This is a genomic window from Stenotrophomonas sp. Y-13, assembly GCF_046267925.1.
In the GTDB taxonomy this organism is placed as follows: domain Bacteria; phylum Pseudomonadota; class Gammaproteobacteria; order Xanthomonadales; family Xanthomonadaceae; genus Stenotrophomonas; species Stenotrophomonas acidaminiphila_A.
This window is the reverse complement of sequence record NZ_CP176501.1, coordinates 2,500,417-2,554,553: the sequence shown is the minus strand read 5'-3', so window position 1 is coordinate 2,554,553 and position 54,137 is coordinate 2,500,417. Positions and strand designations below refer to the sequence as shown.

The following is a 54,137-nucleotide window of genomic DNA, read 5'->3' as shown; positions in this document are numbered from 1 at the left end:
GAAGGCCAGCTCCAAGACCGTCCAGGCCAAGGCCAAGTTCGTCCTGGCCACCGACGGCACCACGCTGGAAGCCGAGGAGCTGGCCACGGGCGACGCCATCGCCTGCGAGTTCGGCCAGTTCCCCGACCACTTCGGCTTCTTCCTGCCACTGGCCGGTATCTCCACGATCCGGGAGATCAAGGACAACCCCATCGACGTTCGGGCCACCGGGCGCCTGAACAAGCTGTACGTCGAGCTGCTACGCGAGAACCCAGATTGGGCAACGGCCACGCGCCGGCCGGACATGAACCATTTCATGGCCCGTTTGATCTTCTGCTTCTTTGCTGAAGACACGGACATCTTCCCCGGCATCTCGATCTTCACGGCCACCGTGGACCAGATGAGCGCGCGAGACGGATCCAACGTCCACGAGGTGTTGGGCATGATCTTCCGCGCCATGAACACCAAGACCGAAGATCGTGCGGCTGCTGGCATCCCGCGCTGGGCCATTGAATTCCCCTACGTCAATGGCGGCCTGTTTTCCGGCAGCACCGATGTGCCCAAGTTCACTCGTACGGCTCGGTCCTACCTGTACCAAGCGGGGCAGTTGGATTGGCGGGAGATCAACCCCGACATCTTCGGGTCGATGATCCAGGCTGTTGCCGACGATGAGGAGCGCGGCGCCCTGGGCATGCACTACACCAGCGTGCCGAACATCTTGAAGGTCCTGAATCCGCTGTTCCTAGACGAACTTCGGGCGCAACTGGAAGCAGCCGGCGACAACAAGTTGAAACTGCTGAACCTGCGCAAGCGCATGGCGCGCATTCGCGTGTTCGATCCGGCATGCGGTAGCGGGAACTTCCTGGTCATCGCGTACAAGCAAATGCGCGAGATCGAGGCTGAGATCAACCGTCGACGCGGCGAGGCGGACCAGCCTTCGGAAATTCCGATCAACAACTTTCGAGGGATTGAGCTGCGCGACTTTCCGGCAGAGATTGCGCGCCTGGCGCTGATCATCGCCGAGTTCCAGTGCGATGTGCTTTACCGCGGCCAGAAGGAAGCGCTGAAAGACGTGCTGCCGTTGGATAGTCAGAACTGGATCACGTGCGGGAATGCCCTGCGCTTGGACTGGCTGGCCATCTGCCCTCCTACTGGAACTGTTGTAAAGCTGATTGGCGATGACCTATTCAATACACTGCTGGATCAGTCGGAAATTGACTTCGAGAACGAAGGTGGAGAGACGTTCATCTGCGGGAATCCGCCCTACTATGGAAGTCGCAAGCAAGAAGAAGGTCAAAAGCAAGACATCCAGGATCTGTGTGGCCACTTCATCAAGAAGTGGAAGTCGCTTGACTATGTATCTGGATGGTTTCTGTGCGCGAGGCGTTATCTGGAAGCAGCAGATGCGAGTTGTGCATTCGTAGCTACTAGCTCGATCTGTGAGGGACTTCAGGTTTCAGTCCTGTGGCCTCACCTCCTTGATGATGGCTACGAAATCTCATTTGGCGTAAGGCCATTCAAGTGGGCCAACCTGGCCGCTAAGAATGCCGGAGTTACTGTTGTAATCGCCGGAATATCCAGGAGATCTCCTCATCCAAAGCGTATCTGGGACGGCAGCCAAGTGAGAGTGGTTGAGCAAATCTCGCCGTACCTACTGCCGGGGAAAACAACTTACGTCGAAACGTCTCCTGAGCCTGTACCTCAGCTTTCCCGGATGGTCATGGGAAGCATGCCTAGAGACGGCGGCGGCCTTATTCTAGATTTTGGTGACGCCGTGGAGCTCTTGTCCAGGTGGCCGCCGGCGCATCGATTTCTCAGGTCTTAAGTCGGATCTGAGGAGCTAATCAAAGGTAAGAAGAGGTTGTGTCTATGGATCGAGGATGATCAAGTAGAGGCCGCGCGCAGCGTGCCGGATATAGAATGGCGATTGCGCCAAGTGCAGGCGTTTCGCGAGAAGAGCACGCTACATTCGACGCGTGAGTTTGCAGGAAGGGCGCACCGATTTGTCTACCTGGCCGGCCGTTCGGAGGTTTCCACAATTGCGGTAGGTGCCGTCTCGTCAGAGAGGCGAAATTATCTCCCCGTTGATCTCTTTGATTCCAAAGTCGTGATCAGCAATGCTGCATTTGCGCTTTACGACGCACCTCTATGGCAACTCTCCATCCTCGCGTCTACGCTGCACATGGCCTGGGTTCGGGCGGTCTGCGGGAAGCTGAAAACTGACTACCGGTACTCCAACACCTTGGGATGGAACACCTTCCCAGTGCCAACCCTAACCGAGCAGAACAAAGCCGACCTCACGGCGTGTGCTCAAGCGATTCTGCTGGCCCGCGAAAACCACTTCCCGGCCACTATTGCTGACCTGTACGACCCGGAGAACATGCCGGATGACCTGCGCCGGGCGCACGAGAAGAACGATGAGGTGCTGGAACGCATCTACATCGGCCGCAAGTTCAAAAATGATACCGAGCGGCTGGAAAAGCTGTTCGACTTATACACCAAGATGACGGCTGCCCAGGCCAAGCCGAAGAAGGGGAAGGCGAAATGACATCGGAAGGCACCAAGGCAGTCCCGTCGGTCTCGATTGCCACCGCCCGCACGGGCGTGTCGAACAAGGTGGACGCCTACGGCATGCGCCCCATGCAGGCCAGAGCGTTTGCCAAGCGGGGCGAGCAATACCTGCTGATCAAGTCGCCGCCTGCCTCGGGCAAGTCTCGCGCCCTGATGTTCATTGCGCTGGACAAGCTGCACAACCAAGGGCTCAAGCAGGCCATCATCGTGGTGCCCGAGAAGTCCATTGGCGGCAGCTTTGCCGACGAAGAACTAACCAAGTTCGGCTTCTGGGCGGACTGGAAGGTCGAGCCGCAGTGGAACCTGTGCAACGCGCCAGGAGATGACGAGGTCAAGGCCGACAAGAGTAAGGTCCGGGCTGTGGGCCGCTTCCTGGAAAGCGAAGACACGGTGCTGGTCTGCACGCATGCCACCTTCCGCTTTGCCGTGGAGGAGTACGGCATTGCCGCGTTCAACGACCGACTGGTGGCGGTAGACGAGTTCCATCACGTCAGCAGCAACCCCGACAACGTGTTAGGGAGTCAGCTCACGCAGCTGATTGCGGCCGGCTCCGTCCACTTGGTGGCCATGACTGGCTCCTACTTCCGGGGCGACACGGTGGCCGTGTTGGCGCCGCAGGACGAGAACCGCTTCGAGACGGTGACGTACACCTACTACGAGCAGTTGAACGGCTACACCTACCTGAAGTCGCTGGAAATCGGCTACTACTTCTATACGGGTCGGTACCTGGACGCGATCACCAAGGTGCTGGATCCGGCGATGAAGACCATCGTCCACATCCCAAACGTCAACGCTCGGGAGAGCCTGAAGGACAAGTACAAGGAGGTCGAAGAGGTCATGGAAGCGCTCGGCACCTGGAAGGGTGTCGATCCTGCAACGGGTTTCCATCTGGTCGAACGAGCCGACGGGTCGGTCTTGAAGGTGGCGGACCTGGTGGATGACAGCGACGCAACCAAGCGTGCCAAGGTGCTGAACTCGCTGAAAGACCCTGCGCAGAAGAATAACCGCGACCACGTGGACATCATCATCGCGTTGGGCATGGCCAAGGAAGGATTCGACTGGATCTGGTGCGAACACGCGTTGACGATCGGATACCGTAGCAGCCTGACCGAGATCGTCCAGATCATTGGTCGGGCCACCCGCGATGCCCCCGGTAAGGAGCGCTCGCGCTTCACCAACCTGATTGCCGAGCCGGCCGCGGGTGAGGTCGAAGTCGTGGCAGCCGTCAACGACACGCTGAAAGCCATTGCCGCAAGCCTGCTGATGGAGCAGGTGCTGGCACCCCGGTTCGAGTTCACGCCCAAAAACCAAGGCAAGCTCGAAGGCTTCGAGTACGAAGGAGGCTATGTCGAGGGTGGTTCCAACGTCGGCGTGAACGCCGCAACGGGCCAAGTCCACGTAGAGATTGGCGGGCTGACCATGCCCGAGACCCAGGAAGCCAAGAGGATCTGCAAGGAGGACTTGAACGAGGTCATCACCGCCTTCGTCCAAGACAAGACGGCGATTGAGAACGGGTTGTTCAACGACAACACCTTGCCCGAAGAGTTGACGCAGGTGCAGATGGGCAAGATCGTGCGCGAGCGCTACCCGGAGTTGAGCGAGGCAGATCAGGAAGCCATTCGCCAGCATGCCATCGCCGCGCTCAACCTCACCCAGCAGGCCAAGCAGGCGCTGGCCAGGGCCGAAGCGGATGGCATTGCAAGCGAGCAGCAGGGCAGCACGGCTCTGATCGACGGCGCGCGCAAGTTCATCAACGTCCAAGACTTGGACATCGACCTGATCGACCGGATCAATCCGTTCGAGGCGGCCTACTCGGTGCTGGCCAAAGCCATGGACGAGAAGGTGCTGCGCCAAGTCCAGGCCAGTATTTCAGCCAAGCGCGTGAACATCCCCAAGGAAGAGGCGCGCGAGCTGGCCAAGCGCGCGTTGGAGTTCAAGATCGAGAAGGGGCGGCTGCCCGATATCAATTCACCCGACGCTTGGGAGAAGCGAATGGCCGAAGGCGTAGCGGCCTTTGCTAAATATCGGACTGAAGAGAAGGCCAGGGAGGCTCAGGCCCATGGCTGACATGGACGACGATGACCTGCTGGAAGCCTTGGGCGTCGAAGCAGCTCCCACCAAGGCCAGTACGCATACGGCGCAGCAGGAGCGGCTGATTGCGGGGTTCGAGGACATCTTGCGCTTCGTGGAGACTCATGGCCGTGTCCCACAGCACGGCGAAGGCCGCGATATCTTCGAGCGGATATATGCGGTCCGGCTGGACCGTCTGCGCAGCATGCCTGAGGCGCACGACCTACTGATACCCATGGATAAGGCTGGTTTGCTGGATGCACAGGCGGTGATGACGGTCAATCCGGAAGAGCTGGACGACGAGGCGTTGTTAGCCGAGTTGGGCGCTGGAACACCTGGCGACGAAAGCGACATCACCCAACTGCGACATGTGTCGTCCTATGCAGATAGGAGGGCTGCTGAGGAGATAGCGAATCGCACACGATGCCAAGACTTCGAGGCGTTTAGGCCGCTATTTGAGAAGGTGAGGCGAGAGCTGGATCAGGGGGTTCGGAGAACTACAATCTTGGAGACCCGCTCGCTGGACGAAATTCAGCAGGGGACGTTCTTCATTATCAGTGGGCAGATCGCCTATGTTGCAGAAGAGTATGAGGAATTCACTACTGACTATGAGCGTCGAGATGGCCGGTTGCGTGTTATCTACGATAACGGCACTGAAGGTGAGCTCCTTCAAAGGTCGCTTCAGCGGGCGCTGCATCGAGACAAGGTTGCTCGGTTGATCTCCGAGCCCATAGCAGGGCCTCTGTTCGGTGATGCCTTGGAGCCTGATGATGTCGTTTCTGGAACAATTTATGTATTGCGAAGTCTCTCCTCAATGCCTTATGTGGTTGAGCATCGGGAGTTGATTCATAAGATCGGTGTAACTGGTGGGAAGGTTGAAGCTCGTATCGCCAATGCAGCTAGGGATGCAACATATTTATTGGCAGATGTCGAAGTGGTTGCTACTTACACTCTCTCTAATGTCAATCGGACTAAGTTGGAGAACCTGTTTCACCGAATTTTTGGATCGGTGCAGCTTGATCTGACCATAGATGATCGCTTTGGCAATCCTGTAAAGCCAAGGGAGTGGTTCTTGGTGCCGCTTCACGTTATAGACGAAGCGGTGAGCCGGATCCGTGACGGCTCCATCACTGACATGAAATATGATCCAAAAACTGCAAGCTTGGTGCCTCGGTAATAGCGGGCGTTGAGTGGTTCTCTGACATGGCGTCGGACGGTTGTCTGAGTTCATTTGCCAGTTTTCTACTTGACGCTCAGGCTATTCAATAGCAGTCTTGCCTCACGGAGCCTAGAAACTCCCCGTACAGCGGTACCCACCTCCGACAAATCGGTGGGTTTTTTGTGCCTGCTTTGCAGGTGCAGCCGACGCGATGCCTGCGTCGGGAGGGCGGCGAATACAACACCCGCAAGGGAAATAAGCCCGCCGTCTGTACGCGGTTTCTAGCCTCCCGACTTCCCTTCCTTCGCTTCTTGGCGCGGAAGGGTCACTTCATGGAAGGAGACGGCAACGATGGCAAAGCACACGTTGGACGATGACAGGCCGGGCTATTACTTGTACTTGCCCGAGGACAGCCAGCAGCGGCTGGTGCGGCTGAGCGACCACATCAAATTCCTGCTGCGGTTGATGCAGCCACTGGCCGATGCAGCGGGCGAGCCGGCGCGCGAGGTGCGCCTGGCCGAGGTGGCGTTCTGCCTGGAACTGCTGGGCGACCAGGTGGACCTGGTGCTGGACGAGGTGTCGTGGCCCGCGCAGCGTACGGCGCAGGCGGGCGCGCCCGCGCGCGATGCTGCGGATCAGGCGCAGGGCTACGCCTTCGGCGTCACGCTGGCGCAGGTGGATGCGCTGGATGGCTGGGTGCGCACGCTGGCCGCGCAGGGCGATGTGCTGGCCACCGGCGATGCGGCCGGGTGGGCGCGCGGTACGGTGCCGTCGATGGGCCGCGCGGTGTGCGATGCGGCGGCGGCCGTGCGCGGTGTGCTGGATGCGGTGGAAACGCAGCGGCGGGCAGCCGGCGCGGATGCGCGCTCGCGGGTGGAGGAGGCGCGGGCGGTGTATGCGGTGCCGCGTGCGTTGCCGGCGAGGGAGCCGCGGGACCCGGTGCGGGCGGAGGCGGAGCTGGCATACGGCGATTCCCTGCACTGAGGGAGCGCAGCACGCGCGGGGCGCACGGCCAATGGCCCTGCGCCGGCGTGGGCTCAGGCGGCGGCCAGTTGCTGCAGGTGCGTTGCGAAGCCGCCTTCGTCGCTGGCGGCGTTGATGTGGTCGAAGCAGGTGTACCCGCCGCTGGCGTGGATGCCGGCGGGCAGGGCGTCGCGCCCCTGCGTGCCGGGGACCGGCGTCGCTTCCCTCGGGCGGGGCAAATAGGCGATGCTGCCGCAGCACAAGGGGGAGCGCATGACGCACGCAGAGCACGACGACAAACAGGCGGCGCCGGGTGGCGCGCCGCCCGCCACGCCGATGAACTGGTCGCCGATTCCCGATGTCGGCACGGGCGATGAATCGTGGGTGCTGAACCTGTGGCGGCGCGGGTGCCGCGAGCCGGCGCTGATGTTTTCAGCGGCGTATGTGCTGGTGGGGTTCCTGGGGCTGTGGTCGAGCGCGTGGTTCTACCACGGCTTCGGCATCACCATTGCCGATTACCTGCAGGCCAGCGATTACCTGGTGGCGGGCCTGCGCGACCCGGGCAGTGTGCTGATCTTCGCCATCGGCGTGCTGCTGGCGGTACTGGTGAGCTGGCCGGAGGCGCTGCGCCGCCGTTACCCGGACTACGTGGCCGACCTGCGCCGGCGGCGCTGGTGGGCGCGCATGGCGTTTCCGCAGGCGCGGATCATGACCTGGGACGGCATTGGCATCCACCCCATCACCGGGGTGAGCCTGGTGGTGGCGTCGTTCATGCTGATGGGCTCGGCGGTGTACATGCAGACCAAGGGCGAACTGGTGCGCGAGAAAGGCCGCGGCACGCCGGTACAGGTGCATATGATCGGCGACGCCGCGCCGCGGCCGGGCCAGGCGCGGTTGCTGGGTACCAGCAGCGCCTTTGTCTATCTGTGGTGGCCGGCGCAGCGCCGCGCCGAAGCGGTGCCCATTACCTCGGTGCGGCAGGTGCAGGCCGCGCCCAGGGGAGCGCGCGGCGCCGCGGCGGCGGCACCGGCGGCGACGCCAGCGACGCGTTGAGCCGGGCTTCCCGGCCCCCGGCGCGCCGGCAGGGCCGCCACGCGCCTGCGGCCACATGCCTGCACAGGGCCGGCGCCGCAGTGGCGCGTTCAGTGGCTGGTGTGGTGCTTGCGCCCGCTGCCGGATTTCTTGCCACCGCCATCGTGCTTGTTGACCGTGGCCCAGGCGATGCGCTCGGCGGTTCGGGTGCTGGCGCCGCGGGCTTTTTCGCTCTTTTCGATGTGCGCAGCCTGGCGCTTCTGCTTGTCCGTGTAGCTGGATTTGTCGCCCTGGGTCATGGCGGTACTCCCGTGGGTGTGGGCCTGCAGGTATAGGCCGGGCGGCGCGGGGAGAAGGTGAAGCGGCCGTTGCCGGTGTGTTATGCCGGCCCGTGCCCGGCGCTGGCGGGGGGCTTGGCTAGAATGCGGGGACTGCTCCGCTGCCGGACCCATGCTTGATGCGTATCGACCCCGCCGAGATCGAAGCCCTGTTCGACGCCATTCCCAGCGTGCTGTTCTTCGCCAAGGATGTGCAGGGCCGCTATACGCACGTCAACAAGACGATGATGCAGCGGCTGGGGGTGAAGTCGCGCGGCGAGGTCATCGGCAAGCGCGCCGACGAGCTGTACCCAGCGGGCATGAGCGAGGCCTACGTGGCCCAGGACGCGCGTGTGCTGGGCGGCGAGGTGATCGAGAACGTGATGGAGCTGCAGCTGTTCGCCAACCGCCAGCCGGGCTGGTGCCTGACCTGCAAGCGGCCCATCGTGGAGAACGGGAGGGTGGCGGGGCTGATTGGCATCTCGCGCGACCTGGGCCAGCGCGGCGGGCTGGAATCGCAGTACGAGCCGCTGCGCTTGGCGCTGGATTACCTCAACACGCACTACGCCGAAAACGTGCGCATGCAGACCCTGCTGGACATCACCGGGTTTTCGCTGAGCAAGCTGGAGCGCAGTTTCCGCAAGGTGTTCCAGATGACGCCGCAGCAGGTGCTCACGCGCCTGCGCATCCAGATTGCCCTGCACCTGCTGCACGGGCAGGACAGCGTGGCCAGCATCGGCCAGGCCTGCGGCTTTACCGACCAGAGCGCGTTCACCCGCAAGTTCAAGGCCGAGGTGGGCATGGCCCCGCGCCAGTACCGGGCGATGATCGCGGCGCGGCAGCAGGAAACCGCCGCGCCGGAGTGACGTCCGGCTGTGCGCTGCGGCGCGGGAATCCAGCCTGCGGCTATGCAGGCAAAGAGGCGGGCTGCGCGTGGGGCGCACGCCACAAGCCGATGCCGGGTTGAAGAACAGCGGTTGCTGGGGCCGGTGATGGGCCGGTGCGCGGCGGTGGTGCCGCGCTTCAGCCGGCGCAGCCCGCGCGCGGTTCCTGTACGTGGCCGCCGGCATCAATGCGGATGCGCGGGCGCAGCCAGGCGGCGAACTCGGCTTCGCTGGTGGCGCCTTCGGCCAGGCCCAGCATGGCGATGTACTTCTCTTCATCGGTCGCGGTCAGCTGGCCGTCGTTGAGTGCGATGAACACGCGGTAGCAGACATGCGCGGTGCGCTTGTTGCCATCGACGAACGGATGGTTGCGCGCCAGGCCGTAGGCCAGGCTGGCGGCAAGATCGGCCAGGTCCGGCGGTGGCTCGCCATAGGCGTGCAGCTGCTGCGCGCGCGCGAGCGCGGAGTCGAGCAGGGCGTCGTCGCGCACGCCGCTGCCGCCGCCATGTTCGGCGAGCTGGCGGTCGTGGATGGCCAGTGCCAGTGGCTTGCTGATCCAGCGGATCATGGCCGCCTCACTGCGCCAGCTTGTGCAGCACCTGGCGGTCTTCGCGCATGATCGCCTCGGCCACCTCCATCTGTGCGGCAAGCTCCGGGTCGAATACGGTCAGGCGGATGCCGTCGGGCGTTTCCAGCGCATGCAGCTCGTCGCCTTTTTCCAGGCGCAGGCGTGCAAGCAGTTCCTTGGGCAGGATGATGCCGGACGAGTTGCCGATGCTGGTGATCTTGAGCTTCATGGTGGGACTCCGCCGCTTGTTATAACGAACGTTATCACTTGGTGGCGGGGTGGACAAGCGGACTACCGGGTGCGCCGGCCGTAGGCGCGCGCCGCATGTGCCCGTCGGAAGTACGCACGCAAAGCGAACGGCCCGCTTGCGCGGGCCGTTGCCTTTACCTGGTGTCGCGGCCCGGTCAGGCCTCGACGTCTTCCTTGTAAGCATCCACCGGGATGCAGGCGCACATGATGTTCTTGTCGCCGTAGACGTTGTCCACGCGCGCCACCGGCGGCCAGTACTTGGACTGCTTGAGCGACGGCAGCGGGAACGCCGCCAGCTCGCGCGGGTAGGCGTGGGTCCACTGGCTGGCCGACACCGCGGTGGCGGTGTGCGGGGCGTGCTTGAGCGGGTTGTCCTCGCGGTCCAGGCGGCCGTCCTCGATCGCGCGGATTTCCTCGCGGATCTGGATCATCGCGTCGATGAAGCGGTCCAGTTCGTACTGCGATTCGCTTTCGGTCGGCTCGACCATCAGCGTGCCGGCCACCGGGAAGCTCAGGGTCGGGGCGTGGAAGCCGAAGTCGATCAGGCGCTTGGCCACGTCCTCGGCGCCGATGCCGGAGGTCTTCTCCAGCGGCCGCACGTCGAGGATGCACTCGTGCGCCACCAGCCCGTTGCGGCCGGTGTACAGGGTCTTGTAGTGCGGGGCCAGGCGCTTGGCGATGTAGTTGGCGTTGAGCAGCGCGACCTGGGTGGCCTTGCGCAGGCCGGCCGCGCCCATCATCGCGATGTACATCCAGCTGATCGGCAGGATCGAGGCGCTGCCGAAGGTGGCGGCCGAGACCATGGCGCCGTTGCCCACGCCCTGGGTGCGCAGGCCTTCGGCGACCAGCGCGCCCGGCAGGAACGGCGCCAGGTGCGACTTGACCGCGCACGGGCCCACGCCCGGGCCGCCGCCGCCGTGCGGGATGCAGAACGTCTTGTGCAGGTTCAGGTGCGATACGTCCGAGCCCCACTTGCCGGGCTTGGCCACGCCGACCAGCGCGTTCATGTTGGCGCCGTCGGTGTACACCTGGCCGCCGTGCTGGTGGATGATCTGGCAGATCTCCACCACCTCTTCCTCGAACACGCCGTGCGTGGACGGGTAGGTCATCATGATCGCGGCCAGGCGGTCGCTGTACTTCTCGGCGTTGGCGCGGATGTCCTCGACATCGACGTTGCCGTTGGCGTCGGTCTTGGTGACCACCACCTTCATGCCGCACATCTGCGCCGAGGCCGGGTTGGTGCCGTGCGCCGAATCCGGGATCAGGCAGATGTCGCGGTGGCCCTCGCCGCGCGAGGCGTGGTAGGCGCGGATCGCCAGCAGGCCGGCGTATTCGCCCTGCGCGCCGGAGTTCGGCTGCAGGCTCACCGCGTCGTAGCCGGTGCATTCCACCAGCATCGCTTCCAGCCCGTCGATCAGTTCCTTGTAGCCCTGGGCCTGGTCGGCCGGGGCCAGCGGGTGGATGTTGGCGAACTCCGGCCAGGTCACCGGGATCATCTCGGCGGTGGCGTTGAGCTTCATGGTGCACGAGCCCAGCGGGATCATCGTGCGGTCCATCGCCAGGTCCTTGTCGGCCAGCGAACGCAGGTAGCGCAGCAGTTCGTGCTCGCTGTGGTGGGTGTTGAACACCGGGTGGGTCAGGAACGCGGACTGGCGCACCAGGCCGGCCGGCAGCGCGTCGGCGGTGGCCGCGTCCAGCGCGTCCACGTCGACGCGGGCGCCGAACAGCGCGCCCAGCGCCACGATGTCCTCGCGGGTGGCGGTTTCGTCCAGGCTGATGCCCACCGCCGCGCTGTCGATCACGCGCAGGTTGTAGCCGGCGGCCACGGCCTTGGCCTGCAGCGCGGCGGCGTCGACGTTGCGCACGTACAGGGTGTCGAAGAAGTGTTCGCCCACGTCCACGCCGTTGCCGCGCAGCGCCGCGGCCAGGAGGGTGGCCAGGCGGTGGGTGCGGCGGGCGATGCGGGTCAGGCCTTCCGGGCCGTGGTAGACGGCGTACATCGAGGCCATCACCGCCAGCAGCACCTGCGCGGTGCAGATGTTGGAGGTGGCTTTCTCGCGGCGGATGTGCTGCTCGCGGGTCTGCAGGGTCAGGCGGTAGGCCGGCTTGCCTTCGGCGTCGACCGACACGCCGATCAGGCGGCCCGGCATGGAGCGCTTGTAGGCGTCGCGGCAGGCCATGAACGCGGCGTGCGGGCCGCCGAAGCCGAACGGCACGCCGAAGCGCTGGCTGTTGCCGACCACGATGTCCGCGCCCCATTCGCCGGGGGCGGTGATCAGGGTCAGTGCCAGCAGGTCAGTGGCCACCGCCACCAGGCCCTGGCGGGCATGCACGGCCTCGACCAGCGCCTTGTGGTCGCCGATGTGGCCGAAGGTGTCCGGGTACTGCAGCAGCACGCCGAAGCAGTCGGCGTCCAGCGCTTCGGCCGGGGTGCCCACGCGCAGGGTGATGCCCATCGGCTCGGCGCGGGTGCGCAGCAGCTCCAGGGTCTGCGGGTGCACCGCGTCATGCACGAAGAACACGTCCGACTTGGACTTGGCCGAACGCTTGGCCAGGGTCATGGCTTCAGCCGCGGCGGTGGCTTCGTCCAGCAGCGAGGCGTTGGCGATCTCCATGCCGGTCAGGTCGGCGACCATCTGCTGGAAGTTGATCAGCGCTTCCATGCGGCCCTGCGAGATTTCCGCCTGGTACGGGGTGTAGGCGGTGTACCAGGCCGGGTTCTCGAGGATGTTGCGCAGGATCACGTTCGGCGTATGGGTGCCGTAATAGCCCTGGCCGATGAAGCTGCGCAGCACCTTGTTCTTGCTGGCGATGGCGCGGATCCTGGCCAGCGCCTGCACTTCGGTCAGCGACTCGGGCAGGGCCAGCGGGGCGGGCGACTTGATCGCGCCGGGGACGATGGCGTCGGTCAGCGCGTCGAGCGAGTCATGGCCGACCACGCGCAGCATCTGCGCGATTTCGGCATCGTTGGGGCCGATATGGCGGTCGACGAAGGCGGAGGCGTGTTCGAGTTCGCGCAGCGAAGGCGTGTTCTGGTGCATGACGGACGTCCGGAGGTGGCGTGCGGGGCTGGGGCGGCGGCCGCATGCCCTCCGGCAGCGGTTCCGCGCACGCGGCACCACGGCCGGCAAGCCGGTGGCTCGCCTCGTGCCCCTCTGTCCTTTTGCCTGAGAGTTTGGAAGGCGCGACCTGCGGGTCGCGCGCCTCGTGCACCTTCGGCGCCGGATTGAACCGGTCTCTCCAGAGTTTTGACGCAGGTGGTATCGGGCCTGAGCGATTGCGGGCGTTTGCGCCTTCGGCAGCGATGAACCGCTTCTCCCACCGTGTAGCGCGCCGATTATAGCCGTTGCCCCGGGCGGCCGGCGCGGTCGCCAGGCTGAACGGGCCACGCCGCCGGCGCGTGCCGGGCACCGGTGCGCGTGGCGTCGCGGCGGCGGCGGGCCTATCATATGCGGCTTCCCGTTGTTCCCAGGCGCCGCCCGCACAGGGCCGGCGCCCGTCGTGCGTCGCCGCGCACGCCCCGCCGGATACGCCATGACCACCGCTTCGCCGTCCACCCGCCGCCTGGCCCTGCTGCTCGCCGGGCTGTCCATGTTCGGGCCGTTTTCCATCGACACCATCTTCCCGGCGTTCCCGCTGCTGGCGCGGGAGCTGGCGGTGGACGAGGTGGCGGTGCAGCAGACCATCAGCGTCTACCTGCTGTTCTACGGCCTGATGAGCCTGGCGCACGGCCCGCTGTCCGATGCCTGGGGGCGCAAGCGGGTGATCCTGGGCGGGCTGATGCTGTTCACCGCCGCCTCGGTCGGCTGCGCGCTGTCCACCCACCTGGGCACGCTGCTGGTGTTCCGCGCGCTGCAGGGCGTTTGCGCCGGCGTCGGCATGATTGTCGGCCGCGCGGTGATCCGCGACCTGTACCACGGCCCGGATGCGCAGCGGCTGATGAGCCAGGTGTCGATGATCTTCGGCATCGCCCCGGCCATCGCCCCCATCATCGGCGGCTGGATCCTGCTCGGCGGCGGCGACTGGCCGCTGATCTTCTGGTTCCTGGTGGTGTTTTCGCTGCTGCTGGTCGCCGCTACCGCGCGCTGGCTGCCGGAAACGCACCCGGCCGCGGCGCGCACGCCGCTGTCGCCGCGCGGCCTGCTGCGCGACTACCTGCGCATCGGCTTCAACCCGCGCTTCCTGCGCCTGGCGCTGGCCGGCAGCGTCAACTTCGGCGGCATTTTCCTGTACATCTCCTCGGCGCCGGTGTTCGTCATGCAGCACCTGCGCCTGGGCGAGGGCGGCTTTGCCTGGCTGTTCATTCCCACCATCGGCGGCATGACCACCGGCGCGTTCCTGTCCGGGCGCATGGCCGGGCGTACCGTGCCGGTGCGGCAGATCAGCATCGGCTTCGCCTGCTGTGCGCTGTCGGCGGCGCTGAACATCGCCTACGCGGCCTCGGTGGTGCAGCTGCAGCTGCCGTGGGCGGTGCTGCCCATCTTCCTGGGCGGGCTGGGCATGGCGCTGATCTTCCCGGTGCTGGCGCTGGCGGTGCTGGACATGTACCCGCAGCAGCGCGGCCTGGCCTCGTCGCTGCAGGCCTTCGTGCAGCTGATGATCAGCACCCTGGTGGCCGGCGTGGTGTCGCCGCTGCTCAGCGGCAGGCCGCTGCACCTGGCACTGGGCATGGCCGGCTTCATGCTGCTGGGCTTCGCGTTCTGGTACTGGGAACACCGCCGCGAGCGCCACCTGGCCGGCCCGCACATGCACGTCTAGCCGGCCTCCATTCCCGCCTCACCCCGACTGCGTCATTCTCCCCCTACCGGCCAGCATGGCCGCCACCGGAAGCTGCCACCATGTCCATCCATTCCAAGGGCCGCCGCGAGGCGAAGAAGAAGCTGGCCGAGCGCGAGCGCAACCAGGCCGCGGCCAACCCGGCGCCGAAGCCCGCGGTGGAACCGCACGCCGAACTGCGCGACCAGCAGCGCACCCTGCTGGCCGGCATCGTCCGCCGCGACGGCGAATGGGTGCTGGGCATGGACGGCAGGATCGCCGGCGAAACCTCCAGCGCCGCCCGCGTGCTGGCGCTGATCATGCAGGCCGCCGAGCTGCACGAACGCAGCGGCACCCCGGTGCGGCTGATGTACTCCGACGCGCTGAAGGACGCCGCGCATGCCGAGGTGGCGGAGCAGGGCATCGACTTCGACACCTGGAAGCGCAACCTGGCCACGGAGCTGGGCCTCGGCGCGAAGGACGCCGTGGCCACGCATTGAGTTGTTGATGCGGGTGAACGGACAAGGGCGCCGGGTGGCGCCCTTGTTGTTTCCACCGGCAGCGCGCGGCGGTGGGCTGGCCGGGCTATGCCATGCCGGCGCCCACCGTGGCCCGCACCGGGATGCCGGCCGGGTCGAAATCCTCCAGGCAGAACACGTTGATGCCGTAGTGGTCCGGGGTGACGCGCTTGCGATGGAACGGGTAGATGCCGCAGGTCCGGCAGAAGTAGTGCGTGGCGGTGAAGGTGTGGAATTGATACGCCGACAGCTGCTCCTGGCCCGCGAGCAGGCGGAAGTCGCTTTCGTGCACCTTCACCATCAACGCGTTCTTGCGGCGGCAGATGGAGCAGTCGCAGGTCGTGAGCTCGGGAAAGTCGCTGGTGATCTCGAAGCGGACGGCGGCGCAGTGGCAGCTGCCGGTGCAGGTGGTTCGGGGGCGGGTGGACATGTGGGCAGGTGAAGGGCGAGTGGTCGGGGCAGACTAACGCCAACCGGGCCGGGCGGTCGCGCGGGCCGGCGCACACCGGAGCCCGGCAGCAGATGCCCGGGCATTGCGTGCCAGCGCCGGCCCTCTGTTGCGTCACACGGCGAAGCCCGCGACCGCGGCATGGGGATCGCCACGACGCGTAACCCGTTCCTCCTCCGGGAGCCGCCGGATACCCGCGCGCCACGCCGCGCTGCGGAAGCTGCCGGCGTTGGCACAGGTGCCGGAACGACTCAGGTTTGGCCTGTCCCGGGTATCAGCGTTGACCAACCCAGCGGGCTGGGAAACACCGGCACGGCGTTGCCCAGACATGGGCGATGGCCCACCGCTGGACGTGTTTCCGGCCGCCGCCAACCCGCACGCCCTGGGGCGGGTACCTGCACGGGAAGCGCCGCCCGTTGGCGGACATCCACGGCGATGATCGCGTTCCTCATCCAGGCAACGGGCGCACGCGCGGACGACAATCAGTGAAGCCAGTGCGCCCATGCCCTGGTCAGCAGGAAGGCAGTGCCGGCATACCCCGCCGCGGCCAACATCCAAACCCGGTGCGGGGCGCGTGCCTGCTGCAGCAGCCAGACCCCGCCCAGCAATGACAGCACGAACATGATGGCCGCCATCACATAGGCCTGCGGGGCGGGTACGAAGACCGACCAATGGCCGCGCTTGCTCGACGTGGTGAATCCGTGCCCCGCAAGAATCAGGCACCCGCCTGCAAGCGCGAAGAATGCGAGGGAGAAAACGGCGGCGAACTGTGCCTTGCGCATGGGACGCCTGCGTCAGCGCTGGGCCGGGCCGCGACGGGGTCGCGATGGCAATGGGCGTCGAGCCGCCACGGTCAGGTCCCGGCTCAGCATGCGCGACGGTAGTGCAGGGCGACCGCGCCGCAGCGCAGTGGCTGCGCCGACACCCGTTCGAGTCGTCGCGAGGCGGGCAGCCCACCCGCGTACAGGGTGGGACCATGGCCGGCGATCCTGGGGTGGACGAGGAACCGGTACTCATCAATCAGGTCCAGCCGGTCCAGCGCGTTCGCCAACATGCCACTGCCCAGGAGCACTCCGCCCGGCGTGGCGTCCTTCAGTTGCTGCACGCCCGTGCGCAGATCGCCGGCGATGCGGTGGCTGTTCGCCCAGGAGAAATCCGTTCGCTTCGCCGATACCACGTACTTCGGTTTGGCCTGCAGTTTGACCGCCCACTCGCGCATCGATGCGGGCGCCTCCACCTCGCCGCGGGCCACTGCCGGCCAGTGGCTTTCTATCATCTCGTAGGTGACACGCCCCCACAGCATCGCGCCGCTCTCGTCCATCAGCCGGGTGAAGAAGGCATGCGTCTCGTCGTCGACTATGCCCTCGCGGTGGTCGATGCAGCCGTCCAGGGTGAGGTTGATGCTGAAGGTCAGAAGTCCCATGGTGCCCTCCGTGCGCGGTGCGCGGTGCGTGGTGCCCTTGTTCTGCCTACCTGCTGCAGTGCTTGCATGATGAATGCGAACTCGCCGGGTTGTAGATCCGGCCTCTGGTCGCGCTGGATACAAGCACCTGGCGAACTTCAACCCTGCTTCATACCTGGTGCCGCGGAGCGTCGGCCTCGGCGAACGGCCGGGCGGCTCACCCTGTGGCTACGAGACCACGACCGCCGACTGGATTGGTTTCAACATGCTCGCTGAAGCCGGTGATATAAGGCCTGGCTCGCCTGATGGCGTCCTGCACGGCAGGGAGCGTCAGCGAATTCGCGTGATGCTCCTTGCTGTCCCAGACCTCAGTCACCCAGATCGCGTTGGCATCTGCCGGGTCTTCAGCCACGACATAGCTCAGGCAGCCGGGCATGGCGTTCACGCCTTCAAGTAGTGCGGCAACGACCGCAGGGCGCTGGCCCGGTACGACGTCGATCTTTCCAATGAGACCGTACATTGGTGCTTTCTCCGCGCTGGTGGCGATTGAAGGTAGTGCCGATGAGGCAACGCCCATGGCACTGGCAAGCAGGAATTCGCGGCGGCTGACATCTTTCATGGGGTGCGCCTGATGTCTGGGTAAGGCAGAGCTGCGAAGCGGGTTCGGGGCGGCAGATTGTTGGGCCTCTGCCCGTTGGTCACCAGTGAGGCAAACATGCGTCAAGGGTGCACGCAGCCATTGTACTGCCACCCGTTGACCGCAAGCCCGTAATACCCGGCGCTGCAAATGTCGCGATGAGTCGCGAGCGATGAAAAGCCACGAGTACGAAGAGTGCGGACACACCTGTATGTCGATCCCTCGCCCTGGCGTGCGCTTGTGTCCGTATGGGTCCCGCATCAACGGCAATGCCCTGCGCCCGGTGGAGACCAGTCTGTGGCCGCGATGTCCCCCTCTTTGGGTAGCACGACGATCTGGAGTCCGATTCCCAATGAGGTGAAGATTGGATGTGAAGAGATGGTTTGCCGAAGAGCAGGTCATAGGCTTCCCGCGTGAGGCTGTAGCGGGCATGGCGGTGAAGGACCTGTGCCGGCGGTATGGATTCAGCGAGGCCTCCTACCTGCGGCGCAGCAGGTTCGGCGGCATGAGCGTGCCGGGGGTCAAGCGACTCAAGGGGCTGGAGGCCGAGAACAGGTGGTTGAGGAAGCTGCTGGCCGAACAGTTGTTCGAGAACGGCGTCCTCAAGGACGCCCTGCGAAGAAAGGGATGACTGCATTGGCTCCCTTCGTTGCAGCGCACTGGCCTTTCGTTGCCACGCCATCGGGCTGCCGGCTTTTGCCCTGCGCCTGGCACCCGCCCCAGGCGGCGCGAGGTGGCCCCCGGACGCGCCTACAACACCGGCATCAGCTGGATCATCGGCAGGTAGGCCGAAACGAGCGCCAGCGGCACGCCCACGATCAGGATGAGCAGTCCGGATACCCCCGCGGCGATCGCGCGGCTGGCCTTGCCCGGCCAGCACAGCCGGATCAGTAGCACCAGCGCCGGGGCGAGCCAGATGGCGGGGTAGAAGCGCGTGGCCAGCCGGGTCGGCAGCGGCAGGTCGGTGCCGCGCAGGGTGAAGGCGGTGAAGGTGTCGGCGAACTGCGGGTAGACCACCATGCCGATCACGGTGATGACCACGGCGGCCAGCACACTGGCGATCAGGCCGGTGAGCAGCCACACGGTGTCCCTGGACGGCCCGGGCGCGGGTTGGGCGCGGGGCAGGGCGGGTGGTCCGCTTGCGGGTAAGTCGGTCATGGGGCGTCTGCGGGGCGTCGCGTTGGCATGCGCTGCATGCGCGGAAGGAGGTGAACGAAGGGCGCCTTGCCGGCGCCCTTCGTTTTGATGCCTGAACCGGAACCGGGGTTACGGCGCGGCCGGCTTCACCGGCTGCGCGGGACCGGCCTGCCACCCGCACATCTGCCCTTCGTTCTGCTGCTTGAGCCATTCCTGCAGCGGGGCGAAGTACTCCAGCATGGGCGCGGCGTCGAGCTTGTCGGTGCCGGTCAGTTCCTTGAGGGTGGCCTGCCACGGCTGGCTGGCGCCCTTGCTGAGCATGGCCCAGTACTTCTGCCCGGCTTCCTTGTTGCCGTAGAAGGTGCACTGGTTGAGCGGGCCGGTGTAGCCGGCGGCGTCGCACAGGCCCTTGTAGAACTGGTACTGCAGGATGCGCGCCAGGAAGTAGCGCAGGTACGGGGTGTTGCCCGGGACGTGGTACTTGGCGCCGGCGTCGAAGAATTCCTCGCCGCGTGCGCTGGCCGGGGCCACGCCCTGGTACTGCGCCTTCAGTTCCCACCATTTCTGGTTGTACTGCTCGGGCTTGATCGAGCCGTCAAACACGCCCCAGCGCCAGCGGTCGATCATCAGCCCGAACGGCAGGAACGACACGCCGCTCAGGGCCATGCGCATCTGCGCGTTGATGGTGGCCTCGCGGCTTTCCTGCGGCTTGTCGACCAGGCCGATGGAGTTCAGGTACTGCGGGGTCATCGCCAGCACGATGGTGTCGCCGATGGCTTCGTGGAAGCCATCGTTGGCACCGCCCTGGAACAGCGGCGGCAGCGGGTTGTAGGCCAGGTCGTAATAGATGTGGCCCAGCTCGTGGTAGATGGTGGTGAAGTTCTCTTCGGTGGGCGTGATGCACATCTTGGTGCGCACATCCGGGCCCACGTCCTTGCCGTCGCCGCCCATGTTCATGTCCCAAGCGCTGGCGTGGCAGACCACGTTGCGGTCCAGCGGCTTGATGAACTGGGTGTTCTGCCAGTAGCTCGGCGGCAGCTTGGGCATGCCCAGGGAGACGTAGAAGTCCTGCGCGCGCTCGGTCATCTGCCGCGCGGTGGCCAGCTCGGCCTCGCGCTGGGCCTTGAAGCGGGCGGCGACGTCGGCGTTGGCGCCGGCCTTGGCCAGCGCCGCGCTCAGGTTGCCCTGGTGCTGCTTCTCGAGCGCGGCGGTGATGTCCAGGCTGCCGGCGCCGGGGTAGGGCTGCAGCTGGTCCCACAGGTTGCTCCAGTCCTGCTGCCACATGTTGCCGGTCAGGTGCGCGGCGATCAGGCCACCGCCGACCTCGGCCTTGTCCTTGCCGTACTCCTTGTCCAGCTTGGCGCGGGTGTAGCAGTGCAGCTGTTCGTACAGCGGCTTGACCTGCTCCCACAGGCGGTCGGTTTCCGGGCCGACCTGTTCGGCCGGCATGTCGTAGCCGCTGCGCCACATCTGCCCGGCATCGGCATAGCCCAGTTCGCGCGCGCCTTCATTGACCAGTTCGACGAAGCGCTGGTACGGCTTGCGCGAGGCCACGGCGGTGGAGTGCCAGCCCTGCCAGGCGTCGAGCTGCTTGTCGTAGTCGTGCGAGCGCGCCAGTACCTGTTCCAGCTCGCCGAGCTGGCGGCAGTTCTGCTGGTCGCCTTCGCCGGTGCAGTAGGTGCCGGCGCCGTAGTCGCCCTCCAGCTTGGTGGCGATGGCGGCCAGCTCGGCCAGCTTGGCCGGGTCGCGCGGGGCGGGCATGGCGGTCATCAGCTTGAGCAGGTGCAGGGCACGCCGGGTGTCCTCGCTCATCGGCTGGCCGTCGTACTTGCCGGCCTGCTCGATCCAGCCGTTGAGCGTGGTCAGCCAGCGCTCGTTGGCCTTGGCCGCCACGCGCGCGGAATCGTCGTTGATGTAGGTGGACGACAGCCACTGCGCCGAGGTCATTTCCGGGTACATGGCCTTGAACTCGGCATTGATCCGGGCGACGAACTGGTCGGCGCTTTCGGCCGGCGCGGCCTGTGCCGCCGGTGCGGCGGTGTCGGTGGCGGCTTCCTTCTCGCAGGCGGCCAGCGACAGCACGCCGGCGCTCACGGCAAGGGCCAACAGCAGATGACGTTGTTTCACGCGATTCCCCGGTGGTATTGGATCGGCGAAGGCTAGAGGGCCGCGGCGGCCGCGGCAAGGGGGTGGGTCAGCGCTTGAGTGCCATCAGCAGCACGCCGCCGCCGATCATCGCCACGCCCAGCCATTCGCGCCATGCCAGGCGCTCGTGCAGGAAGGCGAAGGCGAACACCGCCACCAGCACCACGCTGAGCTTGTCCACGGGCGCCACCTGCGAGGCGGGACCGCGTTGCAGGGCGCGGAAGTAGCACAGCCACGAGGCGCCGGTGGCCAGCGCCGAGAGCAGCAGCCACAGCAGGGTCCTGCCGGGCAGCGCCAGCGGGTTGCTCCACTTGCCGGTGGCAGCCACGAACAGGCCCAGCACGGCGACGATGGCGATGGTACGCAGCAGCATCGCCAGGTCGGCATCGACCTGCTGCAGGCCGAGCTTGGCGAAGATCGCGGTCAGCGCGGCGAAGGCCGCCGACAGCAGCGCCCAGGGCAGCCATTGCTGAAAGGTGGCCATGGTGGGTTCTCGCAATGCCGGTTGGATGATCCCGCGGCGCTTTGCCGCGGGAACGACGGGCGTCGCTCCCGCGGCGGGACCGGTTGCTAGCCGGCGCACCCGGCGAACAGGTCGCGCTCGCGCTCGTACACCGAGGTGGTGACCTGCATCAGCCCCAGTACCGAGGGGAACAGGTTGTCGTGGTCGCTGCGCTGGCGCGCACGCTCGCGCAGGCACTGCAGGTCCAGTCCGCGGCCGGCGGCGAACTGCGGGGAGAACCACATCACCATAGGCACCCGGGTCTGTTCGTCCGGTGCGATGGCGTACGGCACGCCATGCAGGTACAGCCCCTTCTCGCCCAGCGATTCGCCGTGGTCGGAGAGGTAGATCATCGCCGTGTCGTAGTCCTGCATGTCGCGCAGGGTGGCGATGGTGCGAGCCAGGAAATGGTCGGTGTAGCGGATGGCGTTGTCGTAGCTGTTGACGATCTGGCCGCGGCTGCACTTGCCCAGGTCCGGGGTGTCGCAGGTCGGCACGAACTGGCGGAACGCCGCCGGGTAACGCTGGAAATAGCTGGGGCCGTGGTTGCCCAGCTGGTGCAGGACGACCACGCGGTCGCCCGGCCGGGCACGCACCTGCGCGGCCAGGTCGTCGAGCAGGATCTCGTCCATGCAGCGGCCATCGGCGCACAGTCCGGGTTTGGTGGCGTCGTCCAGCCGCTGGGTCTCAAGCCCTTCGCACACGCCCTTGCAGCCGGACTGGTTGTCGCGCCACAGCGTGGCGATGCCGGCATGCTGGAGCACGTGCAGCAGCGACTGGTGGGCGCGGATCTTCCTGGCGTCGTAGTCGTGGCGGCCGAACGGCGAGAACATGCACGGCAGCGATACCTCGGTGCTGGTGCCGCAGGCATGCATGTCCGGGAAGTTGATCACCCCGGCCTTGGCCAGCTCCGGCGTGGTCTGGCGGGCGTAGCCGTTGAGGCCCCAGTTCTGCGCGCGCACGGTCTCGCCGACCACCAGCACCAGCAGGCGCGGCTTGCTGTTGGCCGCGCGCGGCGTGGCCTTGGCATCGGTGCCGAGCGGCAGCTTGGGCTGGTTCTTGATCGGGTTGGAGCTGACCAGGTTCTGCTTCAGTGCGATCAGGTAATTCGCCGGCGTGGCCAGGTAACGGACCTCGCGGTGGTTGCGCATCAGCGCCGATACGTTCTGGAACGAGGCCAGCGTGCCGGCACCGGACACCACCACCACGCCCACCAGGAACAGCAGCCGCCACAGCAGGGCGCGGCTCCAGCTGCGGCGGCGCAGGCGCAGCCGCCACAGCAGCACGCAGGGCATCAGCGCATACACCAGCAGCGGCAGGAGCAGCGCCGGGGTCATCAGCTCGCGCGACTCCTTGTGGTCGGTGGCCAGCACGTTGCGCAGCATGTCCGCGTCCAGATAGACGTTGAAGCTGTTCATGTAGTGCGTGGCGAAGGCCGTGGTGACGAACAGGATCGTCAGCAGCACCTTGGCGTTCCAGCGCCACACCAGCAGGCCCAGCAGCAGCGCGTGCACGCCCATCAGCAGGGCGAACAGCGACACCGCGAACAGCACGCTGCCGGGGTTGGTGGCCAGGGCGTCGCGCCAGAACAGGCCGTTGCAGGCCAAGGCGAAGAACGCGCTCGACAGCAGGATCAGCGTTTCGGTGGAGATTTCCGGGCGCCAGCGGCGCAGCCGTGCGAATGCGCTGGTCGATGCCGGCAGATGCGGTGAAGCCGTACTCATGCGTGGGTTTCTTCCTTGAACGGGGTGGCCTTGGCCGGTGGGAACATCAACAGGTAAAGCAGCACCGCCACGGTCCAGCTGACCGCCAGCGACCACACATCATGCGAGAAAAAGTGCGCGCCGCGCAGCTGCTGGGAAATGCCGAACAGCAGCCCGGTGGCCACCGCCACGGCGAGCGCGGCCCAGCGCCAGCGCGGGCGTACCTGCAGGGCGAAGAAGTACAGCGCCACCCAGCCGTAGCCGGCGCTGGCATGGCCGGCCGGGAAGCAGGCGGCGTGGCCGAGCACCACCGGGCGCGGCTCGAACAGGCCGATGAACGGGCGCAGGCCGCCGTAGCGCTCCAGGTCCCAGGGGCAATCCATCTGGGTCATGGACTTGAGCAGGGCGACCACGCCGGTGGACAGGCCCACCGCCAGCAGCAGGTACAGCAGCGGCCGGCGCAGGGGCTTCCAGCGGGTGTCCAGGCAGGCGCGCAGCAGCGCCAGCATCACCAGCACCGCGGCCAGGGTGCTCAGGTTCTTGCCGCCGCGGTGGATGACGTGGGTGGTCCACCAGGCATCGCGGAACGCCCAGTGGCCGCCTTCCCAGCGGTAGAGCTGGTCGGCCAGCCACTGGTCGCCGTTGCCGGCCATCAACACCAGGCTGGCGGCCACGGCCAGCAGCAGCGGGAGCAGCAGGTGGCGGGCCAGGAAGCCGCGCCGGGTGGCGGCAAGGCCGGGCGCGGGCAGCACATACGGGGGCGGCGAGGACGGGATGGCAGGCACGGATGCGGAGCCTTCGACGATGAATGGCCGCATGGTGGTGGCGGCCATGTCGGAGAGTGGTCGGAGGCCCGTTGCCGCGGCGTTAACCCCGCCCCGCGTTCAGTCCTCGTCGGTCTCGCCGGCCGTTCCCGCGACCTGGCCGTGGGTGGCGGCCACGCAGGCGGTATCCAGCGCGGTGCCCGGCAGCAGCTGCCACTGGTTGCGGTTGGCGCTGCCGATGTCGATCACCGCGGCCGGGTCGGCGCAGGGGGTCATGGCCTGCTTGAGGACAAACAGCCAGCGCCGTTCCGGGGCGGCGGCCACCCACTGCCCGGCCATCTCCCACTGTTCGGGCCACGGCCGCTTAAAGCCGAAGTCCATCGCCTGCGGATGGGTCTGCAGCAGGTTCTGCTCACGCCAGGCGACCATGCCCAGTTCGCCGTCGCCGATGCGCTGGCGCACCTTGTCCATGACCGCCGAGGCCGAGCTGTAGGGGTCCAGGGCCGGCATCAGCCCCAGTCCATACATCGTCCACAGCAGCACCGTGGCCAGCACCGCGGCCAGCCCGGCGCGGCGCAGGCGCAGCGTCGCCACCAGCACCAGCGCGGCAATGCCGAAGCCCAGCAGCCAGGCGCCGACCCGTGGGACTACCGCCGGGTCGATCGCGCGTTTGGCCGCGCTGCGCTGCGCCCAGCCATCGGCGTGCTGCAGTGCGTCGTAGCCGACCGCCAGCATCGCCACCGCCAGCAGCGCCACGTACAGCAGCAGCGCCCAGCGCACGCCGGTCCGGCGCAGCAGGCCGGCCAGCAGCGGCGCGGCCGCCACCGCCAGCGCCGGCAGCATCGGCAGGATGTAGACCTCGCGCTTGCCGGGGCTGGCGCTGAAGAACAGCAGCACCAGCAGTGCCCAGCCCAGCAGCACGATGTAGCGCGGGTCGGCGCGGCGCAGCCGCCGCCACCAGGCCGGCACCAGCCACGGCAGCAGCAGGCTGCCCGGCAGCCACAGCGTGGCGATCACCTGCAGGTAGTACCAGGCCGGCTGGTGGTGGTGCCAGGCGTTGGCGTAGCGGGTGCCGGTCTGCTTGAACAGCAGTTCGTGGGCGTAGGACTGCAGGCCGGGGTCGGGGTTGTTCAGCAGGGCGATGCCCAGCGGCGCCAGCCACACCCCGGTACCGGCAATGAACAGCGGCAACAGCAGCCACCAGCCCCAGCCGCGCCCGGCGCCGGGCGCGCCGGGGTGGCGCCAGCGCCAGGCGGCCCAGGGCAGCAGCGCCAGCAGCGGCAGGAAGCCCACGCCCTTGGTCACCGTGCCTACGCCGGCGGCGAAGGCGCCCAGTGCCAGCAGTTTCCAGTCGGGCCCGAGCAACGTGTGCCGCAGCAGCGCCCACAGCGACAGCGTGGTCATGCCCACCAGCACCATGTCGATCTGCGCGCGCTTGGCCATCAGCCCGAACTGGATGCACACGAACAGCGCCAGCACCGCGTAGCGCGCCACGCGCCGGTTCCACAGCCGCCGCGACAGGTCCCAGGTGAGCCACAGGGTCAGCAGCGCGGCCAGCAGCGACGGCAGCAGGAAGGCGATGTTCCAGTGGCCCAGCACTTTGTAGGTGGCGGCCTGGATCCACATGAAGGTCGGCGGCTTTTCGGCATACAGCTCGCTGCCGCGGTGCGGCAGCAGCCATTGCCCGGTCTCCACCATCTGCCGCGCGGCCAGCACGAAGCGCGGCTCGTCGGGCGGGGAGGGCTCGCGCATGCCGAGTCCGGCCAGCAGGCTGGCCACCACCAGCGCCAGCAACAGGTACCACGAGGCGGGGGATCGAAGGCGGGTCGGGCGCACGCTGGGCTCGTCTTGGGAGTGGACGGAAAGGATCGCGCCGCCGGCGTGGGAAGCGCGTCGTAGCGCGCATTGTGACCTGTTTCGACGTCGCTCCGACCAGTGCTGGGGCTACGATGGCCGGGTACCGCCGGTCCGTCCGCCGCCGCCGATGGCGCCGGCGCGCATCCGCCGGCGAGGCGCCATTCCAAGGGTTCTGCACATGCGGCTGCTGGTCATCGAAGACAATCGCAACCTGATCGCCAATCTTTTCGACTATTTCGAGGCACGCGGGCATGTGCTCGATGTCGCCCCCGATGGCGTGACCGGGCTGCACCTGGCCGCCACCCATGCCTATGACGCGATCCTGCTGGACTGGATGCTGCCGCGCATGGAAGGGCCGGAAGTGCTTCGGCGGCTGCGCGAGGAACACCGCTCCGAGGTGCCGGTGATCATGCTCACCGCGCGTGACGAGCTGCCGGACAAGATCGCCGGTTTCCGCGCCGGCGCCGACGACTACCTGACCAAGCCCTTCGCCCTGCCGGAACTGGAGGTGCGGCTGGACGCGGTGCTGGCGCGCACGCGCGGGCGCAACCCGCGCAAGGTGCTGGAGGTGCATGATCTGCGCCTGGACCTGGCCACCCTGGAGGTGCAGCGCGGCGGCCGCCCGCTGCACCTGTACCCGGCCTGCCGCAAGCTGCTGGAAGTACTGATGCGCGCCAGCCCGGCGGCGGTGCCGCGCGACCAGCTGGAGTACGCGCTGTGGGGCGAGGAGCCGCCCGACGGCGACATGCTCCGCTCGCACATCTACGAACTGCGGCGCAGCGTCGACGGGCCGTTCGCCGAGAAGCTGCTGCATACCCTGCCGCGCGTGGGCTACCGGCTGTGCGCGCCGGACGCACCGGCCATCGCGGACCCGGCGGCAGGCGACGGGCGATGAAGCGGCGGACGCTGCGGCGCAAGCTGCTGGTCTGGCTGGCCAGCTACCTGGCGCTGCTGACCCTGGTGGTGTTCAGCGCCGCCAACTACGTGCACGAGCGCGCCGAGCACTCGGTGTGGCGGGCGCTGCTCAACTCCGAACTGGACAGCGTGATCGCGAGCAAGCGTACCGACCCGGATTACCGCTGGCAGGATTCGGACACCCTGCATTTCTTCAGCGAGCATGATGCCCACGGCATTCCCGACGTGCTGGCGCACCTGGCGCCGGGGCTGCACGACGGGGTCCGGCTGGAAGGCCACCGCAGCGCGGTGATGGTGCGCCAGACCAGCGACTTCGGGCGCACGATGCTGGTACTGGACATCACCGATTTCGCCGAACTGGAACACTTCATCACCCGCTGGGCGGTGCTGGCCGGGATCGCCATGGTGGTCGTCACCCTGTTGATGGCGTGGGTCGGCATGAACCGCCTGGTGCGCCCGCTGGCCGGGCTGGCCGCCGATATCGCCGCGCTGCAGCCCGAGCGTAGTGGCCAGCGCGTGCAGGTCGCTGCCCGCGGCAGCAGCGAAATGGAGGTGATCGCCGATTCGGTGAACGACTACCTGGAGCGCAACGAGCGCTTCGTCGAACGCGAACGCGCCTTCATCAGTACCGCCAGCCACGAACTGCGCACGCCGATCGCGGTGATCACCGGCGCCGCCGAACTGGCGCTGGAGCAGCCCGGGCTGCCGCCGCGTGCGCAGCAGCAGCTGCAGCGGGTGCGCAGCACCGCGTCGAGCATGGAGCAGCTGATCCAGCTGATGCTGCTGCTGGCGCGCGACCCGGCGCGGCTGGCGGCGCTGAGCGAGCCGCTGGCGCTGGAGCAGCTGTTGCCGGAGATCGTGGCCGACCATGCCTACCTGGCCAGCGGCAAGGAGCTGTCGGTCGAAGTGATGCAGGCCGCGCCGTGCACGATCGTCGCGCCGGTGGGCGTGGTGCAGGCGGCGGTCGGCAACCTGCTGCGCAACGCGCTGGAGAACAGCGACCGCGGCGTGATCCGCCTGTGGCTGACACCGCACGCGGTGGTGACCATCGACGACCCGGGCCATGGCATGAGCCCGGAGGAAGTGGCCGCGGCCTACGCCAAGACCGCGCGCGGCGAACGCAACATGCGCACCGGCATCGGCCTGGACCTGATCGGCCGCCTGTGCGAGCACCTGGGCTGGAAACTGGACATCCACTCGGGCCGCGAACGCGGTACCCGGGTCATCCTCGACATGGGCGCGTCGCGGCCGTAGCCGGGTGTCGCGCGGGAGCCACGGCACGCGTGCGCCGCGGGTGTGTTTTCGCCGCGGCCCGGGGCGGCCGCCTCAAGCCGGCAGCAGGCCGCGTTCGAGCAGCCATTGCCGGGCATCGTCGGCATCGTGCTCGAACCAGGCACGGGTGGAGCCCAGGCGGTAGGTATAGCCCCAGGCGTCCATGTCGGCCATCAGCCGCGCGCTGCCGACCCCGGGCAGCTGCCCGGCGAGCACGATCTGCAGGTAGCAGGTGGCGTCTTCCTCGGGCACCGAATCGGTGGCGTCGGTATGCACCAGCGCGCGCCGCTCCGGTGGCAGCACGATCAGGTGGCAGGCCTCGTGCAGCATCGAGTGCACCGGGGTGTCGGCGCGCACGTAGACGTCGCTGGCGATGATCCCGGCTTCGGGTTCGCCCCAGTAGCTGCCGGGGATCTTCGCGCCGTCCTCGACCCGGTTCAGGCGCAGGCCGTGGCGCGCGAGCAGGGTGGCCGCGGCGTCCCAGGCGATATCGCCCACGCACAGAATGGCGGCGGCTGCGTTGGCCGGCGGTGTCGACATCGTCACAGGCGGGGCCGGGACCGCTGGCCGGTCCCGGCTCGCGGCATCAGCCCTGCGGGCCTTCGGGCAGGGCCACGGAAATGTCGAGCACGTCGTGCTCGCCGTCCTTGACCAGGTCCACCTTGACCGCGTCGGCGTCGATGTTGACGTACTTCTTGATCACTTCCAGCAGCTCGCGCTGCAGCAGCGGCAGGTAATCCGGGCCGCCGCGGGTGCTGCGCTCCTGCGCGATGATGATCTGCAGGCGGTTCTTGGCGGTTTCGGCCGTGCTCTTCTTCGCCTTGAAGATGTCGAACAGTCCCATCGTCACCCTCCGAACAGCTTGCTGAAGAAGCCCTTCTTCTCCACCGAAATGAAGCGCATCGGGCGCTCCTCGCCCAGGATGCGGCCCACCGCGTCCTCATAGGCCTGGCCGGCCATGGATTCGGTGTCCAGGATCACCGGCTCGCCCTTGTTGGAGGCGTTGAGCACGTCGCCGGACTCGGGGATCACGCCGATCGCCTTGAGCCCCAGCACTTCCTCCACGTCGCCGATGCTGAGCATCTCGCCGCTTTCCACGCGCGCCGGGCTGTAGCGGGTCAGCAGCAGGAAGGCGGGCACGCTCTTGCCGGCCTCGGCGTTGGCGGTCTTGGAGTCGAGCAGGCCGATGATGCGGTCCGAGTCGCGCACCGAGGACACTTCCGGGTTGACCACGACCACGGCGCGGTCGGCGAAGTACATCGCCAGGAACGCGCCCTTCTCGATGCCGGCCGGCGAGTCGCAGATGATGAAGTCGAAGCCGTCGGCGGCCAGGTCCTTGAGCACCTTCTCCACGCCTTCCTTGTTCAGCGCGTCCTTGTCGCGGGTCTGCGAGGCGGCCAGCACGTACAGGTTGTCGAAGCGCTTGTCCTTGATCAGGGCCTGCTTCAGCGTGGCCTCGCCGTGGACGACGTTGACGAAGTCGTACACCACCCGGCGTTCGCAGCCCATGATCAGGTCCAGGTTGCGCAGGCCGACGTCGAAGTCGATGACGGCGACCTTCTTGCCGCGCTGGGCCAGGCCGCACGCGATGCTGGCGCTGGAGGTGGTCTTGCCGACGCCGCCCTTGCCGGAGGTGACTACGATGATTTCAGCCAAAGGATTTCTCCTGAATGTTCCGTGGTGGGCTGCGCGTCAATCCAGCGCAGCGATCATGATCTGGTCCTGCTCCAGCCAGACCTGCACGGCCTTGCCGCGCAGGTTGTCGGGAATATCGTCCAGCACCTTGTAGCGTCCCGCAATCGCGACCAGTTCAGCGTGGAAGTCGCGGCAGAAGATGCGGGCACCGGTATTGCCCTGCGCGCCGGCCAGGGCGCGGCCACGCAGCGTACCGTAGATATGGATGCTGCCGTCGGCGATCACCTCGGCACCGGCGCCCACCGTTGAGAGTACGGTCAGGTCGCAGTTCTCGGCGTACAGCTGCTGGCCCGAACGCACCGCGCCCAGCTGCATGCGCCCGGGTTGCGCGGCCGGTGCCGGTGCCGGTGCCGGTTCGGGCGCGCGTCGGGCCGGAGCGGGCGCCGGGGCCGGTGCCGGCGGGGCGGCATCGGCGCGTTCGTACTGGGCACGGAACTTGGCCAGCAGCGGCAGCCCGAGCTGGACCGAGAGCTGCTCGACTTCGCTGGTGCCATAGGCCAGCGCCACCGGCAGCACGCCGGCATCGCGCAGCCCGTCCAGCAGCGCCTGCGCGCTGGCCCGGTCGGGAACGCGGCTGAGGCCGCCGAAATCGAGGATCACCGCCGCGCGCCCGAACAGCTTGGGCGCGCGCGCCACGCGTTCGCGCATTTCCTGTACCAGCCGCTCCACGTCGAGGGTGCGGATGCGCAGGTTGGCGATGCCCACCTGCCCGATCTTCAGTTCGCCTGCCTGTTCGTAATCCGGATTCACTGCCATCTCAGGTTCCCGTCGGCCGCTGCTGCATGGGCCGGCGTGTGTGGCCCGCCCACGGAACGTCGGGCAGGTTGTCGCCATAGGTTTCCTTCACCCACTCATAGCTGCACAGGTCCTTGAGCAGCATGCTGGCACGCACGTCCACGGCCGGCATCGTGTTCTGCCCGACCTCGCGGAAGCCGAAGCTGCCATGGAACAGCAGCGCGGCGTCGGCGCCGTGGTCCAGGAACACCTCGCAGGCCATCTGCGGGTAGCGCAGCTCGGCGTAGCTCTGCGCGTCGGCATAGAACGCACGGCCCACGCCGCCGCCGCGGCGGCGGCTGGCGACCACGATGCGGTCGATATAGAAGAAGCTGGGGTAGCGCTGCTGGAACCAGGCGAAGTTGCAGCTGTCGTGCTCGGCGCTGCTGCCGTAGCCGACCAGGAAGCCGGCCATGTTGCCGTCGCGCTCGGCGACGCGGAAATACTCGGCGGTTTCGTAGAAGCGGCGGATCTTGGCGGCATCCAGCGGCAGGATGGCCAGGCCGGCGTTGTTGTTCAGTGCCAGGACGGAATCGAGCTCGTGCTCGCGCACGTCGCGGATGACGATCGACATTGTGACTCCGTGGGTGAAGCGGTCGGCCCCGAGTGAGGGGTGGGGGCTGGCCGGCGATTATCGCATGGCCGGCCGGACCGGGCGAGCGCCATCCGGGCATGACTTCCGTGGGAGGGCGCAAAGCCGCCGCGGTCCTTACCATGCACCCATGTTGGGATATCTCAGCCATACCCGCGTCCTGCGCCTGGCCGGCCTGTTCACCTGGGGCCTGGTCAGCCTGCCGCTGCTCTACACCCAGTACGCGCCGGCCGAGGGCGAGCTGCCGCCGAGCCTGGGCGAAGCCACCTGGCTGCTCGCCGCGTACCTGGCGTTCGGCGTGTGCTACTTCTGGCTGACCCGCGGGCTGACCGCCGGTGGCCACACCAGCTGGTACGACCGCCTGGCCCTGCTGGTGCTGACCCTGTCCGGACTGGCGGTGAGCTACCTGAGCGTCACCGGGCTGGGCAGCATCCTGCTGATGGTCGCGGCCGGGGTGATCCCGTGGCTGCTGAGCAAGCGGGTCGGGGTGGTCTGGCTGGTGCTCAGCCAGCTGGCGGTGCTGCCGGTCTACCACCTGATCATGGGGCTGCCGCTGTTCGAGGCGCTGCTGCAGTCGCTGCTGTATGCCGGGTTCTCGATGTTCATCTTCGTGACCAGCCTGGTGGCGCGGCAGCAGACCCAGGCCCGCGAGGAACAGCGCCGGCTCAACGCCGAGCTGCGCGCGACCCGCCTGCTGCTGGCCGAGAGCGCGCGGGTCAACGAGCGCACCCGCATCTCGCGCGAACTGCATGACCTGCTCGGCCACCACCTGACCGCGCTGAGCCTGAACCTGGAAGTGGCCGGCCACATCACCGAGGGCCAGGCGCAGGAACACGTGCGCCAGGCGCACACCCTGGCCAAACTGCTGCTCACCGACGTGCGCGAGGCGGTCAGCCAGCTGCGCGAGAGCGGGGCGATCGACCTGGCCGCGGCGCTGCGGCCGCTGGCCGAGCGGGTACCTTCGCTCGAGATCCACCTGGACATGGACGACCCGCTGAGCGTGGAAGACCCCGAGCGCGCCCACGTGCTGCTGCGCTGCACCCAGGAAGTGATCACCAACGCGGTGCGCCATGCCGGCGCACGCAACCTGTGGATCCGGGTCGAACGCGCCCATGGGCGGATCGTGATCGACGCCCGCGACGATGGCGTCGGTGGCGAGGTGGAGGACATCCTGCCCGGCAACGGGCTGCGCGGCATGCGCGAACGCCTGGCGCAGTATGGCGGCGAACTGGACGTGTCGGCACGGCGCGGCGAAGGCTTCCACCTTCGTGCCTCGCTGCCGGTGGCAACCCATATGATGCTGGCCTCCGGGCCGCAAGGAGTGAACTGATGATCCGTGTCTGTCTGGTCGATGACCAAACCCTGGTACGCCAGGGCATCCGTTCGCTGCTGGCGCTGGACGACGGCATCGAAGTGGTGGCCGAGGCCACCGATGGCCGCCAGGCCGTGGAAATGATCCCGCAGGTGGCGCCGGACGTGGTCCTGATGGACATGCGCATGCCGGTGATGTCCGGGCTGGAGGCGCTGCAGACCCTGTCGCGGCTGGGGCAGCTGCCGCCGGCGATCATCCTGACCACGTTCGACGACGACCAGCTGGTGTTGGCCGGGCTCAAGGCCGGTGCCAAGGGCTACCTGCTCAAGGACGTGACCCTGGAGCAGCTGGTCGGCGCGATCCGCACCGTGGCCGAAGGCGGCTCGCTGGTGCAGCCGGCGGTGACCCAGCGCCTGCTGTCCGGGCTGGAGCACATGCGCAACGAGTTCGTCAGCCTCGACCGGCCCGATCCGCTGACCGACCGCGAGACCGAGATCCTGCGGCTGATGGCCAGCGGCTTTTCCAACAAGGAGATCGCCAATTCACTGGGCGTGGCCGAGGGCACCATCAAGAACCACGTGTCCAACATCCTGAGCAAGCTGGGCGTGCGCGACCGCACCCGGGCGGTGCTCAAGGCGTTCGAGCTGCAACTGGTGTGAGCGGCCACCGCGCCGCGCGCCCGGGCCATACGGCTGCGTCCGGCGGGCGTTGCCGCGGCCGGCGATGCCGGCATGGCGGAATCTGCTTTCGAATGAATCTCATGGAACGACTGGTGCGGAGGCCGCCGGTAGAGGGAAAATAAGCGGCGTCGCACCCCTCGCCAGCCCGGCCCGCGCATGGCATCGTGCAGGGCCCCGGCGGCGGGGTGGCCGCCTTTACGGCCTTCGGCCCGCATGCCTGCACCGGACACGGAAACCGGTGCGCCAAATCCGTCAACAACCTGCGCAAAGCCTGATAGGATGGGGGCTTCGCTTCAATCAACCCGGCCGTGGGATCGGCCCCGGAGACTCCTGAATGACCCGTATTATCGAGTTCCTGATCGCCTTGGGGATCGTGGCTGGCCTCTTCGTCATCATTGGCGTGTGCCTGCCGGGCGAGCGCCACATTTCCGAAAGCATCGAAACCAACCGCAAGATGACGATCGTGTACGACACGGTCAACAGCCTGCGCCGCTTCAAGGACTGGAACCCGCTGGTGCTGCGTGACAAGGGCATCGAGCTGAAGTACAGCGGTCCGGACGCCGGCAAGGGCGCCCGCCTGGAGTATTCGTCCAAGGACAGCGCGCTGGGCCAGGGCAGCTGGGAAATCACCGACACCGAGCAGAACAAGCGCGTGGTGATCGCGATCGAGGACCAGACCAAGGGCAAGGACAAGGTCACCACCTTCACCCTGGAGCCGACCGGCAAGAACGACCGCAACGTCAAGATCACCCAGGACTACTCGGTCAATTACGGGTTCGACCTGTTCGGCCGCTACGCCGGCCTGTACGTCAGCCGCCACATCGGCGACGACCTGAAGCTGGGCCTGTCGCGCATGGCCAACATGCTGGCCTCGGTGCCGAACGTCGATTACCGCGCCGCCGAAGCCCCGCTGACCGACCTGAAGGTCGTGGACGTTCCGGTCGAGGACCTGCTGGTGGTCAACGCCGGCAACATCGACCGCAGCAACGAGAGCATCCGCAAGTCGATCCTGGACAACCAGGAGTGGATCAAGCGCGCGATGGAAGCCAACGGCCTGGAGGCCGCCGGCCCGGTGCGCATCGTGACCACCGATTTCGGCGCCGAGAAGTACGCTTTCGACGTGGCCCAGCCGGTGCGCAAGAAGAGCGCTGCCGCCGCTGCCGGCGACAAGAAGGAAGGCGAGGCCGACAAGGCCGAGGCCGCCCCGGTTGCCGCCACCGGTGGCAAGCTCGACGTCAAGATCCCGTCCGGCAACCCGGTGACCTACGTGCATGCCGACGCGCACCGTTCGGCGTTCGCTTCCTACACCGGCCACATGGCGGGCCTGGACGTGGCGCGCAACGCGCTGCGCGCCTGGGCGACCACTGCCGGCTACGAAGTGACCGACCGTCCGTACGAATCGTGGAAGGGCGGCGTGGACAAGGCGTTCACCACCGACGGCACCTACGACGTGTACTGGTCGGTCAAGTAACCGGCCCGTCGCGGAAGAATGAAGTGATGCACAGAAAACGCGCCGCCCCCAGCGGCGCGTTTTTTGTTGCCTGCTGCCCGGTGGCACGCGGACGCCGGCCCGGGCAGGCGATGCGCCCGGCGTCCGCATGTACATGGCCACGCCGTGGTGGCCGAGCAACCGGGGGAAGATGATGCTGGGACTGGAACGGAGGGTGCGCAGGCCGTCGCTGCTGGCGTTCTGCGGGGCGCTGCTGGCGGCATCGGCGGTGGGCATGTCGGCCTACGCGTCGCATGCGGTGGGCGATCCGCTGGCGCGGTCCCACCTGGAGACGGCGGCCCTGTACGCCTTCGGCCATGGCGCGGTGCTGGCGATACTCGGCCCGGCATCGCTGAACGCCGCCGGGCGTACAGCGCTGTATGTGCTGCTGCTGGGCGTGCTGCTGTTCTCCGGCAGCGTGGCCGGCGGTGCGCTGGGCTGGTGGCCGACGCGCCTGGCGCCGGCCGGCGGCACCGCGCTGATGGCCGGCTGGGTGTTGCTGGCGCTCAGCGCGCTGAGGCGCTAGCCGCGTGCCCCGGCACCCGCGCGGTTTCGACCTCGGGCAGGGGCTGGCGCACCTGCAGCGCCACGACCGGCGCCTGGCGCGCTGGATCCGCCGCGTCGGCCCGCTGGATGCGCCGCCCGGGTGGCGGCGTCCGTTCGATCCGGTCGATGCACTGGCGCGCGCCATCGTGTTCCAGCAGCTCAGCGGCAAGGCGGCCGCGACCATCGTCGGCCGGGTGGAAGCGGCGATCGGCAGCCAGCGCCTGCACGCCGCGACACTGGCGCGCATCGACGACGCCGGGCTGCGCGCCTGCGGCGTATCGGGCAACAAGGCACTGGCGCTGCGCGACCTGGCGCGGCGCGAGCTGGCCGGGGACATCCCCTCGACCCGGCAGATGGCGTGGATGCACCACGAGGCCATCGTCGAGGCGCTGCTGCCGATCCGCGGCATCGGCCGCTGGACGGTGGAGATGATGCTGATGTTCCGGCTCGGCCGGCCGGACATCCTGCCGGTGGACGACCTGGGCGTCCGCAAGGGTGCGCAGCGGGTCGATGGCGGGGCGGGGCTGCCCACGCCGCGGGAGCTGCAGGCCCGTGGCCAGTGCTGGGGGCCGTACCGCACCCTGGCCAGCCTGTACCTGTGGCGGATCGCCGACATGGCCGACGGCGGCGCGGACACCAACCGCTCGCAGGACTGAGCACCGCATCAGCGCTGTCGTCCGCTGGGTGCGCCGGTGCGGTGCATGCCAAGGCGGCCGGACGCTGCCGGGGCGGGTCGCCGTACGCCGAGGGCCGACCTCGTGCAGGCGCCGCGGGTGGCCGGGGCTGCGCGTGCGCCAGCGGCCGCCGCTGGCGGGTTCAGCCCGTGGGGCCGCTGAAGCACCAGTGCCAGGGTTCGTAGACGATGCCGTGCGGGTTGCCGCGCGGGTAGCTCATGTGGAAGCCGAACTCCCCGGCATGCGCCTGCAGCCAGGCGAAGGCCGCGGTGTGCTCGAACGATTCTTCCGCCGGCGGCTCGCCGGGCGTGCCGATGTCCAGTGCGTTGCCGCCGTGGTGCTCGCTGTAGCCCGGCGCCGCGTTGACGGTGAGGATCTCCGCCACGCGCAGGCCGCGGGCGAGCTTGCGTTCGAAGATGCCCAGCTGGTAGTCGTGGCTGCGGTAGCCGGAGATCGCATCCAGCGCGACGCCATCGACCGCAGCGGCCGCGCGCAGCCGCTGCCACGCGCGCGCGGCGCCGCGGCTCAGCCACAGCGCGCGCCGGTAGCGGTCCAGGCCGGCGAAATGCAGCCAGGCCGGCTCCGCCACCAGCGGCAGGCCGCTGCCGGCGGCATAGCGCTGGTCCAGGCCCAGGCGCTGCAGGCGTTGGTTGAGGCGATCCAGCGGCAGCGACGCCTGCGCGGGCGGACCGCCGCGCGGCAGCGGGGTTTCCAGGCACTGCAGCGCCGCGTCGATGCCCGGCTCGCGGGCCAGGCGTTCGACCATCGGCATCAGTCCTTCCGGCAGCTGCGCGGCCAGGTAGCGTCCGTCGCGCTTGCGCCGCAGCACCGTGCGTGCGCGGGACAGCAGCCGTGCATCGTGGTTGCTGCGCGCGCGCAGCAGGCCGCCGGGCCACAGTTCGATATCCGGGGTATTGAGCAGCAGGCGGGGAGCGGTGCGCATGGCGTTAGCTTGGGCCATCGCCGCGGAGCTGTCGATTGCCGGCGCTGGCGCATGCAGGCGTGCCCGCGGCGATGCGCGCTGGCCGCTTCTACGCCGCGCCGTCGCCGGCGCGCTGCTTCAGTGCGTCGAGCAGGGCACGTGGCTGCTCGGGCGAAAGCAGCAACTGCGCGCCATCGCGCAGCGGCAGCACCAGGACGCGGCTGGGGTCGGTGATCAGGCAGAACGCCTTGCTGCCATTGCCCATGCGGTAGTGGCCGGAGCGAAAGCCGGGCAGGCTGTAGCCGTTGGTCTTGAGCGCCGGTTTCAAGGCGCGGTGTTCGCCCAGGTCGACGATGCGCGCGCGCTCCAGCTGCAGCGAGCCGATGGCCACGGTCCGGGTATAGAACGTGGAGCGGACCACCAGGCCGCCGGCGTCGAGCGTGATGCGCTTGCGCAGGTAGGCCAGGCTCACCGCCACGCCGGTCAGCGACACCAGCACCGGACCCAGCCAGGCGCGTGGGCTCGCCAGTGCCGCCACGCCCTTGTCGCCGGCCAGGAACGCCAGCGGCAGCCCGATCGCCGCCAGCAGGATGGCCCACAGGATCAGCAGCGGCATGCCGCCCTGTGGCGCGAGCGGATAGTCCTTCGGCAGGGGTGTCGCAGTCGACATTTCGCGGGTTCCTGTTCCGGTGGTCATGGGCCGCGGGTGTCCGGTGCCGGCATCATCACGCCGGCATCGGCACACCGCGGTGTCATTCCTGCGCCTGTACCCAGCGCACGATGTCCTGGATCAGCGTGGCATCGACGTGGCCGGGCTTGCTGTATTCGTCCAGCGTGCCCTTGCCTTCGCCGGCGATGCCCAGGTGGTTGAGCGCGGGGTACAGGTGGAAGCGGTAGCGCGGCCCCTGCAGTCCCTGTTTCCAGCGCTGCCAGTCGGCATCGACCACCTGGAAGTCGCGGCCGCCCTGCAGCAACAGCACCGGGAGCTGGCTGGCGCGCGCATCGGCCACCGGGTCGATCCGTTCGAGCTGCTGCCAGTAGTGGCCGGGCAGCTCCAGCAGCTTCGCCGCGGGGTCGCGGCGCACCTTGGCGATGGCCGCGTCCAGGGCGTCCAGGTGCGCCTGTTCTTCGGCACTGACGCTGCCGTCGAGATGGGCCAGGTAGCGGTTCTGTTCGCCCAGCAGGTCGAGGATCGGGCGCGCCGGTGCCGCCAGCAGGATCAGTCCGGCCACCTTGCCCTGGCTCCTGGCGGCGATGCGGCCGGCCAGCAGGCCGCCCTGGCTGTGGCCGAGCACGTGGATGCGGTCGTGGGCGATGGCGGCATTGCCGGCCAGCGCGGCGACGGCGGCGACGGCGTCGTCGGTGGTTTCGTCATCGATGCCGAACGTGCCGCTGAAATCCTGCGGCCGCGCCCGGGTGCGCTTGTCGTAGCGCAGCGAGGCGATGCCGTGTGCGGCCAGGCCGCGGGCGATGTCCAGGAACGGGCGGTTGCCGCGGATGGTCTCGTCGCGGTCCTGCGGGCCGGAGCCATGCACCAGCACCACGGCGGGGAACGGGCCCTTGCCCCGCGGCAGGGTCAGCGTGCCCGGCAGTCCGGGCTTGCCCGACGCCAGCGCCGGCAGGGTGATGGCCTGTTCGCTGAAGGACGCATCCGCGGCCGGCGGCGGTGGCGGGGGCGGCGGGGGCTGCACCAGGAAGCCGGCGATGCGGTCGTCGCCGTCCAGCACCACGCGCGCCAGCACGTTGTCGCGTGCGTAGGCCAGCGGGATGGCCACGATGCGGAAGCCGTCGGCCTCGCTGACGGTCGCTTCGCCGCGCGCACCCGCCGCGCCCAGCAGCACGGGCAGCGACTCCCACATGGCCTTGAGCTTGTGCGCAGGAACCGCGGCCTTCATCTGCGGCGAGAACGTGGCCTCGGCCGCGGCGTACTGGCCGGCGTCGAGCTGGTCGAGCAGCCGCGTGGCGAGCGCGGCGGGGGAATCGGCGGCCGCCGCACCGGCCGCGATCACGACCGCGGTCGCCATGCCGGCGATCCATGCCTGCAGTCGCTTCATCTCAGACTTCCTTCTTGAAGATCAGGGTGGGCGAGGAGATGGTGGGCGTGGCGTGTACCACGTTGACCAGTTCCCAGCCGAGCCGGCCATGCCGGTCCAGCTCTTCCTGCAGCGTCTCCATCTTGAAGTCGCCGAGCATGCCGGTCTTCACTTTGACGACGAGATACTTCCATTGCGTACTCATGGTTCTTCCTCGGTGGATTCGTTCCTGGGGGTGGGCAGCCGCCCGGCCTTGCGCAGCGCATCGCGTATCACGTACTCGATCTGCGCGTTGAGGCTGCGCAGCTCGTCGTCGGCCCAGCGCTGCGCCGCCGCCAGCACGTCGGCGTTGATGCGCAGCGGATAGGCCTTTTTCTCGCTCACCGGCGTCCCGTCCCCACCGGTGCGCGGCGCAGGTGCAGGACCAGCGCCACGCCCAGCGCGTTGACCACCACCACCAGCGCGATCACCACCGCATAGGTGGCCATGCGGTTGCCGGCGGCCAGGTACAGGCCGGTGGCGCCCAGGAACAGGCTCAGCGCGATCAGCGCCCAGCGCAGCCCGAGGCCGCGCGCGTGGCGGCTGCCATCGCGGCTGCTCCAGGCGGCGATGCCCAGGGCGGGCAGGCCGGTGAGGGCGACGATCAGCGCGGCGAGCAGGTCATTCATCGGACGGCCTCAGTACAGCGAACCGGTGTTGACCACCGGCTGGGTGCCGCGGTCCGAGCACAGCACGGTGAGCAGGTTGCCGACCATCTGCGCCTTGCGTTCCTCGTCCAGCGAGACCAGGCCGCTCTTCTGCAGCTCGGCCAGGGCCATCTCGACCATGCCCACCGCGCCGGCGACGATCCGCTGACGCGCGGCGATCACCGCGTTGGCCTGCTGCCGCTGCAGCATCGCCTGGGCGATCTCGGGGGCATAGGCCAGGTGGCTGATGCGCGCGTCGAGCACCTGCACCCCGGCATCGGCCAGACGCTCGGCCAGCTCGTCCTTCAGGTGCTGGGAGATCTCGCTGGCGTGGCTGCGCAGCGACAGCTGGCCGTCCTCGTGCTGGTCGTAGGGGTAGCTGGTGGCCATCGCGCGCAGCGCCGACTCGGACTGGATGTGCACGAAGCTCTCGTAGTCGTCGACGTTGTAGACCGCCTCGGAGGCGTCCACCACCTGCCACACGATCACCGCGGCGATCTCGATCGGCGAGCCGTCCAGTTCGTTGACCTTGAGCTTGCCGCTCTCGAAGTTGCGCACGCGCTGGCTGACCTTCTTCTTGGTGAAGAACGGGTTGTTCCAGCGCAGGCCGTTGTCCTTGACCGTGCCCACGTACTTGCCGAACAGGCTCACCACCGCGGCCTGGTTGGGCTGGACCATGTACAGGCCGCAGCTCAGGAACAGGCCCACGACCAGCAGCACCAGGCCAGCGGCCACCAGCAGGCCGGCGCCGCCGGCCCCGGACTTGGCCAGGACCACCGCGTAGACCAGCGCGGCGGCGCCGGCCAGCATCAACAGCAGCGAGCCCAGCAGGCTGGGAATGCCGGGCAGGGAACCGAGGGCTTTCTCTTTCATGGCGCGTCTTCCGTGGTGGTTACGATGAAAGATATCAAATTGATATCAACATGCAAGAGGGGCCGGTTGCCCGCCCGCGGCTAGAATGTGCGCCCCCGTTGCCCTCCGGATCCGCCCGATGACCTCGCTTGGTACCCCGCTGTCGCCTTCCGCCACCCGTGTGCTGCTGCTCGGTTCGGGCGAACTGGGCAAGGAAGTGGCGATCGAACTGCAGCGCTTCGGCGTGGAAGTGATCGCCGTGGACCGCTATGCCGATGCCCCGGCGATGCAGGTTGCGCACCGCAGCCATGTCATCGACATGCTCGATCCGCAGGCGCTGCGCGCGGTGATCGCGCGCGAACAGCCGCACCTGGTGGTGCCCGAGATCGAGGCCATCCACACCCAGACCCTGGTGGAGCTGGAGGCCGCGCAGGGCCTGCGCGTGGTTCCCACCGCGCGCGCGGCGCGCCTGACCATGGACCGCGAGGGCATCCGCCGGCTGGCGGCCGAAACCCTGGGCCTGCCGACGTCGCCGTACCGCTTCGTCGACACCGAGGCCGAGTACCGCGCCGCGGTAGAGGCCATCGGCCTGCCGTGCGTGGTCAAGCCGGTGATGTCGTCGTCGGGCAAGGGCCAGAGCACGCTGCGCAGCGCGGCCGACATCGGCCCGGCCTGGGAGTACGCGCAGACCGGTGGCCGCGCCGGCGCCGGGCGCTGCATCGTCGAGGGTTTCATCGATTTCGACTACGAGATCACCCTGCTTGCCGTGCGCCACGCCGGCGGCACCGCGTTCTGCGCGCCGATCGGCCACCTGCAGCGCGACGGCGACTACCGCGAAAGCTGGCAGCCGCAGGCGATGTCGGCCGCGGCGCTGGCGCGTGCGCAGGCGGTGGCGCGTGCGATCACCGACGACCTCGGCGGCTGGGGCGTGTTCGGCGTGGAGCTGTTCGTGAAGGGTGACGAGGTATGGTTCAGCGAGGTCAGCCCGCGCCCGCATGACACCGGGCTGGTGACGCTGGCATCGCAGGCGCTGAGCGAGTTCGCGCTGCATGCGCGGGCGATCCTCGGGCTGCCGGTCGATGCCGGCGAGGGCGGGTTGATCCGCCACTATGGGCCGGCGGCGTCACGCGCGCTGCTGGCGCAGGGCAACGGCGTGCCGTTCTTCAGCAACGTGGCCGACGCGCTGGCGCACCCGGATTCGGCGCTGCGCCTGTTCGGCAAGCCGGTGGTGCAGGGCCAGCGCCGGGTCGGCGTCACCCTGGCCCGTGCCGCGGACGTGGACCAGGCCCGCGCCATCGCCCGCGACGCGGCCGCGGCCATCGCCATCGAGCTGCGCTGACCGGCCGCTCGGCATGACAGAAAAACGCCGGCGGTCGCCGGCGTTTTTTTCTTCAGTCGCTGCTGCCGTCGGGCAGGCTCAGCGCACGTCCACCCATACCAGGTGGTGGTCGCTGCCGTCGGCGATCGCCGCCTCCGCGGTGCCGGCCGCCGGCCAGAACACGCCGCCGTCGACGTAGCTGAAGCCGGTCGAGGGCAGCACGTAATCCAGCCGCATCGTGCCCGAGCGCGGGCCGAAATCACCGGTGGCATGCTGCGGCGCGCCGCGGCGCATGATGCCCTTCTCCGCATAGGCCAGGCTGGTCTGCTCGCCGCCGGCGCTGGCCGGGGTCGGGTAGCGCAGCACCCGCGGGTGTTCAAGCAGCTCGACGATGGCGTCGTGACGGCCGTCGCCATCCACCGGATCGTTGTTGAGGTCGCCGACGATCACGAAGCGCGCGTCCGCGGCCAGCCCGCCGCAGCGGCCCTGGTCGTCGCACAGCCACGGCGCGTCGCCGCCGTCCAGGTAGTCCTTCCACAGCCGCAGTTCGTCATGGTTGCGCGCGGCGTTGCGCTTTTCCCGGCCATCGAACACCGGCGGGGTCGGGTGCGCGGCCAGCACGTGCACCGTGCCCAGCGGGGTGCGCACCGGCACGTCCCAGTGCGACTTGGACGAAAGCCGCAGCTGCGACCAGACCGCGTCGTTCCAGAACGGCTTGCCGGTATCCGGGTCGATCGGGCGGATCGCGCCGGGCAGGGCGCTCCACTTCAACAGCTGGAAGCTGCGCACGGCCGCGGTGTCGATCGGGTACTTCGACAGCACCAGCATGCCGTACTGGCCCGGATGCAGGCCGTAGCCCCAGGCATCGTTGCCGCGCTCGCGGCCCTTGCCGCCGACGCTGCCGTTGTTGTCCAGGTCCAGGCCGCTGGGCACCCCGGTGTTGACCGGTGCCAGGTAGCGGTAGGGATAACGCAACGGGTCGCCGCCACCGGCCTGCGCGGTTTCCAGATAGCGCTGCTGGAACAGGTCCGCGGCGCGATGGGCCTCGTCGAAATCGAACTCGTTGAGCAGCACCAGGTCGGGACGGACCCGCTGCAGCACCGCGGCGATCTTGCGCGCATGCGCGCTGTCGCCTTCCAGTTCACGGATCAGGCCGCCGGCATCGTCCGAATACAGCGAGGTGTTGTAGGTCGCCAGCCGCAGCTGGGGCGTGGCCGGTGCTGCCGGCGCGGTGGCCGGGGCGGTGCTGGTGCAGGCGGCGCAGAGCATCGTCAGGGCCAGGAGCAGGGTGTGTTTGTTCATGGCCGCATTCTCGCACCCGGGCGATGAAGGTGGGATGGCAGCGTATGGGCCTAAGCGACCGGCGCGGCACCGGTGTCCATGTCGAGCCAGCGGCGGCCGTCGAAGCACTCCAGCGGCCGGTAGCGGCGCTTGTAGTCCATCTTGCGGTGGCCGTCGATCCAGTACCCCAGGTACAGGTGGGGAGCGCGGCAGCGGCGCGCCCAGTCGATCTGCTGCAGGATCGCGTAGGTGCCCAGGCCGCGTGCGCGCTGGTCCGGATCGAAGAACGTGTACACCGCCGACAGCCCCAGCGGGGTGACGTCGGTGACGGCCACCGCCAGCAGCGGGCCGCGCTGCCCGGCGGCGCCCGGGGCGCGGATCTCCAGGAAGCGCCCATGCGACCAGCCGCCGATCAGGAACTGGTCGAACTCGTGCGGACCATGGTCGTCCATGCCGCCGCGGGCATGGCGCGCGGCCAGGTAGCGCCGGTACAGCGCGAACTGCTCGTCGGTGCGTGCGGCCGGCAGCACCCGGCATTCGAGGTCGTGGTTGCGCGCCAGGCAGCGGCGCTGGCTGCGGTCGGGCGCGAAGCGGTCCACCGGTACCCGCACCGGCACGCAGGCGCGGCATTGCTGGCAGTGTGGCCGGTAGACCAGGTCGCCGGAGCGGCGGAAGCCCCAGCCCAGCGCCATCGGGTAGAGCTCGCCCAGCCGGCTGTCCTGCGGGTCGAGCACCAGGTCGCGCGCGCGCCGCTCGGGAAAGTAGCCGCAGGGGTGTTCGCCGGTCTGGAACAGGCGCAGTTCTTCGTGGGAGTCGCCATGCAGGGCCATGGCCACAGCATAGCGGCCGGCGGTCTCAGTACGCGCGTCCGGCGCGGGCTGTCTGCGCCGTGAACACCGCCGGTATCGGCGTCAACGCAGGCGTCCGGCGCGCGTTGATTGCCATGAGGACGCAGCCATGCGCCCGATCTTCCACCACCGGAGCCAGACCATGACCCACCGCAACCCCCTGATCCTGCTGGCCGTACTGCTGGCCGCTTCCGCCACCGGCGCCACCCTGGCCGCCACCGCGCCCACGCAGAAGCCGGCGCCGGCACGCATGGATGCCAACGGCGACGGCGCGATCGACCGCCAGGAAGCCGCGGCGCACCCGCGGCTGGCGCAGCGCTTCGACGCACGGGACACGAACAAGGACGGCAGGCTGTCGCGCGATGAGATGCCGCGCTGGCACGCCCGTGGCGGCGACGGCCACCGCGGCATGGGCCGCCACCATCGCGGCCCGGGAGGCAAGGGGATGCTGCGGATGATGGACAGCGACCACGATGGCCGCGTCAGCGCCGCCGAGTACCAGGCCTTCTTCCAGCGCATGGACGTCAACAAGGACGGCTTCATCGACCAGGCCGACCGCGAGGCGCGCGCCAAGCAGCGCCGCGAGGAATGGTTCCGCAATGCCGATACAGACAAGGACGGCAAGTTGAGCCCTGCCGAGCTGGAGGCTGCCCGTGCCCGGATGGGCACGCGCGGTCCGCAGCCGATGCCGGCACCCGCGGCGAAGTAAGCCAGTCCCGATGAAACAGCGCCCCGCCATCGTGCGGGGCGCTGCTTTTCGCGCCCGCCGCATTGGCCGCGGGCGCGGCGGGTCAGCGGGTGAGCAGGACGTACAGCACCGAAGCGACCACCAGCACGCTGGATACCGCCACCGCGCTGCGGCCGAACAGGCTGTTGTACAGGCGGGTGGGGCCGCTGCGGCCATGGCGGGCGGCGTCGCGGGCCAGCATCGGGCCCATGATCCGCGGCAGCGTGACCAGGTACTGGTAGTTGATCGCGCACATGCCCACCAGCAGCGATGCCAGCGACACCACCAGCCCCAGGTGCAGCAGCACCACCAGCAGCGTGCTCCCGCAGAACAGGGCGGCGGTGGCGGTGTGCAGGCGCATGAAGCGCTGTACCTGTGCGCGCTCGGCGGCCGATTCGGCGTAGTGCAGCAGGTACAACCCGCCCAGCCAGGCGGCCGCGGTGCCGCCGAGGGTGGCGCCCAGGGCCAGGCCGAAGTGGAAGCCATCGGCCATCAGCGTGTTGGCCAGCATGCCGACGGAACCGCCCGCCGCACCGCCACCCACGGCGCTGGCGCCCATGCCGCCGGCGCCGAGTTTGCCCGCGCCGGCCAGGCCGGCGCTGCTGCCGATCACCACCGCGCTGGCGGTGCCGGGCGCGGCCACCATCAGCAGCGAGCACAGGGTGGCGGCGAACGCGGTGCCCGGCGCGCTGGCGCGCGCGAACTCGCCGAAGCGGCGCAGCATTTGCTCGCGCACGGTGGCGCGCGCGCGCGACAGGCGCTTGCGCACCGCCGCGTCGCTCAAGCCCAGCAGCGCGGCGACCTGCTGCGAGCTCTGGCCCTCGCGATAGAACAGCAGCAACGCCTCGCGGCTGTCCTCGGGCAGGGCGGAGATGATCTCTTCGGCAGCCAGTTCCTCCTCCACCCGCGCCATGGCTTCGGCGGCGCCGGGGGCGGGGTCGGCCGCCATGCCGATGGCGATCTCGGCGGCTTCGCCGCTGAGCGGGCGGTTGCGGTTGGCACGCAGCCAGTCGCGGGCGAGGTTGCGGGTGATCTGCCGCAGCCAGGGCAGGAAGCTGGACGGATTGCTGAGCTGGTTGAGCTGCTGCCAGGCCTTGATGAAGGCCTCCTGGGCGATGTCCTCGCTGGCCTGTACGTCGCGGGTCATGGCCAGGGCGATGGCGGTCACCGTGTTCTGGCAGGCCACCACGATGCGTCCATAGGACTGGGTGCAGCCGCCGCGGGCGGCGGGCAGTTCGTGGTGCAGCAGGGATTCGAGCGTGGCAGCGGTCATGGGCGGCTCCCGGTGGTCTGCATTACCGGACGGAGCCCGCCGGCCGATGTGACTGCCCGCCTGCCGGTCAGGGCTTCGGTGGCGGTGCCGGTGCGGCTGGTGCTGGGGCCGGGGCCGGGGCCGGGGCCGGTTGGCTGGGCTGGATGCGTACCCGGAAGCCGTCCGCGTTGTCCTGGCCGGGGGCCGGTTGCACCTGCGGCGCCGGTGCGGACACCGGTGCGGCCGGCGGTGCGGCGCGGTGGCGCAGCATGACCACCAGCGCGACGGCGGCGATCACCAGCAGCAGCGCGATGCGGATGCGCCAGGCCCAGCTGCGGCTGCCGGACGCCGCCGGCGGGTCGCGGAATGCGTACTCGGCGACCGGGTGGTCGCGGCGGGTGGTGTCGAGCAGGCGTGCGTCGCGCAGGATCTCGCGGGCGCGCGGCTGGTCGTCGGCGCGTACCACCCAGACGGTGGGCAACTGGCTGTCGTCCTTCTTGTCCAGATAGCTGAACTGGCCGCGGCGCCTGCTCTGGTACGAGCGGCCGTTGGTGATGCGGACCTCGATGCCGGCCTCGCGCAGCAGGGCGGCCACGCCTTCGGCGTTTTCCACGCGCTGGCTGGTGAAGATCTTGCGCATGCTTACTCCCCGCCGCCTTCGCCGGCCGCCGGCGCGACCCGGATCAGGCCTTCCTGCGCGGTGCTGGCCACCAGCACGCCGTCGCGGGTGAAGAACTGGCCGCGGGCCAGACCGCGTGAGTCCTGCGCGCTGGGGCTGTCCAGCGAATACAGCAGCCAGTCGTCCACGCGGAACGGGCGGTGGAACCACAGCGCGTGGTCGAGCGAGGCCATCTGCACGTGCGGCTGGTAGTAGCTGATGCCGTGCGGGAAGGTCGCGGTGCCCAGCAGGTGGAAATCCGAGGCATAGGCCAGCAGCGCCTGGTGCAGTTCCGGCGCATCGCCGACGCGCTCGTTCAGGCGCATCCACACCTGGTGGTAGGGCGGGCGCTTGGGCGGATGCAGTTCATCGCGCGGGTAGACGTGGCGGAACTCGAACGGGCCGCCGCGCGAGAGCCAGCGCTGCACCTTCACCGGCAGTCGTTCGAGCACCTCCGGCGGCAGCGGGCGGTTGGGCTCGATGTCTTCCGGCTGCGGGACCTCGGGCATCTTGTGCTGGTGCTCGGCGCCGCGTTCGGCCTGCTGGAACGACGCCGCGCAGAAGAAGATCACCTTGCCGTGCTGGATCGCGGTGACCCGGCGCACCGAGAAGCTGCCGCCGTCGCGGGTGCGGTCGACGTCGTAGATGATCGGGTGGTCGATGTTGCCGGCGCGCAGGAAATAGGCGTGCAGCGAATGCACGTGACGGCCGTTGTCGATGGTGGCCTGGGCGGCGGCCAGCGCCTGCCCCAGCACCTGCCCGCCGAACACGTACTTGGTGCCGATGTCGCGGCTCTGGCCCCGGAACAGGTTGTCCTCGAGCCGCTCCAGCGACAGCAGGTCGATCAGTTCGGGTACCACGGGGTCGGCGTTGGCGGACAAGAGGGCGGGCCTGGGGTTCGACAGGCCGCCATTTTGGAGCAGAAACGCGTGCAGAGGAACGAGAGCCGGGTGAAAGCGGCGGCAGCGTGCCGTGCCTCTCTCCGTTTCTGGTTCCTCGCCACCCCGTTCCTAGCTTTTGCCCAGCCTGGCCGCCAGGGCCTGCAGCGCGGCCTGGGCGTCGGCCGAATACCAGGCCTCGACGAAGCGCTCCAGCTGGATGTGCTGCGGCTGCATCGCCTCGTGCAGGTCGGCGCGGGCAATGGCGCGGGTCTGCAGCATCGGCTGCCGCGGCAGCGTCAGCTGCGCCTGCAGCCACGCCAGCGCGCGCGCGACCACGGCGTCGGCGCCGTCGGCCAGTTCGTCCACCAGCCCGATCTCCAGCGCGCGCTCGGTGCTGACCAGTTGCCCGCCCGCCAGCAGCACCCCGGCCCGGTGCGCACCGACCACGCGCCGCATCAGCCGCTGGATGCCTTCCGGCGCGACCAGCCCCACCTGCACTTCGTTCAGGCCGATCAGGTACGGCTTGGCCGGATCGACGCTGCGCGCCATCACCCGGTAATCGCAGCACAGCGCCAACACGCAGCCGCCGGCCGGGGAGTGCCCGGTCAATGCGGCCACCACCGGGATGCGGCTATCGGCCAGCGTGCGCGCGGCGCCGAAGAACGCCTGCCAGCTGTCCATCAGCCGCTGCCGGTCTTCGCCATGGCGCAGCAGGTACGGCACGTCCATGCCACCGGTGAAGACGCGCTCGCCGCCGGACAGCACCACGCCCTGCACGTCCTCGGCCATGGCCTGGTTCATCGCCGCGATCAGCGCGCGGCACAGCTCGGTATCCAGCGCGTTGACCGGCGGCCGTGCCAGCCGCAGTTCGCGCACGGGGCCGTGGTTGATCGTGTCGATAAGCGTTGTCATGCTGCGGCCTCGAATTACGGCAGGGAGTCGAGGGTCCGATGATAACCAAACCATTCGCGTGCGTACTGTTGGGCATGGCCGGCTTCGCCGCCAGTGCGCTGGCGCAGGCCGCGCCGTCGTCGTGCGTGCGCCTGGATGGCGGCTGGATCCGTTTCCCGGCGATGGCGCACATGGCCGGTGGCTTCGGTCGCATCGACAACACCTGCAAGGCCGACGTGGCGGTGACCGCGGTGCGCAGCCCGGCGTTCAAGGACGTGTCCGTGCATGAAACCACGCTGGTCGATGGGGTCAGCCGCATGCGCGCGATCGAGCGCCTGCCGCTGGCGGCGGGCAAGGGCGTCGAGCTCAAGCCCGGCGGGCTGCATCTGATGCTGATGGATGGCAGCGGCCCGCTGCAGGAAGGCCAGCGCGTGCCGGTGTCGCTGGTGCTGTCCGACGGTACCGAAGTGCACGGCGAGCTGGTGGTGCGCAGGCCCTGAGATGGAAGCCGGGGTGTGCCGCCAAGGCCACGCCCGCCGGCGCGGTGCTCAGCTTCCCGCCTGCGCCGGCGGGCGCCCGGAGATCACCGCCTGGATCCAGTCGGCGTAGTGGCTCGCACGCACGTTGCACGCGGTCTGGCCGTAACGGCCCGGCCGCGCGGTGCGCACGTCGCCTGCCATCACCTTCCATGACCCGAGGCCGGCCAGGCGCCATTGGCCGCCGTCCTCGATGAGCAGCGGGCCTCCGCTGTCCCCGTTTCCCAGCATGCCTTCCAGGGGCAGGGCGGCGGGCGGTTCGTCGAACACATAGCAGAGCCAGCGGTCATAGGCACTGGTGACGATATTGAACGCGCGGCGCAGCTCGGTGCGGTTGGGGCCGGCGGGATCGTGCCCCGTGGCGCCGGTGCCGGTGGCGCCCATTCCCACGATCGCGATGGTCCGGCCAGGCTCGTCGCCGCGCGGGTAGAGCGCGACAGGCGCCACGCCCGCCACCGGTTGCCTGAGTTCGATCAGCGCGATGTCGTCGGAGGTGGCGAGGAAAGCCACGATCAGCATCGCCTCGCCGCTGGCCATGGCCTGGTCGACCAGTGCCTGCGGCAGCGTCCGGTAGCCCGGATGGACGACGACACGCGCGACCTCGCGCGGCCGCCCGTCGACCACGACCTGGCCGAGCGGCAAATGGGCCGGGAGGGTATGCGCCGCGGTCACCACCCAACGCGGCGCGATCAGCACGCCATGGCCCTCGCCGGGCATGTCGACCAGCGCCGGGAAGGCTGAGGCGGGCATGCGGTACTTCGCATCGTCGACGTCGTGCCGGATCACGACGGCGCCGGCAGCCAGGGGAACGGTGAGAAGCAGCAGGAGCCAGGCGAATCGGCGCATGGGCGGTTCCGGAGTGGGCGGCGATGGAATGTCCAGGGAGGTACCGTCCCGTTCCGCGGATGCGGCCGGCCATATCCCCGGAATAAGTCCCCGTCATCGTATTCGCTCGCGCGCTCCTGCGCGCACGCCGCGGATTGGGTGGATTTCCGGGCAAAGGACAGGAGCGGCTTGTTGCAGCCATCACGCGGTAAAATGCGCCTATTCCCACTTCCACGCCCGTCATGACCGTCCGCACCCGCTTCGCCCCCAGTCCCACCGGCTACCTGCACATCGGTGGCGCCCGCACCGCGCTGTACTGCTGGCTGGAGGCCCGCCACCGCGGCGGCGAATTCGTGCTGCGCATCGAGGACACCGACCGCGAGCGCAGTACCCAGGCGGCGATCGACGCCATCCTGGAAGCGATGGACTGGCTGGGCCTGGACTACGACGAAGGCCCGGTCTACCAGACCGACCGCGTCGCCCGCTACAGGGAAGTGGCCGAGCAGCTGATCGCCGCCGGCAAGGCCTACTACGCCTACGAGACCCGCGAGGAGCTCGATGCCATGCGCGAGGCCGCGATGGCCCGGCAGGAAAAGCCGCGCTACAACGGCGCCGCGCGCGACCTGGGCCTGCCGTTCAAGGACGACCCGAACCGGGTGATCCGCTTCAGGAACCCGCTCGACGGCGTGGTCGCCTTCGACGACCTGATCAAGGGCCGCATCGAGATCGCCAACAGCGAACTGGACGACATGGTGATCTTCCGTCCCGACGGTTACCCCACCTACAACTTCGCGGTGGTGGTGGACGACTGGGACATGGGCATCACCGAGGTCATCCGCGGCGACGACCACATCAACAACACCCCGCGCCAGATCAACCTGTACGAGGCCATCGGTGCGCCGGTGCCGAAGTTCGGGCACATGCCGATGATCCTGGACGAGCAGGGCGCCAAGCTGTCCAAGCGCACCGGCGCGGCGGACGTGATGCAGTACCGGGACGCCGGCTACCTGCCCGACGCGCTGCTGAGCTACCTGGCACGGCTGGGCTGGTCGCACGGCGACCAGGAACTGTTCAGCCGCCAGGAGCTGATCGACCTGTTCGACGTGAAGAACTGCAACTCCAAGGCCTCGCGCCTGGACATGGCCAAGCTCGGCTGGGTCAACCAGCACTTCCTCAAGACCGAGGCGCCGGAGCGCATCGCGCCGCACCTGGTCTACCAGCTGGAAAAGCTGGGCCTGGACCTGGCCGCCGGCCCGGCGCCGGTGGACGTGGTCATCGCCCTGCGCGAGCGCGTGCAGACGCTGAAGGAAATGGCCGAGAAGGCGGTGGTCTGGTACCAGCCGCTGACCGAATACGACGAGGCGGCCGTGGCCAAGCACTTCAAGCCCGGTGCCGAGCTGGCGCTGGGCAAGGCGCGCGCGCTGCTGGCGGCGCTGCCGCAGTGGACCGCGGAGAGCGTGGGCGTGGCCCTGCACGACACCGCCGCCGCGCTGGAGATCGGCATGGGCAAGGTCGCCCAGCCGCTGCGCGTGGCCATCACCGGCACCCAGGTCAGCCCGGACATCTCGCACACGGTGTACCTGGCCGGCCGCGACGAAGCCTTGAAACGCATCGACGCCGCACTCATCAAGGTCCCGAAGGGTTGATCCCGCCGAGGCTGACATGACCGGACACGAGCACAGCTGCACCGCCCCCCACCACCATGTCGACGACGCGGCGGATTTCGTCGCCGTGGTCGAACGGGTGTGCCGCGAGCGCGGGCTGCGGCTCACGCCGATCCGCGCCAACGTGCTGCGGCTGATCGCCGAAGCCGGCAAGCCGGTCAAGGCCTACGAACTGCTGGACTGGGTGCGCGAGGGCAAGGGCGTGGGCGCCGATGCCCCGCCCACCGTGTACCGCGCGCTGGATTTCCTGATGGCCAACGGCTTCGTGCACAAGCTGTCGTCGGTCAATTCCTTCGTCGCCTGCCACCACCCCAGCAGCAACCAGCACTCGGTGCCGTTCCTGATCTGCGACCGCTGCCACAGCGCGGTCGAGCTGGAGGACCGGGACATCGTGCGCCAGCTCGAGAACCGCGCCCGCGAACTGGGTTTCAAGCCGCAGGCACAGACCCTGGAAGTACACGGGTTGTGCGCCAACTGCGCCGGTTGAATCCCGCCAGCTGTTGATTACTGGAAAGGCCGCACACCGTGCGGCCTTTGCTTTTCAGCAGCTGGGCGCGGCGGTGCGATCGCCGTCTGCAACGTGGTCCTGCCCCCCAATGCCAAGCACGTCTTCCAAGGCGTACTCCAAGAGTTGTCGCAGTCGATCCTTGAGAATCGGGGACATAGCCTCGCTCGCCGCTTGGATCTGGTTTCTGACCTCAATAGCCCACGGTCGTTCGTCTAGTAGATCGCGGTCGATCCGACCATGCTCGTATCGAGCCTTGAGCGCAATCATCGCGCCCCGCTGGCCGCGGGGATGCAGCCCGAGGAAAACAGCAACAAACCTAGCAGGATCTAGCGACGCCAAGACAGGTATGTCATAGAACTTGTTGTCCTCGTGGTTCGTCAGGCAGACCCGACGCAGGAACAAGCTCGGATCGTCCCGCATGTTCGCCAGCAGTTCTTCGGCGATCTCAGGCCTGCGGTCAGCCGCTGTCGCACGACGCCTCTCGTTCAAATAGTCGCGCAGTTGGCGGTACTCGACCGATTCAGCCTCGTGGATTCCCAGCCCACCATAGCCACTGCCCCCCAAATCCAAATAGTCCCCGTGCGGATCGATAGGCTCGAGCACGCCGCGTGCATACAAGTCATCCATATAGGCCATGCCATCAGCAAGCACTTGTTCGCGGTTCCCGGGGATAGCTCCGATCTTCGACAACCAGAGTCGGAGTCCGAACACATGCAGCAGCTCACCAGGGACCGTGTACTCGCGCGCCGCGTATGTGCGTTCCATTTCTGCCAAAGCGCGATTGATTTCGTCTTCCGTCCGTTCGTGGGAATGCCAAACCGTACGCCAAGCCGGCTCCTGCTCAAGCGTCACGAAAAACGAGCTTTCATCGAGTTCGCTGCGTATCCTCGTTTGGTCGATAACTCCCTTGACGATTACGGCGACCAGCGTTTGGTCTGACAATAGATCCGTATCCAGCCGGATCGTCGGATACCGCTTATCGACTTCGACGATCTTCGGCGCCTCGCTGCCCTCGTCGCGCCGCATGAAGGCCGTTAGAAGATTGGTCTGGCGTTCCTCTATGTCCTTCGAGGATAGCCGCCCGGCTTTCACTTCGAATGAAAGCGCGAACAGCAATCCCAACAGCTCGGTCATAGCGTCGTGGTTCGCCCGATGCTTCTCGTCCAGTAGAAGGTAGAGACGTTCGAAGTCCCAGATCGTCTGGTGCAGCACTCTCAAATTGTTCAGTTCGGATTGGTGGTAGATCTCAGCAATGACCGAAGACTGGGACGCTACGAAGTCCTTCGCGTCTCGGTTCTTGATCGAAGCAAAGAACGCCTCGAGCGCTTCCTCAAAGGCCGACTGGATGTCGAATGCTTTCCCTACTAGCTTCTCGCGAATGCGCTGGTACGCCTCGTCTCTGATTTCGGCTTCGTTCGCGATAATGATGACTTTGTAGCCCTCTTGCTCGACGAACACATTGATGTAGCCCATAACCGTGTTGATGGGCATCTCGCAGCGTTCCAAGTCATCAAATATGTAGAGGTCGGATTTTGATCTGGCGATAAAGTCTCTTGCCTTGAGGTCCAGTTCAACATTGAAGTACTTGCCGACTGACTTTAGTGCGCGACCGCCGATGTCGACGCCCTTATGCTTCAGGACGGGATACATGGATTGCAGGATCGCATCATCGATTTCGTCGACGGATCTGAGGCCATAAAGGCTAACGTAGATGTACCGCGTCGTTTCGCCGAGCGACTCGATGAAGCGCTTGATGACGAAGGTCTTTCCTATTCCCCACGGACCGTTTAGCAGTACCGCGAACATTGACGGTGTTGAGAAGGACAGGTAGTAACGCAGGTAGTCCTTTACGTGCTGGTTGCGGTCCGATACATCGGGACGCGCCAAGATCCGGCTTGGCGGCAGAGGCTCGGTGTCGTTGGTGGTGAGCCTCTTGGGCTTCGTCAGATTTCGCCGAATCCAGTCAATCATTGTTCTTCCCTTTTGCAATCGACCGTCCCCCGCTTCATGCGTGGAGCTGAGTCGCATTCGATTTGTACGGAAGGTTCGAGTGAGCCGTCCGCATTCGCACGCTGCCACCTACACAATTCCCCATGGTGGAACAGCGTTACGGGCGTAAACGCCCGCCATGTTTTACTTAACTAAGGCAGAGGGCAACGGCCGTTTCTGGCCGATAGCGGTGGCGGGGTAAGAGTCAGGCGATATCCGGGGCAACCTGTGTGCTTGGTGCTGTCGCCCGACCCGTTGGGCGGGGTGCCCAGTTCTTTGGCGGAGGTGCCCGATTCGATGGCTGCAGGAGACGCAGCGGCGGATCGGCTCTGCTCTGCACGGCGCGGCACCGATCGGCACGGCTGGGGAGAGAGGGGGGGCGGCCTGCTTGGGCTCTGCCCACCGACCGCTACGCCTAGCCAACGTCTGACATCTTCGACATCGCTCGCCGGGGCGCACAAGGCAGTCATTGCGTTCAATTTCAGAACAATCGACCAAAACCAGGTCCAAACCGAACGAAAATAGCTCGCGCGCGACCAGAAAACGGTCGGCATCGATCGAAAAATGCTCCTCGCGGTCGACCGAAAAATGGTCGCCGTCCTCCGGAAGTCGCTCGTGCATGAGCAAAAACGCTCGCCGTCGACCGGAAACCGCTCG

54 protein-coding genes, 2 pseudogenes and 1 riboswitch (1 of these 57 running past the window's edge) are annotated in these 54,137 nt (G+C 67.9%); of the genes and pseudogenes, 21 read left to right on the top strand and 35 right to left on the bottom strand.

Annotation, left to right across the window (positions count from 1 at the left end; all coding sequences use genetic code 11):
- From ACJ7VY_RS11655 to ACJ7VY_RS11640, 4 genes and pseudogenes are all read left to right on the top strand, one after another.
- Positions 1–2,527: pseudogene (locus tag ACJ7VY_RS11655) on the top strand (class I SAM-dependent DNA methyltransferase) (it extends 233 nt beyond the left edge of the window).
- The gene (locus ACJ7VY_RS11650; protein ID WP_409475662.1) at positions 2,524–4,617 is read left to right on the top strand and encodes a DEAD/DEAH box helicase; all 2,094 of its coding nucleotides are present in this window, start codon (positions 2,524–2,526) and stop codon (positions 4,615–4,617) included. The pseudogene ACJ7VY_RS11655 and the gene ACJ7VY_RS11650 overlap by 4 nt, the downstream one beginning before the upstream one ends.
- Positions 4,610–5,797, top strand: coding sequence for a GIY-YIG nuclease family protein (locus ACJ7VY_RS11645; RefSeq protein ID WP_409475661.1), 1,188 nt, complete (start codon positions 4,610–4,612; stop codon positions 5,795–5,797). Before ACJ7VY_RS11650 ends, ACJ7VY_RS11645 begins: the two co-directional genes overlap by 8 nt.
- Positions 5,798–6,130: 333 nt before the next feature.
- The gene (locus tag ACJ7VY_RS11640; protein WP_409475660.1) at positions 6,131–6,763 is read left to right on the top strand and encodes an XAC0095 family protein; all 633 of its coding nucleotides are present in this window, start codon (positions 6,131–6,133) and stop codon (positions 6,761–6,763) included.
- A 53-nt stretch (positions 6,764–6,816) separates the two neighbouring features.
- Here the strand turns inward: ACJ7VY_RS11640 and ACJ7VY_RS11635 are convergent, their stop codons facing one another.
- On the bottom strand, positions 6,817–7,017 hold the full coding sequence (locus tag ACJ7VY_RS11635; RefSeq protein ID WP_409475659.1) for a hypothetical protein: 201 nt from the start codon (positions 7,015–7,017) through the stop codon (positions 6,817–6,819).
- Here ACJ7VY_RS11635 and ACJ7VY_RS11630 point away from each other — a divergent pair.
- The gene (locus tag ACJ7VY_RS11630) at positions 7,016–7,795 is read left to right on the top strand and encodes a hypothetical protein (protein ID WP_409475658.1); all 780 of its coding nucleotides are present in this window, start codon (positions 7,016–7,018) and stop codon (positions 7,793–7,795) included. The genes ACJ7VY_RS11635 and ACJ7VY_RS11630 overlap by 2 nt on opposite strands.
- 89 nt (positions 7,796–7,884) lie before the next feature.
- Here ACJ7VY_RS11630 and ACJ7VY_RS11625 read toward each other — a convergent pair whose 3' ends face one another.
- Positions 7,885–8,073, bottom strand: coding sequence for a hypothetical protein (locus ACJ7VY_RS11625; RefSeq protein WP_104939282.1), 189 nt, complete (start codon positions 8,071–8,073; stop codon positions 7,885–7,887).
- Between the two features lie 158 nt (positions 8,074–8,231).
- Here ACJ7VY_RS11625 and ACJ7VY_RS11620 point away from each other — a divergent pair, with 158 nt between their 5' ends.
- Positions 8,232–8,957: a helix-turn-helix domain-containing protein gene (locus ACJ7VY_RS11620; RefSeq protein WP_409475657.1), complete on the top strand. Its 726-nt coding sequence runs from the start codon at positions 8,232–8,234 to the stop codon at positions 8,955–8,957.
- A 157-nt stretch (positions 8,958–9,114) separates the two neighbouring features.
- Here ACJ7VY_RS11620 and ACJ7VY_RS11615 read toward each other — a convergent pair whose 3' ends face one another.
- The 3 genes from ACJ7VY_RS11615 to gcvP form a co-directional block, all read right to left on the bottom strand.
- Positions 9,115–9,543 (bottom strand): type II toxin-antitoxin system death-on-curing family toxin, encoded by a 429-nt coding sequence (locus tag ACJ7VY_RS11615; protein WP_104939280.1) that lies wholly within the window; start codon positions 9,541–9,543, stop codon positions 9,115–9,117.
- Positions 9,544–9,550: 7 nt separating this feature from the next.
- The gene (locus ACJ7VY_RS11610; protein ID WP_104939279.1) at positions 9,551–9,772 is read right to left on the bottom strand and encodes an AbrB/MazE/SpoVT family DNA-binding domain-containing protein; all 222 of its coding nucleotides are present in this window, start codon (positions 9,770–9,772) and stop codon (positions 9,551–9,553) included.
- 175 nt (positions 9,773–9,947) lie between these two features.
- The gene (gcvP, locus tag ACJ7VY_RS11605; RefSeq protein WP_409475656.1) at positions 9,948–12,833 is read right to left on the bottom strand and encodes an aminomethyl-transferring glycine dehydrogenase; all 2,886 of its coding nucleotides are present in this window, start codon (positions 12,831–12,833) and stop codon (positions 9,948–9,950) included.
- 104 nt (positions 12,834–12,937) lie between these two features.
- Positions 12,938–13,046: riboswitch (glycine riboswitch) on the bottom strand.
- A 280-nt stretch (positions 13,047–13,326) separates the two neighbouring features.
- Here gcvP and ACJ7VY_RS11600 point away from each other — a divergent pair.
- Positions 13,327–14,550, top strand: coding sequence for a multidrug effflux MFS transporter (locus tag ACJ7VY_RS11600; protein ID WP_409475655.1), 1,224 nt, complete (start codon positions 13,327–13,329; stop codon positions 14,548–14,550).
- 80 nt (positions 14,551–14,630) lie between these two features.
- Positions 14,631–15,047 (top strand): hypothetical protein, encoded by a 417-nt coding sequence (locus tag ACJ7VY_RS11595; protein ID WP_104939276.1) that lies wholly within the window; start codon positions 14,631–14,633, stop codon positions 15,045–15,047.
- 85 nt (positions 15,048–15,132) lie between these two features.
- On the opposite strand, the gene ACJ7VY_RS11590 is transcribed toward ACJ7VY_RS11595, so the two are convergent.
- The 4 genes from ACJ7VY_RS11590 to ACJ7VY_RS11575 all read right to left on the bottom strand — a co-directional run bounded on the left by ACJ7VY_RS11590 (position 15,133) and on the right by ACJ7VY_RS11575 (position 17,534).
- On the bottom strand, positions 15,133–15,495 hold the full coding sequence (locus ACJ7VY_RS11590; protein ID WP_409475654.1) for a GFA family protein: 363 nt from the start codon (positions 15,493–15,495) through the stop codon (positions 15,133–15,135).
- A 500-nt stretch (positions 15,496–15,995) separates the two neighbouring features.
- A complete protein-coding gene (locus ACJ7VY_RS11585; protein ID WP_409475653.1) occupies positions 15,996–16,295 on the bottom strand; it encodes a hypothetical protein in 300 nt (99 codons plus the stop codon).
- A gap of 83 nt (positions 16,296–16,378) precedes the next feature.
- Positions 16,379–16,936 carry a dihydrofolate reductase family protein gene (locus ACJ7VY_RS11580; protein WP_409475652.1) on the bottom strand — a complete coding sequence of 186 codons (558 nt, stop codon included), beginning with the start codon at positions 16,934–16,936 and terminating at the stop codon, positions 16,379–16,381.
- A gap of 196 nt (positions 16,937–17,132) precedes the next feature.
- A complete protein-coding gene (locus ACJ7VY_RS11575) occupies positions 17,133–17,534 on the bottom strand; it encodes a putative quinol monooxygenase (RefSeq protein ID WP_312346107.1) in 402 nt (133 codons plus the stop codon).
- A 448-nt stretch (positions 17,535–17,982) separates the two neighbouring features.
- Between ACJ7VY_RS11575 and ACJ7VY_RS11570 the strand changes: the two are divergent.
- Positions 17,983–18,177, top strand: a pseudogene (locus ACJ7VY_RS11570) (transposase); the annotation flags it as partial.
- Positions 18,178–18,302: 125 nt separating this feature from the next.
- Here ACJ7VY_RS11570 and ACJ7VY_RS11565 read toward each other — a convergent pair.
- The 6 genes from ACJ7VY_RS11565 to ACJ7VY_RS11540 form a co-directional block, all read right to left on the bottom strand.
- Positions 18,303–18,635, bottom strand: coding sequence for a hypothetical protein (locus tag ACJ7VY_RS11565; RefSeq protein WP_409475651.1), 333 nt, complete (start codon positions 18,633–18,635; stop codon positions 18,303–18,305).
- A gap of 183 nt (positions 18,636–18,818) precedes the next feature.
- Complete coding sequence (locus tag ACJ7VY_RS11560; protein ID WP_409475650.1) at positions 18,819–20,816, bottom strand: M2 family metallopeptidase; 1,998 nt, start codon at positions 20,814–20,816, stop codon at positions 18,819–18,821.
- A 67-nt stretch (positions 20,817–20,883) separates the two neighbouring features.
- Positions 20,884–21,318, bottom strand: a complete 435-nt coding sequence (locus ACJ7VY_RS11555) for an EamA family transporter (protein WP_409475649.1) — start codon at positions 21,316–21,318, stop codon at positions 20,884–20,886.
- Between the two features lie 86 nt (positions 21,319–21,404).
- The gene (locus tag ACJ7VY_RS11550; RefSeq protein ID WP_409475648.1) at positions 21,405–23,060 is read right to left on the bottom strand and encodes a phosphoethanolamine transferase; all 1,656 of its coding nucleotides are present in this window, start codon (positions 23,058–23,060) and stop codon (positions 21,405–21,407) included.
- Entirely contained in the window at positions 23,057–23,845 is a 789-nt protein-coding gene (locus ACJ7VY_RS11545; RefSeq protein ID WP_409476810.1) for a phosphatase PAP2 family protein, read from the bottom strand. Before ACJ7VY_RS11545 ends, ACJ7VY_RS11550 begins: the two co-directional genes overlap by 4 nt.
- Before the next feature lie 78 nt (positions 23,846–23,923).
- Positions 23,924–25,639: an ArnT family glycosyltransferase gene (locus ACJ7VY_RS11540; protein WP_409475647.1), complete on the bottom strand. Its 1,716-nt coding sequence runs from the start codon at positions 25,637–25,639 to the stop codon at positions 23,924–23,926.
- A 199-nt stretch (positions 25,640–25,838) separates the two neighbouring features.
- On the opposite strand from ACJ7VY_RS11540, the gene ACJ7VY_RS11535 reads away from it, so the two are divergent.
- Together ACJ7VY_RS11535 and ACJ7VY_RS11530 are read left to right on the top strand one after the other, a co-directional pair.
- Entirely contained in the window at positions 25,839–26,555 is a 717-nt protein-coding gene (locus ACJ7VY_RS11535) for a response regulator transcription factor (RefSeq protein ID WP_161613465.1), read from the top strand.
- Positions 26,552–27,829, top strand: a complete 1,278-nt coding sequence (locus tag ACJ7VY_RS11530) for a HAMP domain-containing sensor histidine kinase (protein WP_313247814.1) — start codon at positions 26,552–26,554, stop codon at positions 27,827–27,829. Before ACJ7VY_RS11535 ends, ACJ7VY_RS11530 begins: the two co-directional genes overlap by 4 nt.
- Before the next feature lie 72 nt (positions 27,830–27,901).
- Here the strand turns inward: ACJ7VY_RS11530 and ACJ7VY_RS11525 are convergent, their stop codons facing one another.
- Genes ACJ7VY_RS11525 through ACJ7VY_RS11505 form a run of 5 tightly spaced genes read right to left on the bottom strand, consistent with a single transcriptional unit; the run spans position 27,902 to position 30,890 of the window.
- Positions 27,902–28,387 carry a hypothetical protein gene (locus ACJ7VY_RS11525; protein ID WP_312346118.1) on the bottom strand — a complete coding sequence of 162 codons (486 nt, stop codon included), beginning with the start codon at positions 28,385–28,387 and terminating at the stop codon, positions 27,902–27,904.
- A gap of 46 nt (positions 28,388–28,433) precedes the next feature.
- Complete coding sequence (minE, locus tag ACJ7VY_RS11520; RefSeq protein ID WP_104939267.1) at positions 28,434–28,691, bottom strand: cell division topological specificity factor MinE; 258 nt, start codon at positions 28,689–28,691, stop codon at positions 28,434–28,436.
- A gap of 2 nt (positions 28,692–28,693) precedes the next feature.
- On the bottom strand, positions 28,694–29,503 hold the full coding sequence (minD, locus tag ACJ7VY_RS11515; RefSeq protein WP_409475646.1) for a septum site-determining protein MinD: 810 nt from the start codon (positions 29,501–29,503) through the stop codon (positions 28,694–28,696).
- A 36-nt stretch (positions 29,504–29,539) separates the two neighbouring features.
- Positions 29,540–30,298, bottom strand: coding sequence for a septum site-determining protein MinC (minC, locus tag ACJ7VY_RS11510; protein ID WP_240212118.1), 759 nt, complete (start codon positions 30,296–30,298; stop codon positions 29,540–29,542).
- 1 nt (position 30,299) lies between these two features.
- A complete protein-coding gene (locus ACJ7VY_RS11505) occupies positions 30,300–30,890 on the bottom strand; it encodes a GNAT family N-acetyltransferase (RefSeq protein ID WP_161613460.1) in 591 nt (196 codons plus the stop codon).
- A 148-nt stretch (positions 30,891–31,038) separates the two neighbouring features.
- Between ACJ7VY_RS11505 and ACJ7VY_RS11500 the strand changes: the two genes are divergently transcribed.
- From ACJ7VY_RS11500 to ACJ7VY_RS11480, 5 genes are all read left to right on the top strand, one after another.
- Entirely contained in the window at positions 31,039–32,238 is a 1,200-nt protein-coding gene (locus tag ACJ7VY_RS11500) for a sensor histidine kinase (protein ID WP_161613459.1), read from the top strand.
- Positions 32,238–32,879, top strand: a complete 642-nt coding sequence (locus ACJ7VY_RS11495) for a response regulator (protein WP_054666964.1) — start codon at positions 32,238–32,240, stop codon at positions 32,877–32,879. The genes ACJ7VY_RS11500 and ACJ7VY_RS11495 overlap by 1 nt, the downstream gene beginning before the upstream one ends.
- A 355-nt stretch (positions 32,880–33,234) precedes the next feature.
- Positions 33,235–34,371: an SRPBCC family protein gene (locus tag ACJ7VY_RS11490; RefSeq protein ID WP_293756594.1), complete on the top strand. Its 1,137-nt coding sequence runs from the start codon at positions 33,235–33,237 to the stop codon at positions 34,369–34,371.
- A 172-nt stretch (positions 34,372–34,543) separates the two neighbouring features.
- Positions 34,544–34,915 (top strand): DUF423 domain-containing protein, encoded by a 372-nt coding sequence (locus tag ACJ7VY_RS11485; protein ID WP_161613545.1) that lies wholly within the window; start codon positions 34,544–34,546, stop codon positions 34,913–34,915.
- A 4-nt stretch (positions 34,916–34,919) separates the two neighbouring features.
- Positions 34,920–35,591: a DNA-3-methyladenine glycosylase gene (locus tag ACJ7VY_RS11480; protein ID WP_312346129.1), complete on the top strand. Its 672-nt coding sequence runs from the start codon at positions 34,920–34,922 to the stop codon at positions 35,589–35,591.
- A gap of 160 nt (positions 35,592–35,751) precedes the next feature.
- Here the strand turns inward: ACJ7VY_RS11480 and ACJ7VY_RS11475 are convergent, their stop codons facing one another.
- The 7 genes from ACJ7VY_RS11475 to ACJ7VY_RS11445 form a co-directional block, all read right to left on the bottom strand.
- On the bottom strand, positions 35,752–36,552 hold the full coding sequence (locus ACJ7VY_RS11475) for a M15 family metallopeptidase (protein WP_409475645.1): 801 nt from the start codon (positions 36,550–36,552) through the stop codon (positions 35,752–35,754).
- An 88-nt stretch (positions 36,553–36,640) separates the two neighbouring features.
- The gene (locus tag ACJ7VY_RS11470; RefSeq protein WP_240212115.1) at positions 36,641–37,201 is read right to left on the bottom strand and encodes a PH domain-containing protein; all 561 of its coding nucleotides are present in this window, start codon (positions 37,199–37,201) and stop codon (positions 36,641–36,643) included.
- Between the two features lie 82 nt (positions 37,202–37,283).
- Positions 37,284–38,585, bottom strand: a complete 1,302-nt coding sequence (locus ACJ7VY_RS11465) for an alpha/beta fold hydrolase (protein WP_409475644.1) — start codon at positions 38,583–38,585, stop codon at positions 37,284–37,286.
- A gap of 1 nt (position 38,586) precedes the next feature.
- Positions 38,587–38,769, bottom strand: coding sequence for a DUF4177 domain-containing protein (locus ACJ7VY_RS11460; RefSeq protein ID WP_054666950.1), 183 nt, complete (start codon positions 38,767–38,769; stop codon positions 38,587–38,589).
- Positions 38,766–38,948: a hypothetical protein gene (locus ACJ7VY_RS11455; RefSeq protein ID WP_054666948.1), complete on the bottom strand. Its 183-nt coding sequence runs from the start codon at positions 38,946–38,948 to the stop codon at positions 38,766–38,768. The genes ACJ7VY_RS11460 and ACJ7VY_RS11455 overlap by 4 nt, the downstream gene beginning before the upstream one ends.
- Entirely contained in the window at positions 38,945–39,232 is a 288-nt protein-coding gene (locus ACJ7VY_RS11450) for a hypothetical protein (protein ID WP_054666946.1), read from the bottom strand. The genes ACJ7VY_RS11455 and ACJ7VY_RS11450 overlap by 4 nt, the downstream gene beginning before the upstream one ends.
- A 9-nt stretch (positions 39,233–39,241) precedes the next feature.
- The gene (locus ACJ7VY_RS11445) at positions 39,242–40,123 is read right to left on the bottom strand and encodes an SPFH domain-containing protein (RefSeq protein WP_293756581.1); all 882 of its coding nucleotides are present in this window, start codon (positions 40,121–40,123) and stop codon (positions 39,242–39,244) included.
- Between the two features lie 118 nt (positions 40,124–40,241).
- On the opposite strand from ACJ7VY_RS11445, the gene purT reads away from it, so the two are divergent.
- Positions 40,242–41,441, top strand: a complete 1,200-nt coding sequence (gene purT, locus ACJ7VY_RS11440) for a formate-dependent phosphoribosylglycinamide formyltransferase (protein WP_409475643.1) — start codon at positions 40,242–40,244, stop codon at positions 41,439–41,441.
- A 78-nt stretch (positions 41,442–41,519) separates the two neighbouring features.
- Here purT and ACJ7VY_RS11435 read toward each other — a convergent pair whose 3' ends face one another.
- On the bottom strand, positions 41,520–42,722 hold the full coding sequence (locus ACJ7VY_RS11435) for an endonuclease/exonuclease/phosphatase family protein (protein WP_409475642.1): 1,203 nt from the start codon (positions 42,720–42,722) through the stop codon (positions 41,520–41,522).
- Between the two features lie 50 nt (positions 42,723–42,772).
- Positions 42,773–43,531 carry an arginyltransferase gene (locus ACJ7VY_RS11430; protein WP_104939256.1) on the bottom strand — a complete coding sequence of 253 codons (759 nt, stop codon included), beginning with the start codon at positions 43,529–43,531 and terminating at the stop codon, positions 42,773–42,775.
- 160 nt (positions 43,532–43,691) lie between these two features.
- Here ACJ7VY_RS11430 and ACJ7VY_RS11425 point away from each other — a divergent pair, with 160 nt between their 5' ends.
- Positions 43,692–44,258 carry an EF-hand domain-containing protein gene (locus ACJ7VY_RS11425; RefSeq protein WP_240212110.1) on the top strand — a complete coding sequence of 189 codons (567 nt, stop codon included), beginning with the start codon at positions 43,692–43,694 and terminating at the stop codon, positions 44,256–44,258.
- An 82-nt stretch (positions 44,259–44,340) separates the two neighbouring features.
- On the opposite strand, the gene ACJ7VY_RS11420 is transcribed toward ACJ7VY_RS11425, so the two are convergent.
- The 4 genes from ACJ7VY_RS11420 to ACJ7VY_RS11405 all read right to left on the bottom strand — a co-directional run bounded on the left by ACJ7VY_RS11420 (position 44,341) and on the right by ACJ7VY_RS11405 (position 47,979).
- Positions 44,341–45,549, bottom strand: coding sequence for an RNA polymerase sigma factor (locus tag ACJ7VY_RS11420; protein WP_240212109.1), 1,209 nt, complete (start codon positions 45,547–45,549; stop codon positions 44,341–44,343).
- Positions 45,550–45,616: 67 nt separating this feature from the next.
- On the bottom strand, positions 45,617–46,168 hold the full coding sequence (locus ACJ7VY_RS11415; RefSeq protein ID WP_409475641.1) for a putative signal transducing protein: 552 nt from the start codon (positions 46,166–46,168) through the stop codon (positions 45,617–45,619).
- Positions 46,169–46,170: 2 nt separating this feature from the next.
- On the bottom strand, positions 46,171–47,067 hold the full coding sequence (tesB, locus tag ACJ7VY_RS11410; RefSeq protein ID WP_104939254.1) for an acyl-CoA thioesterase II: 897 nt from the start codon (positions 47,065–47,067) through the stop codon (positions 46,171–46,173).
- A gap of 129 nt (positions 47,068–47,196) precedes the next feature.
- Positions 47,197–47,979 carry an enoyl-CoA hydratase/isomerase family protein gene (locus ACJ7VY_RS11405; RefSeq protein WP_409475640.1) on the bottom strand — a complete coding sequence of 261 codons (783 nt, stop codon included), beginning with the start codon at positions 47,977–47,979 and terminating at the stop codon, positions 47,197–47,199.
- 38 nt (positions 47,980–48,017) lie between these two features.
- On the opposite strand from ACJ7VY_RS11405, the gene ACJ7VY_RS11400 reads away from it, so the two are divergent.
- Positions 48,018–48,458, top strand: a complete 441-nt coding sequence (locus tag ACJ7VY_RS11400) for a copper chaperone PCu(A)C (protein ID WP_104939252.1) — start codon at positions 48,018–48,020, stop codon at positions 48,456–48,458.
- A gap of 48 nt (positions 48,459–48,506) precedes the next feature.
- Here ACJ7VY_RS11400 and ACJ7VY_RS11395 read toward each other — a convergent pair whose 3' ends face one another.
- On the bottom strand, positions 48,507–49,340 hold the full coding sequence (locus tag ACJ7VY_RS11395) for a S1 family peptidase (protein WP_409475639.1): 834 nt from the start codon (positions 49,338–49,340) through the stop codon (positions 48,507–48,509).
- Between the two features lie 221 nt (positions 49,341–49,561).
- Between ACJ7VY_RS11395 and gltX the strand changes: the two genes are divergently transcribed.
- Both gltX and ACJ7VY_RS11385 read left to right on the top strand, forming a co-directional pair.
- Positions 49,562–50,965, top strand: coding sequence for a glutamate--tRNA ligase (gltX, locus tag ACJ7VY_RS11390; protein ID WP_409475638.1), 1,404 nt, complete (start codon positions 49,562–49,564; stop codon positions 50,963–50,965).
- Positions 50,966–50,981: 16 nt separating this feature from the next.
- A complete protein-coding gene (locus ACJ7VY_RS11385) occupies positions 50,982–51,470 on the top strand; it encodes a transcriptional repressor (protein WP_409475637.1) in 489 nt (162 codons plus the stop codon).
- A gap of 54 nt (positions 51,471–51,524) precedes the next feature.
- Here ACJ7VY_RS11385 and ACJ7VY_RS11380 read toward each other — a convergent pair whose 3' ends face one another.
- Entirely contained in the window at positions 51,525–53,462 is a 1,938-nt protein-coding gene (locus ACJ7VY_RS11380) for a P-loop NTPase fold protein (protein ID WP_313253606.1), read from the bottom strand.
- Between the last annotated feature and the right edge of the window lie 675 nt (positions 53,463–54,137).

Bases quoted from the DNA above. Each gene is read 5' to 3' on its own strand.
- ACJ7VY_RS11650 (WP_409475662.1), top strand. From the start codon at position 2,524: ATGACATCGGAAGGCACCAAGGCAGTCCCGTCGGTCTCGATTGCCACC.
- ACJ7VY_RS11645 (WP_409475661.1), top strand. From the start codon at position 4,610: ATGGCTGACATGGACGACGATGACCTGCTGGAAGCCTTGGGCGTCGAA.
- ACJ7VY_RS11640 (WP_409475660.1), top strand. From the start codon at position 6,131: ATGGCAAAGCACACGTTGGACGATGACAGGCCGGGCTATTACTTGTAC.
- ACJ7VY_RS11630 (WP_409475658.1), top strand. From the start codon at position 7,016: ATGACGCACGCAGAGCACGACGACAAACAGGCGGCGCCGGGTGGCGCG.
- ACJ7VY_RS11635 (WP_409475659.1), bottom strand. From the start codon at position 7,017: ATGCGCTCCCCCTTGTGCTGCGGCAGCATCGCCTATTTGCCCCGCCCG.
- ACJ7VY_RS11625 (WP_104939282.1), bottom strand. From the start codon at position 8,073: ATGACCCAGGGCGACAAATCCAGCTACACGGACAAGCAGAAGCGCCAG.
- ACJ7VY_RS11620 (WP_409475657.1), top strand. From the start codon at position 8,232: ATGCGTATCGACCCCGCCGAGATCGAAGCCCTGTTCGACGCCATTCCC.
- ACJ7VY_RS11615 (WP_104939280.1), bottom strand. From the start codon at position 9,543: ATGATCCGCTGGATCAGCAAGCCACTGGCACTGGCCATCCACGACCGC.
- ACJ7VY_RS11610 (WP_104939279.1), bottom strand. From the start codon at position 9,772: ATGAAGCTCAAGATCACCAGCATCGGCAACTCGTCCGGCATCATCCTG.
- gcvP (WP_409475656.1), bottom strand. From the start codon at position 12,833: ATGCACCAGAACACGCCTTCGCTGCGCGAACTCGAACACGCCTCCGCC.
- ACJ7VY_RS11600 (WP_409475655.1), top strand. From the start codon at position 13,327: ATGACCACCGCTTCGCCGTCCACCCGCCGCCTGGCCCTGCTGCTCGCC.
- ACJ7VY_RS11595 (WP_104939276.1), top strand. From the start codon at position 14,631: ATGTCCATCCATTCCAAGGGCCGCCGCGAGGCGAAGAAGAAGCTGGCC.
- ACJ7VY_RS11590 (WP_409475654.1), bottom strand. From the start codon at position 15,495: ATGTCCACCCGCCCCCGAACCACCTGCACCGGCAGCTGCCACTGCGCC.
- ACJ7VY_RS11585 (WP_409475653.1), bottom strand. From the start codon at position 16,295: ATGCGCAAGGCACAGTTCGCCGCCGTTTTCTCCCTCGCATTCTTCGCG.
- ACJ7VY_RS11580 (WP_409475652.1), bottom strand. From the start codon at position 16,936: ATGGGACTTCTGACCTTCAGCATCAACCTCACCCTGGACGGCTGCATC.
- ACJ7VY_RS11575 (WP_312346107.1), bottom strand. From the start codon at position 17,534: ATGAAAGATGTCAGCCGCCGCGAATTCCTGCTTGCCAGTGCCATGGGC.
- ACJ7VY_RS11555 (WP_409475649.1), bottom strand. From the start codon at position 21,318: ATGGCCACCTTTCAGCAATGGCTGCCCTGGGCGCTGCTGTCGGCGGCC.
- ACJ7VY_RS11550 (WP_409475648.1), bottom strand. From the start codon at position 23,060: ATGAGTACGGCTTCACCGCATCTGCCGGCATCGACCAGCGCATTCGCA.
- ACJ7VY_RS11535 (WP_161613465.1), top strand. From the start codon at position 25,839: ATGCGGCTGCTGGTCATCGAAGACAATCGCAACCTGATCGCCAATCTT.
- ACJ7VY_RS11530 (WP_313247814.1), top strand. From the start codon at position 26,552: ATGAAGCGGCGGACGCTGCGGCGCAAGCTGCTGGTCTGGCTGGCCAGC.
- ACJ7VY_RS11525 (WP_312346118.1), bottom strand. From the start codon at position 28,387: ATGTCGACACCGCCGGCCAACGCAGCCGCCGCCATTCTGTGCGTGGGC.
- minE (WP_104939267.1), bottom strand. From the start codon at position 28,691: ATGGGACTGTTCGACATCTTCAAGGCGAAGAAGAGCACGGCCGAAACC.
- minC (WP_240212118.1), bottom strand. From the start codon at position 30,298: ATGGCAGTGAATCCGGATTACGAACAGGCAGGCGAACTGAAGATCGGG.
- ACJ7VY_RS11505 (WP_161613460.1), bottom strand. From the start codon at position 30,890: ATGTCGATCGTCATCCGCGACGTGCGCGAGCACGAGCTCGATTCCGTC.
- ACJ7VY_RS11500 (WP_161613459.1), top strand. From the start codon at position 31,039: ATGTTGGGATATCTCAGCCATACCCGCGTCCTGCGCCTGGCCGGCCTG.
- ACJ7VY_RS11495 (WP_054666964.1), top strand. From the start codon at position 32,238: ATGATCCGTGTCTGTCTGGTCGATGACCAAACCCTGGTACGCCAGGGC.
- ACJ7VY_RS11490 (WP_293756594.1), top strand. From the start codon at position 33,235: ATGACCCGTATTATCGAGTTCCTGATCGCCTTGGGGATCGTGGCTGGC.
- ACJ7VY_RS11485 (WP_161613545.1), top strand. From the start codon at position 34,544: ATGCTGGGACTGGAACGGAGGGTGCGCAGGCCGTCGCTGCTGGCGTTC.
- ACJ7VY_RS11475 (WP_409475645.1), bottom strand. From the start codon at position 36,552: ATGCGCACCGCTCCCCGCCTGCTGCTCAATACCCCGGATATCGAACTG.
- ACJ7VY_RS11470 (WP_240212115.1), bottom strand. From the start codon at position 37,201: ATGTCGACTGCGACACCCCTGCCGAAGGACTATCCGCTCGCGCCACAG.
- ACJ7VY_RS11465 (WP_409475644.1), bottom strand. From the start codon at position 38,585: ATGAAGCGACTGCAGGCATGGATCGCCGGCATGGCGACCGCGGTCGTG.
- ACJ7VY_RS11460 (WP_054666950.1), bottom strand. From the start codon at position 38,769: ATGAGTACGCAATGGAAGTATCTCGTCGTCAAAGTGAAGACCGGCATG.
- ACJ7VY_RS11450 (WP_054666946.1), bottom strand. From the start codon at position 39,232: ATGAATGACCTGCTCGCCGCGCTGATCGTCGCCCTCACCGGCCTGCCC.
- ACJ7VY_RS11445 (WP_293756581.1), bottom strand. From the start codon at position 40,123: ATGAAAGAGAAAGCCCTCGGTTCCCTGCCCGGCATTCCCAGCCTGCTG.
- purT (WP_409475643.1), top strand. From the start codon at position 40,242: ATGACCTCGCTTGGTACCCCGCTGTCGCCTTCCGCCACCCGTGTGCTG.
- ACJ7VY_RS11435 (WP_409475642.1), bottom strand. From the start codon at position 42,722: ATGAACAAACACACCCTGCTCCTGGCCCTGACGATGCTCTGCGCCGCC.
- ACJ7VY_RS11430 (WP_104939256.1), bottom strand. From the start codon at position 43,531: ATGGCCCTGCATGGCGACTCCCACGAAGAACTGCGCCTGTTCCAGACC.
- ACJ7VY_RS11425 (WP_240212110.1), top strand. From the start codon at position 43,692: ATGACCCACCGCAACCCCCTGATCCTGCTGGCCGTACTGCTGGCCGCT.
- ACJ7VY_RS11420 (WP_240212109.1), bottom strand. From the start codon at position 45,549: ATGACCGCTGCCACGCTCGAATCCCTGCTGCACCACGAACTGCCCGCC.
- ACJ7VY_RS11415 (WP_409475641.1), bottom strand. From the start codon at position 46,168: ATGCGCAAGATCTTCACCAGCCAGCGCGTGGAAAACGCCGAAGGCGTG.
- ACJ7VY_RS11405 (WP_409475640.1), bottom strand. From the start codon at position 47,979: ATGACAACGCTTATCGACACGATCAACCACGGCCCCGTGCGCGAACTG.
- ACJ7VY_RS11400 (WP_104939252.1), top strand. From the start codon at position 48,018: ATGATAACCAAACCATTCGCGTGCGTACTGTTGGGCATGGCCGGCTTC.
- ACJ7VY_RS11395 (WP_409475639.1), bottom strand. From the start codon at position 49,340: ATGCGCCGATTCGCCTGGCTCCTGCTGCTTCTCACCGTTCCCCTGGCT.
- gltX (WP_409475638.1), top strand. From the start codon at position 49,562: ATGACCGTCCGCACCCGCTTCGCCCCCAGTCCCACCGGCTACCTGCAC.
- ACJ7VY_RS11385 (WP_409475637.1), top strand. From the start codon at position 50,982: ATGACCGGACACGAGCACAGCTGCACCGCCCCCCACCACCATGTCGAC.
- ACJ7VY_RS11380 (WP_313253606.1), bottom strand. From the start codon at position 53,462: ATGATTGACTGGATTCGGCGAAATCTGACGAAGCCCAAGAGGCTCACC.